Origin of the sequence: Burkholderia sp. Ax-1719, from assembly GCF_011753055.1 — a bacterium.
GTDB lineage: Bacteria > Pseudomonadota > Gammaproteobacteria > Burkholderiales > Burkholderiaceae > Paraburkholderia.
Genome location: NZ_VWWJ01000001.1, coordinates 172167 through 229837, shown reverse-complemented (window position 1 = coordinate 229837; position 57671 = coordinate 172167). Strand labels below are relative to the sequence as shown.

General features: G+C 64.3%; 49 protein-coding genes and 2 pseudogenes (1 of these 51 only partly in view). 28 read left to right on the top strand and 23 right to left on the bottom strand.

Annotated elements, in window-relative coordinates; genetic code table 11:
- Positions 1–674: the 5' portion of a LysR family transcriptional regulator gene (locus F3J17_RS01005; RefSeq protein WP_167052933.1), read on the bottom strand. 199 nt of this gene lie to the left of the window's left edge; 674 of the gene's 873 nt are visible here — the first part of the coding sequence; its start codon is at positions 672–674; the stop codon falls past the left edge of the window.
- Between the two features lie 102 nt (positions 675–776).
- Between F3J17_RS01005 and F3J17_RS01000 the strand changes: the two genes are divergently transcribed.
- Positions 777–1202, top strand: a complete 426-nt coding sequence (locus F3J17_RS01000; RefSeq protein WP_167052931.1) for a VOC family protein — start codon at positions 777–779, stop codon at positions 1200–1202.
- A gap of 53 nt (positions 1203–1255) precedes the next feature.
- Here the strand turns inward: F3J17_RS01000 and F3J17_RS00995 are convergent, their stop codons facing one another.
- The 3 genes from F3J17_RS00995 to F3J17_RS00985 form a co-directional block, all read right to left on the bottom strand.
- Positions 1256–2113, bottom strand: a complete 858-nt coding sequence (locus F3J17_RS00995) for an alpha/beta hydrolase (protein ID WP_167052929.1) — start codon at positions 2111–2113, stop codon at positions 1256–1258.
- A gap of 138 nt (positions 2114–2251) precedes the next feature.
- Positions 2252–2698 carry a GNAT family N-acetyltransferase gene (locus F3J17_RS00990; RefSeq protein ID WP_167052927.1) on the bottom strand — a complete coding sequence of 149 codons (447 nt, stop codon included), beginning with the start codon at positions 2696–2698 and terminating at the stop codon, positions 2252–2254.
- Positions 2691–3401 (bottom strand): GNAT family protein, encoded by a 711-nt coding sequence (locus F3J17_RS00985; RefSeq protein ID WP_167052925.1) that lies wholly within the window; start codon positions 3399–3401, stop codon positions 2691–2693. Before F3J17_RS00985 ends, F3J17_RS00990 begins: the two co-directional genes overlap by 8 nt.
- A gap of 459 nt (positions 3402–3860) precedes the next feature.
- Between F3J17_RS00985 and F3J17_RS00980 the strand changes: the two genes are divergently transcribed.
- The 3 genes from F3J17_RS00980 to F3J17_RS00970 all read left to right on the top strand — a co-directional run bounded on the left by F3J17_RS00980 (position 3861) and on the right by F3J17_RS00970 (position 6165).
- Positions 3861–4406, top strand: a complete 546-nt coding sequence (locus F3J17_RS00980; protein WP_027816500.1) for a sigma-70 family RNA polymerase sigma factor — start codon at positions 3861–3863, stop codon at positions 4404–4406.
- The gene (locus tag F3J17_RS00975; protein ID WP_167052923.1) at positions 4403–5044 is read left to right on the top strand and encodes a DUF1109 domain-containing protein; all 642 of its coding nucleotides are present in this window, start codon (positions 4403–4405) and stop codon (positions 5042–5044) included. The genes F3J17_RS00980 and F3J17_RS00975 overlap by 4 nt, the downstream gene beginning before the upstream one ends.
- Positions 5045–5481: 437 nt before the next feature.
- A complete protein-coding gene (locus tag F3J17_RS00970) occupies positions 5482–6165 on the top strand; it encodes a response regulator transcription factor (protein ID WP_167052921.1) in 684 nt (227 codons plus the stop codon).
- A 28-nt stretch (positions 6166–6193) separates the two neighbouring features.
- Here F3J17_RS00970 and F3J17_RS00965 read toward each other — a convergent pair whose 3' ends face one another.
- A complete protein-coding gene (locus F3J17_RS00965) occupies positions 6194–6964 on the bottom strand; it encodes a response regulator transcription factor (RefSeq protein ID WP_167052919.1) in 771 nt (256 codons plus the stop codon).
- Between the two features lie 493 nt (positions 6965–7457).
- Between F3J17_RS00965 and F3J17_RS00960 the strand changes: the two genes are divergently transcribed.
- Positions 7458–8366, top strand: a complete 909-nt coding sequence (locus tag F3J17_RS00960) for a LysR substrate-binding domain-containing protein (protein WP_167052918.1) — start codon at positions 7458–7460, stop codon at positions 8364–8366.
- Positions 8367–8451: 85 nt separating this feature from the next.
- Here F3J17_RS00960 and F3J17_RS00955 read toward each other — a convergent pair whose 3' ends face one another.
- The 4 genes from F3J17_RS00955 to F3J17_RS00940 all read right to left on the bottom strand — a co-directional run bounded on the left by F3J17_RS00955 (position 8452) and on the right by F3J17_RS00940 (position 13265).
- Positions 8452–9849 carry an MFS transporter gene (locus F3J17_RS00955; RefSeq protein WP_167052916.1) on the bottom strand — a complete coding sequence of 466 codons (1398 nt, stop codon included), beginning with the start codon at positions 9847–9849 and terminating at the stop codon, positions 8452–8454.
- Positions 9850–10008: 159 nt separating this feature from the next.
- The gene (locus F3J17_RS00950; RefSeq protein ID WP_167052914.1) at positions 10009–11187 is read right to left on the bottom strand and encodes a CaiB/BaiF CoA-transferase family protein; all 1179 of its coding nucleotides are present in this window, start codon (positions 11185–11187) and stop codon (positions 10009–10011) included.
- A gap of 18 nt (positions 11188–11205) precedes the next feature.
- On the bottom strand, positions 11206–12366 hold the full coding sequence (locus F3J17_RS00945; RefSeq protein WP_167052912.1) for an acyl-CoA dehydrogenase family protein: 1161 nt from the start codon (positions 12364–12366) through the stop codon (positions 11206–11208).
- 44 nt (positions 12367–12410) lie between these two features.
- A complete protein-coding gene (locus F3J17_RS00940; RefSeq protein ID WP_167052910.1) occupies positions 12411–13265 on the bottom strand; it encodes a MaoC family dehydratase N-terminal domain-containing protein in 855 nt (284 codons plus the stop codon).
- 149 nt (positions 13266–13414) lie between these two features.
- On the opposite strand from F3J17_RS00940, the gene F3J17_RS00935 reads away from it, so the two are divergent.
- A complete protein-coding gene (locus tag F3J17_RS00935) occupies positions 13415–14359 on the top strand; it encodes a LysR substrate-binding domain-containing protein (protein WP_167052908.1) in 945 nt (314 codons plus the stop codon).
- 61 nt (positions 14360–14420) lie between these two features.
- On the opposite strand, the gene F3J17_RS00930 is transcribed toward F3J17_RS00935, so the two are convergent.
- Both F3J17_RS00930 and F3J17_RS00925 read right to left on the bottom strand, forming a co-directional pair.
- A complete protein-coding gene (locus tag F3J17_RS00930) occupies positions 14421–14870 on the bottom strand; it encodes a PRC-barrel domain-containing protein (RefSeq protein ID WP_167052906.1) in 450 nt (149 codons plus the stop codon).
- Positions 14871–15010: 140 nt separating this feature from the next.
- Entirely contained in the window at positions 15011–16039 is a 1029-nt protein-coding gene (locus F3J17_RS00925; protein ID WP_167052904.1) for a glycosyltransferase family 2 protein, read from the bottom strand.
- A 357-nt stretch (positions 16040–16396) separates the two neighbouring features.
- Here F3J17_RS00925 and F3J17_RS00920 point away from each other — a divergent pair, with 357 nt between their 5' ends.
- From F3J17_RS00920 to F3J17_RS00905, 4 genes and pseudogenes are all read left to right on the top strand, one after another.
- A complete protein-coding gene (locus F3J17_RS00920) occupies positions 16397–17503 on the top strand; it encodes an FUSC family protein (RefSeq protein WP_167052903.1) in 1107 nt (368 codons plus the stop codon).
- Between the two features lie 197 nt (positions 17504–17700).
- Positions 17701–18834 (top strand): annotated as a pseudogene (locus tag F3J17_RS00915) (aminotransferase class V-fold PLP-dependent enzyme); the annotation flags it as partial.
- Positions 18835–18985: 151 nt separating this feature from the next.
- Positions 18986–19966 carry an ROK family protein gene (locus F3J17_RS00910; protein WP_167052900.1) on the top strand — a complete coding sequence of 327 codons (981 nt, stop codon included), beginning with the start codon at positions 18986–18988 and terminating at the stop codon, positions 19964–19966.
- Positions 19967–19996: 30 nt separating this feature from the next.
- Positions 19997–20731, top strand: a complete 735-nt coding sequence (locus tag F3J17_RS00905) for a copper homeostasis protein CutC (protein ID WP_167052898.1) — start codon at positions 19997–19999, stop codon at positions 20729–20731.
- A gap of 33 nt (positions 20732–20764) precedes the next feature.
- Here F3J17_RS00905 and F3J17_RS00900 read toward each other — a convergent pair whose 3' ends face one another.
- A complete protein-coding gene (locus tag F3J17_RS00900; RefSeq protein ID WP_167052896.1) occupies positions 20765–21430 on the bottom strand; it encodes a DUF2278 family protein in 666 nt (221 codons plus the stop codon).
- A gap of 107 nt (positions 21431–21537) precedes the next feature.
- Positions 21538–22048 (bottom strand): annotated as a pseudogene (locus F3J17_RS00895) (DUF1697 domain-containing protein).
- Between the two features lie 88 nt (positions 22049–22136).
- Between F3J17_RS00895 and F3J17_RS00890 the strand changes: the two are divergent.
- The 3 genes from F3J17_RS00890 (at position 22137) to F3J17_RS00880 (ending at position 24797) form a co-directional block, all read left to right on the top strand.
- Complete coding sequence (locus F3J17_RS00890) at positions 22137–22637, top strand: NAD(P)H-dependent oxidoreductase (RefSeq protein WP_167052894.1); 501 nt, start codon at positions 22137–22139, stop codon at positions 22635–22637.
- Positions 22638–22910: 273 nt separating this feature from the next.
- Complete coding sequence (locus tag F3J17_RS00885) at positions 22911–23561, top strand: peptidoglycan DD-metalloendopeptidase family protein (protein ID WP_240160711.1); 651 nt, start codon at positions 22911–22913, stop codon at positions 23559–23561.
- A gap of 12 nt (positions 23562–23573) precedes the next feature.
- Entirely contained in the window at positions 23574–24797 is a 1224-nt protein-coding gene (locus F3J17_RS00880) for a glycosyltransferase family 9 protein (RefSeq protein ID WP_167052890.1), read from the top strand.
- Positions 24798–24801: 4 nt separating this feature from the next.
- Here the strand turns inward: F3J17_RS00880 and F3J17_RS00875 are convergent, their stop codons facing one another.
- A complete protein-coding gene (locus F3J17_RS00875) occupies positions 24802–26265 on the bottom strand; it encodes a sensor domain-containing diguanylate cyclase (protein ID WP_167052888.1) in 1464 nt (487 codons plus the stop codon).
- 377 nt (positions 26266–26642) lie between these two features.
- Between F3J17_RS00875 and F3J17_RS00870 the strand changes: the two genes are divergently transcribed.
- The 5 genes from F3J17_RS00870 to F3J17_RS00850 all read left to right on the top strand — a co-directional run bounded on the left by F3J17_RS00870 (position 26643) and on the right by F3J17_RS00850 (position 33450).
- The gene (locus F3J17_RS00870) at positions 26643–28673 is read left to right on the top strand and encodes an SPFH domain-containing protein (RefSeq protein WP_167052886.1); all 2031 of its coding nucleotides are present in this window, start codon (positions 26643–26645) and stop codon (positions 28671–28673) included.
- Between the two features lie 170 nt (positions 28674–28843).
- Positions 28844–29818 carry a protease modulator HflC gene (locus F3J17_RS00865; RefSeq protein ID WP_345891106.1) on the top strand — a complete coding sequence of 325 codons (975 nt, stop codon included), beginning with the start codon at positions 28844–28846 and terminating at the stop codon, positions 29816–29818.
- On the top strand, positions 29815–30873 hold the full coding sequence (locus tag F3J17_RS00860) for an SPFH domain-containing protein (protein WP_167052884.1): 1059 nt from the start codon (positions 29815–29817) through the stop codon (positions 30871–30873). Before F3J17_RS00865 ends, F3J17_RS00860 begins: the two co-directional genes overlap by 4 nt.
- On the top strand, positions 30870–32849 hold the full coding sequence (locus tag F3J17_RS00855) for a cation-translocating P-type ATPase (RefSeq protein WP_167052882.1): 1980 nt from the start codon (positions 30870–30872) through the stop codon (positions 32847–32849). Before F3J17_RS00860 ends, F3J17_RS00855 begins: the two co-directional genes overlap by 4 nt.
- Positions 32850–32865: 16 nt before the next feature.
- Positions 32866–33450 carry a GNAT family protein gene (locus tag F3J17_RS00850; RefSeq protein WP_167052880.1) on the top strand — a complete coding sequence of 195 codons (585 nt, stop codon included), beginning with the start codon at positions 32866–32868 and terminating at the stop codon, positions 33448–33450.
- A 7-nt stretch (positions 33451–33457) separates the two neighbouring features.
- Here the strand turns inward: F3J17_RS00850 and F3J17_RS00845 are convergent, their stop codons facing one another.
- Positions 33458–35836, bottom strand: coding sequence for a DNA polymerase II (locus F3J17_RS00845; protein WP_345891105.1), 2379 nt, complete (start codon positions 35834–35836; stop codon positions 33458–33460).
- Between the two features lie 194 nt (positions 35837–36030).
- On the opposite strand from F3J17_RS00845, the gene F3J17_RS00840 reads away from it, so the two are divergent.
- Positions 36031–36669: a c-type cytochrome gene (locus F3J17_RS00840; protein ID WP_240160775.1), complete on the top strand. Its 639-nt coding sequence runs from the start codon at positions 36031–36033 to the stop codon at positions 36667–36669.
- Between the two features lie 50 nt (positions 36670–36719).
- Entirely contained in the window at positions 36720–37547 is an 828-nt protein-coding gene (locus F3J17_RS00835) for a c-type cytochrome (RefSeq protein ID WP_240160774.1), read from the top strand.
- 486 nt (positions 37548–38033) lie between these two features.
- Here F3J17_RS00835 and F3J17_RS36105 read toward each other — a convergent pair whose 3' ends face one another.
- Complete coding sequence (locus tag F3J17_RS36105; RefSeq protein WP_240160710.1) at positions 38034–38651, bottom strand: hypothetical protein; 618 nt, start codon at positions 38649–38651, stop codon at positions 38034–38036.
- 278 nt (positions 38652–38929) lie between these two features.
- Between F3J17_RS36105 and F3J17_RS00825 the strand changes: the two genes are divergently transcribed.
- Together F3J17_RS00825 and phbB are read left to right on the top strand one after the other, a co-directional pair.
- The gene (locus F3J17_RS00825; RefSeq protein ID WP_167052874.1) at positions 38930–40111 is read left to right on the top strand and encodes an acetyl-CoA C-acetyltransferase; all 1182 of its coding nucleotides are present in this window, start codon (positions 38930–38932) and stop codon (positions 40109–40111) included.
- A gap of 256 nt (positions 40112–40367) precedes the next feature.
- Entirely contained in the window at positions 40368–41111 is a 744-nt protein-coding gene (gene phbB / locus F3J17_RS00820) for an acetoacetyl-CoA reductase (RefSeq protein ID WP_167052872.1), read from the top strand.
- A 97-nt stretch (positions 41112–41208) separates the two neighbouring features.
- On the opposite strand, the gene F3J17_RS00815 is transcribed toward phbB, so the two are convergent.
- Positions 41209–42438, bottom strand: coding sequence for an MFS transporter (locus F3J17_RS00815; protein WP_167052870.1), 1230 nt, complete (start codon positions 42436–42438; stop codon positions 41209–41211).
- 815 nt (positions 42439–43253) lie between these two features.
- On the opposite strand from F3J17_RS00815, the gene F3J17_RS36410 reads away from it, so the two are divergent.
- Positions 43254–43829, top strand: a complete 576-nt coding sequence (locus F3J17_RS36410; protein WP_167052868.1) for an H-NS histone family protein — start codon at positions 43254–43256, stop codon at positions 43827–43829.
- A gap of 225 nt (positions 43830–44054) precedes the next feature.
- Positions 44055–45164 (top strand): PHB depolymerase family esterase, encoded by a 1110-nt coding sequence (locus F3J17_RS00805; protein ID WP_167052866.1) that lies wholly within the window; start codon positions 44055–44057, stop codon positions 45162–45164.
- Between the two features lie 21 nt (positions 45165–45185).
- Here the strand turns inward: F3J17_RS00805 and F3J17_RS00800 are convergent, their stop codons facing one another.
- From F3J17_RS00800 to F3J17_RS00785, 4 genes are all read right to left on the bottom strand, one after another.
- The gene (locus F3J17_RS00800) at positions 45186–47459 is read right to left on the bottom strand and encodes a molybdopterin cofactor-binding domain-containing protein (protein WP_167054371.1); all 2274 of its coding nucleotides are present in this window, start codon (positions 47457–47459) and stop codon (positions 45186–45188) included.
- Positions 47460–47473: 14 nt separating this feature from the next.
- A complete protein-coding gene (locus tag F3J17_RS00795) occupies positions 47474–48001 on the bottom strand; it encodes a (2Fe-2S)-binding protein (RefSeq protein ID WP_167052864.1) in 528 nt (175 codons plus the stop codon).
- Positions 47998–49284, bottom strand: a complete 1287-nt coding sequence (locus F3J17_RS00790) for a c-type cytochrome (protein WP_167052862.1) — start codon at positions 49282–49284, stop codon at positions 47998–48000. The genes F3J17_RS00795 and F3J17_RS00790 overlap by 4 nt, the downstream gene beginning before the upstream one ends.
- Positions 49285–49388: 104 nt before the next feature.
- Positions 49389–50618 carry an MFS transporter gene (locus F3J17_RS00785; protein WP_167052860.1) on the bottom strand — a complete coding sequence of 410 codons (1230 nt, stop codon included), beginning with the start codon at positions 50616–50618 and terminating at the stop codon, positions 49389–49391.
- A 224-nt stretch (positions 50619–50842) separates the two neighbouring features.
- Here F3J17_RS00785 and F3J17_RS00780 point away from each other — a divergent pair, with 224 nt between their 5' ends.
- Positions 50843–51769 (top strand): LysR family transcriptional regulator, encoded by a 927-nt coding sequence (locus F3J17_RS00780; protein WP_167052858.1) that lies wholly within the window; start codon positions 50843–50845, stop codon positions 51767–51769.
- 30 nt (positions 51770–51799) lie between these two features.
- Here the strand turns inward: F3J17_RS00780 and F3J17_RS00775 are convergent, their stop codons facing one another.
- Both F3J17_RS00775 and F3J17_RS36530 read right to left on the bottom strand, forming a co-directional pair.
- Positions 51800–52483: a response regulator gene (locus F3J17_RS00775; RefSeq protein WP_345891104.1), complete on the bottom strand. Its 684-nt coding sequence runs from the start codon at positions 52481–52483 to the stop codon at positions 51800–51802.
- Between the two features lie 63 nt (positions 52484–52546).
- A complete protein-coding gene (locus F3J17_RS36530; RefSeq protein WP_167052855.1) occupies positions 52547–53542 on the bottom strand; it encodes an AraC family transcriptional regulator in 996 nt (331 codons plus the stop codon).
- 515 nt (positions 53543–54057) lie between these two features.
- Here F3J17_RS36530 and F3J17_RS00765 point away from each other — a divergent pair.
- From F3J17_RS00765 to F3J17_RS00755, 3 genes are all read left to right on the top strand, one after another.
- On the top strand, positions 54058–55545 hold the full coding sequence (locus F3J17_RS00765) for a winged helix-turn-helix domain-containing protein (RefSeq protein WP_167052853.1): 1488 nt from the start codon (positions 54058–54060) through the stop codon (positions 55543–55545).
- 160 nt (positions 55546–55705) lie between these two features.
- Positions 55706–56704, top strand: coding sequence for an alpha/beta hydrolase (locus tag F3J17_RS00760; protein WP_167052851.1), 999 nt, complete (start codon positions 55706–55708; stop codon positions 56702–56704).
- A 258-nt stretch (positions 56705–56962) separates the two neighbouring features.
- Positions 56963–57598 (top strand): hydrolase, encoded by a 636-nt coding sequence (locus F3J17_RS00755; protein ID WP_167052849.1) that lies wholly within the window; start codon positions 56963–56965, stop codon positions 57596–57598.
- Positions 57599–57671: the final 73 nt, after the last annotated feature.

Genomic DNA, 57671 nt, shown 5'->3' with positions numbered 1-57671 from the left:
AGCTTCACGATCGCTTCCAGCTCGTCGAGCTCGCACACTTCCTGCACGACGATCTGCATGCGCTTGAGGAAGCGATCGACCTGACGCCCACCAAACGAAGCGCGGTCATAGCGGATAAACGCCTGCTGCGCGAGCAGCGCCATCCAGTCGTTGCCTTTGAGCGCGCGCGGCACGATCAGCCGGAACGGCTCGCTGGCGATGGGGCTCCAGCGCAGATCGCTTTGCAGGGCGAAGGGTGGGCGAATGATCGCGGCGAAATCGAGTTCGCCCGCATCGACGAGATTGACGAGCTCCATCGACAGCCCCGGAATCACGCGCGTATGCGCGCCCGGACATTGGCGATGAAACGCGGCGAGCGCACCAGGCAACTGCGCGCGCTGCACCGATGCAATCGCGCCGATATTCACGCGCACCTCGGCGGCGGGGTCGACGCTCACGGTGCTCAGCTTGCCGTAGAGCCGCAACACTTCCTGCGCCTGTCCCAGCACCTGCCGGCCGCGCACGTTCAGACGCGCATGGCGTCCCTCGCGCTCGAACAGCGCGAAGCCCAGTTCGGCTTCGAGACGCTGCATCTGTGCGCTCACGGCGGCCTGGGTCAGGCCGATGCGCTTGCCGGCGGCGGCAAAGGTGCCTTCGCGCGCCACGGCCAGCAGGGTGGTCAGCTCGCGGATCATTCACAAAAATAATTGATGAATTGCGAAATTATATATTGATTTTATTTTTCAACCGCGCGGCCTACCATGGCGCGACACAGAGAAAACAGGAAGGAGCAAGCCATGAGTCTTTCGCCGTTTCACCTGGCGATTCCCGTCTACGATCTGGCCGCCGCGCGCGATTTTTATGGCCGCGTGTTCGGTCTCGCGGAAGGGCGTTCGAGCGACCACTGGGTCGATTTCGATTTTTTCGGGCATCAGCTGGTGATTCACGAGCATCCGAAAACCGCTTCGCAGGAAGCCGCGCACACCAACGCCGTTGATGGTCATGACGTGCCGGTGCCGCATTTCGGCGTGGTGCTGGAATGGGAGCGGTGGGAAGCGCTGGCGCAACGGCTGCGCGAGTTCGGCACGCAGTTCGTGATCGAGCCGTATATCCGCTTTCAGGGGCAGGTGGGCGAACAGGCCACGATGTTCCTGTTCGATCCGTGCGGCAATGCGCTGGAATTCAAGGCGTTCAAGGATATCGGGCAGCTGTTTGCCAAATGAACGCCTGAATCAGAAAGGGCGCGCGAGGGAGGAATACGCGCGCCTGACAGGCTTTATCGGCCTTCGTAGATGAAGTTGCGCACGTGCGTGTTGAAGAGATCGGCGTGCGTGCCGTTCATGCCGTGCGTTGCGCCCTTCATGGTCACGCGCTGTGCGAAGTCGATCCATTCTTCGAGCGCTTCGACGTTGTTGCGGAACATCAGCGGGCTGCGCTGGCCGTCGATCAGCAGCGTGCGGCACTTGATGTCGGCGGCCGGGCGGCGCGTGTAGGCGGGCAGCGGGTCGTCCAGTTGCTTGGGCAGCGTCGTCGCATTGGCGATCGCCATTTCGCGGAATTCGTGCGTGCTCTTGCGCCATGCGCCGGGAATGCTCACCGAATCCACAAACAGTTCCAGACCGTCTTCGAGCTGACCATTGCCGATCAGATCGGCCGCGCGCGTGCGCAGCGCGTTGGTGGCGGGCGGCAGGACGTCGTCGTCTTCTTCGAGGCGGCGCAGCGGGCCACCCGGATCGGCCAGCACGAGCGTGCGTACCAGACGCGGATAACGGCGCGCGAGGTGATAGGCGATGCTGCCGCCGCGCGAGTGGCCGACGAGGTGCACGGATTCCAGACCCAGCGCGTCGATGAACTCGGCCAGTTCGTGCAGATGGCTTTCCCAGCCGAACTCGCCTTGAATACAGGCGTCGGCGGCCGGCCAGTAATGGCTCAGGCTCGGCGCGATGCAGCGGAAATCGTCTTCAAGGCCGTCGAGCTGCGGCGCCCAGTAGCGGTAATCGCACAGCGAGCCGTGTACGAACAGCAGCGGCTCACCCGTCCCCCGTTCGAGGTAAGGCAGAACGACGCCCGAGTCGAGCGTCGCGAACGACAGATCGGGCGGGGCAAGCAGGGACGGATCAATGCGTTGGTTCACTTGGAGATCACTCCATTCGCGGAGATGACACTTTGCCGCATCGGAACGCTTATGGGAAACGCATTAAATTGATGCTTGCGATCAGTTTTTCTGATTGACAGCTGGGTGAAACCCTAGGTTTCATAGGTGAAACGCATCTCAGAGTGTGAGACGGTAGCGCACGAAGTCGTCGGCGGCGGTGAATTCGTCGTAGAGCTTGCGCGCAGGGTTGTCCTCGCGTGTGTGCCAATAGAGGCGCGACCAGCCGCGCTGCTTGCCCAGCGCGACCAGATCGGCGATCAGCGCGCGGCCCACCCCGGCGCCGCGCGCGGCGGGATCGACGAACAGATCTTCCAGATAGCAGATCGGCGCGTCGACCCAGGTGCCCTCGTGCAGCACGCTCAGGCTGAAGCCGACCACGCGTGCGTCCACTTGCGCGATGCGGCCGAACAGGGCCGCATCGGCGTCGAGCAGGCGCTGCCAGGTGCGCTCGCTGATCCGCGGCGCGACTTCGGTCTCATAGAACGCGTTGTAGCCCGCCCAGAGGCGGAGCCAGTCCGCCCGGTCGGCGCTCGCGATATCGCGGATGACGATCGCTTCAGGCATCGCGCAGGCTTGCGAGCGAAGCGCGCTGGTTGCCTTGCGCGTCGAAATTGGCGGGCGCGAGCCAGGTTTCGAACGCGCGCTTCACCTGCGGCCAGTCCTGGTCGATGATCGCGTACCAGGCCGTGTCGCGGCTGCGGCCCTTGTACACCACGGCCTGGCGGAAGATACCCTCGAACTGGAAGCCCAGGCGCTGCGCGGTCTTGCGCGACGGCGCATTGAGGCTGTCGCACTTCCATTCGTAGCGGCGGTAGCCGAGCTGGTCGAAGGCGTAGCGCATCAGCAGGTATTGCGCCTCGGTGGAGAGCGCCGTGCGCTTGAGCAGCGGCGAGAACGTTACGCTGCCGACCTCGATGGCGCCGTGCGCCGGATCGATGCGCATCAGCGCGAAGGTGCCGACGGCCTTGCCGCTCGCGCGATCGATGATGGTGTAGTGCAGGGGATCTTCGGAAGCGGCGGCTTTTTCGAGGTAGGCGCGAAAGGACGCGAAATCCGCGAAGGGGCCGATGAACAGATAGGTCCAGTCGCTGCCGTCGGGCGCGGCGCTGTACGCTTCGAAGAGATCGGCGGCATGCCGTTCGACATCGACAGGCTCGATGCGGCAACGCGCGCCTTCGAGCGTCACGCGGGCGGGCCGCTCGCGCGGCGTCCAGCCCTCCAGCGCCGCGCCGATGGGTTGCTGATACTCGTTCGTTCTCGCTGCCATGCTTCACTCGCTCGGTTCGTGCGACCAGGATGTCGCGTGTACGCAGAAATTGCGTCAAAGGTCCATCAAGGTAACCCGGCGCGTGGCTCCTTGAAAGATCCACGAAGCGCAAAGGTCGTAGAGCCACCGCCATCAAAACAGAAAAAGTTGCGTGGCCTGTAACCCGCCGCCCGCCGCGAACGAACTAAGTCGAGAGGCCACACACGCGAGTGTGCGCCGCGGCACCCACATCTGGAGAACGCAAACGTGAGCTGGGCGAACCGGGCAACGCAGTGGCGGCGGGCGGACGAAGCCGGCGCGCAGGGCGGGGCAGTGAGCGCCGCCGTGGGCGCGATGGGCGGTATTGCGGCGCACGACGGCATCGGCTACCCTCACCCGACCGCGCCCCGAATCGACGACGCTACCAGACACGCCGTCGCGGGAGCGGCATCCCATCGTCGCGACAACCCAGGACGCCCTTTGTACCCAGCGGAAATCCGTCTCAAAGCGCTGTTCGTGAGCGGCCTCGAAGGGGACGCCGATGCGTACCGCACTTTTCTGCAGGAGCTCACGCGCCACTTGCGCGCGTACCTGCGCCGGCGCATCCCGCAGTTGCACGACGATGTGGAAGACCTCGTGCAGGAGATCCTGCTCGCGGTGCACAATGCACGCCACACATGGCGTCCCGACGAACCGCTGACCGCCTGGGTGCACGCGATCGCCCGCTACAAGCTGATGGACTTCTTTCGCTCGCGCTCCCGGCGCGAATCGCTCAACGACCCGCTCGACGATCACACCGACCTGTTCGCGCAAGCCGACGACGAACCGGCCCAGGCGCGCCGCGATATCGGCAAGCTCCTCGACCAGTTGCCGGACAAGCAGCGCCTGCCCATCGTCCATGTGAAGCTGGAGGGGCGTTCGGTGGTGGAGGCCGCGAAGCTCACCGGGCTGTCCGAATCGGCCGTCAAGGTGGGCATCCACCGTGGCCTGAAAGCGCTTGCCGCGCGTATCCGGGGGGCGCAATGAAAACCGACGATCTCATCACGCTGCTGTCCACCGGCGTCACGCGCGTGGACCGCAAGGCGGTCGTGCGCCGTTTCGCGCGCGCGTTGCCGCTTGGGCTCGCAGGCTCGCTCGTGCTGGTGGCCGTCGTGTTCGGCGTGCGTCACGATCTGATGGACGTCGCGCAAACGCCGATCTTCTGGGCCAAGATTGCCTTCCCGATGGCGGTGGCAATCGCGGCTGCGCTGACGGTAAGCCGACTCGGGCGGCCCGGCGTGCGCGGCGGTTACGCGTGGGCGCTGGTGGCCGCGCCGTTCGTCGCGGTGTGGCTGGCGGCCTGGGTGACGTTGGGCACCGCAGCGCCCGCCGAACGCGTGCCGCTGATGCTCGGGCTTTCGTGGCGCAGTTGCCCATTCAATATCCTGCTGCTTTCGGTGCCGACCTTCGTCGCGGTGTTCTGGGCCGCGAAAGGGCTGGCGCCAACGCGACCGCGTCTTGCAGGCGCGGCGGCGGGACTCTTCGCGAGCGCGCTCGCCACCATCGCCTACTGCGTCCACTGCCCGGAAATGAGCCCGGCGTTCTGGAGCATCTGGTACGCCATCGGCATGCTGATGCCCGCGGCGATCGGCGCATGGCTCGGCCCGCGTCTGCTGCGCTGGTAAGGCAACGCGCTTCGTTCTGCTGAGCGAAGCGCGGGTGATGTCGCGGTGGGATCGCGATTAATTAGTCATCCTGCTGGTTTTGTCGAAAAAGCGGCGGCGATGCCGTGTCGCGTCGCAGCACAGACGCGCCATTGCGCGTGCGCAATGCCACATCCATGCGACATGATTTAACAACCCCTTCAGTCGCTTTGCTCAATAATGAGATTGTTCATGGCGAGATTGTGCGCAATCCCAGGAAAGCACGAAGATGGTTGCCATGCGTCCCGGAATGGTCACATGCGCTGACTTTCCTGGCCCGAGGTTGGTCGCAGCGCAGACTCTGGTGCTCCCCCTCACCTTAGACCAACTTCATTTGCCGGTCTGGACGTGCACGTCCGACTGGCCTTTTTTTTCCCGGTGAGCAGGTGACGCCAGAAAGTACACGACGTGTTTGACTTATGAGACTTGCCCTATTGACCGCCGATGCTGAACTGGAGGCACTCGTCGCCCGGACGTTGCCGGGCGAAGGCTGCATATGCCATTACTTTGCACTGGGAAGCGCGTTATTGCGCGCACTGCGACGCGAAACCTTCGATCTCCTCGTGGTCGATCACGCCTTGCCCGACATGACGGGTTTGCGCGTGCTGGGCACGGTCAGGGCGATCGTCTCTGTACAGATTCCGGTTTTGTACGTGACCTCGCTCCAGGCCGAAGGCGACGAAGTCTGCGCCTTGAATGGCGGTGCTGACGCCTGTCTGAACCGTCCGGTCGAAGCGGGCGTGTTGCGTGCGCGCGTGGCCTCGGTGTTGCGCCGCGTACGCACGGATTACCTTGAGCGCGCCGATCAACACGCCAACGCTTTCGAGTTCGACCCGGTCGACTGCAGTGTTTCGCGCAACGGCAACCCGATTCATTTGACCTCCCGGCAATTCAGGCTTGCGCTGCTGTTCTATCAGCACATGGGCACGACGCTGTCGCGCGAACACATTCTCGATCTGATCTGGCAAGGCGAGATCGATATCAACATGCGTAGTGTCGACACGCAGATCAGCCGCCTGCGCACAAAGCTGAATCTCGTTCCTGAAAGCGGCTACCGGCTTACTTCGGTACATGGACGCGGCTATCGCCTCGACCGCATCTAGCCGTTTTGGGCGGCTGGATACGGCAGCGCTAGCGCGTCTCCCGCACGGCTTCGAGCCGATAGCCGTAGCCATGCACGGACGTCACCACATAGCCGTTGACGGGATGCAACTGGAGCTTCGAGCGCAGCCAGCAGATGTGCGTATCCACCGTGCGCGAGGTGACGCCGAAGGACTGACGCCAGACCGATTCGAAGATCTGCGCGCGCGACAGCGGCGCGTTGAGATGCCGGAACAGCAGCCGGGCCAGGTCGAATTCGCGCTGGGTCAGCGTGACCGTGCTGCCGCGTAGCGTGACGATGCCGCGGCTCGTATCGAATTCATAGTCGCCGTACCGCTCAAGCGTCGCGGCCTGGCGGCGACGTACGCGGCGCAGCAGTGACGCGACGCGAGCAATCAGCACTTCGGGCGAACGCGATTCCACGAGGTAGTCGTCCGCGCCTGCGTTGAGCGCCAGCGATTCGGCATCTGCATTATCCGGCTCGCCAACGATCAGTAACGGCACATCGGGCACGATGTCGGTGCGCACGAGGTTAAGCGCCTCGATGCTGCGGCTGTCGCGTGCGAAGCCCGCCACAATGAGCATATCGAGCGCGCCACGCCGCAGCATCGTAGCGAGTTCGTCGATCGTCCTGATTTCGATGCACAGATACTCGGCGTGCGTCAGCACGTCGTAGAGGACGCCATGCTGACCGGAGCAATCGAAGAGACCGATGCTAATGACGGAGCGATCCCCGATGGTGTCCGCTTCATGACGCGTGGCAGCCTGAAGCCATGACGACTGCGATTCGTTGTTATCCATGGATGAGCAGCAGCTTTGCGCGCCTGACGCAACGCGATGCAGGCCAATCCTGGCGGATGCCGTCACGTCAGGTCGTTTGAAAACCGATCAAGCGAATCTATTTATGAATGATCGTGCCATTTATGCTGATTTTTATTTCGTACTATGAACGTTCGCCAATCAATCATTCCTGCCCGCACATTAACCATCGAAAATCCGGCAGGCAATCAGACAACTGTTAACTAGCGAAAGAAGCGGGACGTTGTGCGCCAAACAGGTTTTCAGGGACCGCTGTGAACAAATATGCGCCAGACTGGAACACGAATAGAGTATTTACGTAACAAAGCTTTCTAATTGCCATTGGTAATGAAAAGCGCCCTTTTATGTTCCAGAGCGAGCATCCTAGCGAGGCTGTTCGGGTGGGTATAATTCTTCTTTATCGGTGCGTTATTCAAATCCGATATACATGCGTCGCCTGTGTGCAGGCTTCCAGCCAGGATCGTCTTTCATCGTTATGACCAGGCCGCTTAACTTCCCTCAGTTGCAGGCGTTCCGCGCGATCATGCAGGCGGGCACGACCATCGGCGCGGCGGCGATGCTGAACACCACGCAGCCGTCGATCAGCCGACGGCTGACCGAACTGCAAAACTTCTCGGGCCTCAAGCTGCTGGAAAAGCATCAGGGCCGTTTGCGGCCGACGCGCGAAGGCATGCTGCTCTATCGCGCCATTCAGAAGCATTTTGAAGGGTTGGACCAGATCGAGACCGTCGTGGCGATGTTGCGGCGTTCGGGCACCGGCACGTTGCGCATCGGCTGCACGCCCGTGCTCGCGCTGGGCGTATTGCCGGCTGTCGTGGAAGTATTCAGCCAACGCTTTCCCGACGCGCATCTGATCGTTCATACGCACGCGACACTGCGCCTGATGGAATTGCTGCGTCAGGAGTTATTCGATTGCATCCTCACGACAGGCAAGGTCATGGAGAGCGATTTCGAGTCGCTGGCCATGAGGACGATTCCCGCTGTTTGCGTCTTGCCGCACGGTCATCGGCTTGCGAACGAAGCGGTCGTGGATGTGCGGATGCTGCGCGGAGAGCGTCTGATCACGCTGGACAGCGCCGATGAAATTACGCTCGCGCTCGGCGCCCTCATGTATGCGGTCGGGCTGGAGATGAAGTCCGCGATCGAGACGACGTCGTCGATCACCGTTTGCGCGATGGTGGCAAGCGGCAACGGCATCGGCGTGGTCACGCCGTTCGTCGCCGGTACGTTCGCGCAAAAGGTGCTGATCAAACCGTTCGTGCCGGCAATCGGCGTCACGGTGAGCATGGCGACCACCACGCAAACGGCCCCTTCGCTGCTGGCGAGCCATTTTGTCGAAGTGCTGATGGAGCACTTGCACGAGTTGCCGCCCACGTTCGCCTGAACGCCGCGGGCTGCGCAAATAAAAATGCCGCTTCGTTATCGCGAAGCGGCATTCAGTCATGCGAACAAACTGGCGTGTTACGCGCTCACTGCACTTTGGTGCCACCCGCTACCGTTGCGCCGGTCGCGAAGCGTTCTGCGTCCGGCTCAGGCTGAATGTCTTCGAGCGCCGCGCGGCTCGTCTCCACCCGCAGAACCAGAATGGCCACGCACAGCACGGCGAGCACCACGCTCACCATTGCGATCACACCGGACACGCCAAAACGCTCGTACAGCAGCAACGCGAGCCAGGGCGTGACGATCGACGAGGCGCGCCCGCAGGTGCCGGCCACGCCTGTGCCGCGCAGGCGCACTTCGGTCGGGAACAGTTCGGGGATATAGCCAAACAGGCCGAGCGTGCAGATCGTGTAGATCGCGCTCACGAGACAGAAGCCCACCAGCATGATCGCGGCCGGTTCGCGCAGCGTCACATAGATCCAGCCGAGCACCACGCTCACCACCGACGCAATCAGGATGCCGCGCGCCCGCCCGACGCGGTCCGCGATGAAATAGCCGATCAGGCCGCCCACCGGCGAACCCACCGACATCACGAACACAAATCCCAGCGACTTCACGATCGACAGACCTTGCGCTACGAAGAACGTCGGCAGCCACGCAATGAAGCCATAAAGGCCCACATTGACGCCGATGGCCGTGATGGCCGCAACAAACGTGCGGCTGCGCATGCCGCGCGCGAACAGCGCGCTGATCGGCACTTTGCCTTTGTGCAGATCGACTGCGCGCTGCACGGGCGGCAATTCCCCGACCTGTGCGCTGACTTCGCGCTCGATGGCGGCAAGCGTTGCTTCGGCTTCGTCGAGACGGCCGACCGATTCGAGCCAGCGCGGCGATTCCGGCATGCGATGACGCAGGAACCACACCACCAGCGCGCCCACGCCCGCCACCGCGAACATATAACGCCAGCCCAGATTCGGGATAATCCAGTAACCGGCGGCGAGGGCCGCGAACAGGCCGCTATTCGTGATGATTGCGAGCAGCGAAACCCATTTGCCGCGCGTGGCGGGCGGGACGAATTCCGCGAGCGTACCGGCGGCGACCACGAGTTCCGCACCCAGCCCAAGGCCCATGATGAAGCGCAGCGCGATCAGCCATTCGATATTGGGCGCGAAGCACGCGGCTATCGATGCCAGACCGAACACCGCGAGATTGAGCTGATACGAATAGCGGCGCCCGAGCCGGTCGCCAAGCCAGCCCGCGAGGAACGCGCCCAGCATCATGCCGACGAAAGTGGAGGAGACGAACATCGCGCCGTGATGCAGATCGGTGAAGCCGTCCTTGACCATCGAGGCGACCGAGCCGTTGGCGAGATAGATGTCGAAGGCGTCGAGAAACGCGCCGCCCGCAATCAGGCCGAGTATTTTCCAGTGAAAGCGTGAAACAGGTAGCCGGTCGAGGCGGCCGGCGGCATTGACCGTGTGCTGCATGAAGGTGTCTCCTTTGTGATGCCGCCTGCGCGCCCGTCAAGGGTGCGCAGGTGCCTGATACATTGGCGGCCGCGCGAGTATTTTTGTTTCTGTGCGCGGCGTGGATACGGCTTTTATGGCTTCTTTCAGTGCTTCTTTACAGCGGTTTTTATTGCGTGTTCAAACTGTGCCGGTTTCGTGCAAGGCGCGAATGTGCGCCTCGTCGTAACCGAGTTCCTTGAGGATTGCGTCGGTGTGCTCGCCGAGCGCGGGCACCGGGTCCATGCGCGGCTCGTCCGCGAGCGTGAGGCCCGGCGGCAACAACGCGGGGATCATGCCCGCGGGCGTGCCCACCTGCGTCCAGCGCTCGCGCGCGCCGAGTTGCGCGTGCGTCCACACGGCCTGCATGTCGTTGATGTGCGCGTTGGCGATCTTCGCGGCTTCTAGCCGCTCGATGACGTCGTGCGCGGTGAGGCGCGCGAACACGTCTTCGATCAACTGGCCCAGTTCTGTGCGATGCGCGACGCGGCGGCTGTTGGCGCTGAAGCGCTCGTCATCGGCGAGTTCGGGCTGGCGCAGCACGACCTCGCAGAACTGTTTCCATTCGCGCTCGTTTTGCAGGCCGAGCATCACCGATTTGCCATCGCCCGCCTTGAACGGACCGTAGGGATAGATCGTTGCGTGCGCCGCGCCGTTGCGTGGTGGCGGCGTCTGGCCATCGAACGCGTAGTAGAGCGGAAAGCTCATCCACTCGACCATGCTTTCGAGCATCGACACGTCGATGCGGCGGCCGCGCCCGGTCTTGCCGCGCTCGATCAGCGCCGCGAGGATGTTCGAATACGCGTACATGCCCGCGGAAATATCGGCGATCGAGCAGCCCGCCTTGGCGGATTCCTCGGGCGTGCCGGTGACGCTCAGAAAGCCCGATTCGCTCTGGATCAGCAGGTCGTAGGCTTTCTTGTCGCGATACGGTCCGTCGCTGCCATAGCCCGAAATATCGCAGACGATCAGACGCGGATAACGCTCGCGCAGTGCCTCGTAATCGAGCCCAAGGCGCTGCGTCGCGCCGGGCGCGAGGTTCTGCACGAATACATCGGCGTCGGCGAGCAGGCTGTGCACGATCTCCTGCGCCTCAGCCTGTTTGACGTCGAGCGTGAGACTTTCCTTCGAGCGGTTGGTCCAGACGAAATGCGAGGCCAGGCCGTGCACGCGCTCGTCATAGTTGCGCGCGAAATCGCCCACGCCCGGACGCTCCACCTTGATGACGCGCGCGCCCAGATCGGCGAGCTGGCGCGTGCAGAACGGCGCCGCGATCGCATGCTCGAACGTGACGACCTTGATGCCTTCGAGAGGGCGCATGGGGTCTCCTCGGCTCGATCAGAATGAACGCGGCAGGCCGAGCATATGTTCGGCGACGTACGAGAGAATCAGGTTGGTCGAGATCGGCGCGACCTGATAGAGACGCGTTTCACGGAACTTGCGCTCCACATCGTATTCGCACGCAAAGCCGAAGCCGCCGTGGAATTGCAGGCAGGCATTGGCGGCTTCCCACGAAGCGTCGGCGGCCAGCAGCTTGGCCATATTGGCCTGTGCGCCGCAAGGCTGATGAGCGTCGAAACGGCGCGCGGCCTCGAAGCGCATCAGGTTGGCCGCTTCCACGTTGATAAAAGAGCGCGCGATGGGAAACTGCACGCCCTGGTTCTGACCGATCGGACGACCAAACACCTGGCGATCCTTAACATACTTCGTGACGCGATCGACAAACCAGTAACCGTCGCCGATACACTCGGCGGCGATCAGCGTGCGCTCCGCGTTCAGGCCGTCGAGAATGTATTTGAAGCCCTTGCCTTCCTCGCCGATGAGGTTTTCCGCCGGGATTTCGAGGTTGTCGAAGAACAGCTCGTTGGTCTCGTGATTGACCATGTTGAGAATCGGCTGGACCGTCAGCCCTTTGCCAATCGCCTCGCGCAGATCGACGATAAAAATCGACATGCCTTCGCTTTTCTTCGTCACGTCCGAAAGCGGCGTGGTGCGCGCCAGCAGGATCATCAGATCCGAGTGCTGCACGCGCGAGATCCACACTTTCTGACCGTTGATCACATAGCGGTCTCCCTTGCGCACGGCCGTGGTCTTGATCTTCGTGGTGTCGGTGCCGGTGGTGGGCTCGGTCACGCCCATCGACTGCAAACGCAGTTCGCCGCTGGCGATCTTCGGCAGATATTTGCGCTTCTGTTCTTCCGAACCGTGGCGCAGCAGCGTGCCCATGTTGTACATCTGGCCGTGGCACGCGCCCGAGTTGCCGCCGCTGCGGTTGATCTCTTCCATGATGACCGAGGCTTCGGTCAGTCCCAGGCCCGAGCCGCCATACTCCTGCGGAATCAGCGCAGCAAGCCAGCCCGCCTTGGTGAGTGCGTCGACGAAGGCTTCGGGGTAGCCGCGCGTCTCGTCGATCTTGCGGAAATACTCGTCGGGGAACTGGCTGCACAGATCGCGCACGGCGTCGCGAATGTCCTGGTATTGATCGGTCGTTTCAGTCATGGCTAGGGATATCCGTCCAGATGCTAAGAGATTCGGTATTGCGTTCAGGCCAGTACAGCTTGCGCCGACATCGTCAGCCAGCCTTCGTGGTCCTGCGCCCAGAGTTCGATGTGTTTGCCGTCTTCGGCGCGACGTCCGCACACCGCGAAGCCGTGGCCGAGGAAGGTGGGCCGCACGGCCTTGAAGCGGTATTCGCGCACCACGGCTTCGGGCGCCACGCGCGCGAGCGCATCGAGCAGCAGCGTGGCGATCAGCGGGCCGTGCACGACGAGGTCGGGATAGCCTTCGGCGTTGCGTGCGTAGTCGCGGTCGTAGTGAATGCGATGGCCGTTGAAGGTGAGCGCCGAATAGCGGAACAGCAGCACTTCGCTGGGCGCGATGTCGCGTCGCCAGTCGGCGTCGGCGGGCGCAGGCGTGGGCTTCGCGGGTGTCTGACCGGGCTGGCCCGCTTGCACCGCGTCGCGATAGACAATGTCCTGCTCCTCGCGGATTGCCGTGACGCCATCGGCCTTGATCTCGTGTTCGACGGTCACGAAGGCGAGACGGCCGCTGCGGCCTTCCTTGTGCTCGATCGACAGCACGCGCGAAACGCGTTCGGCCTGCGCGCCGATTCTCAGGGGGGCGTTGAAAGTGATGCGGCCGCCCGCTGCCATGCGGCGCGGCAGGCCCAGATCGGGCAGAAAGCCGCCAGTTTGCGGATGACCGTCCGCGCCGAGTTCGGCTTGCGGCGCGGCGGACCAGAAGTAGAGCCAGTGCCAGATCGGCGGGAGGGCGTCGCCGGCGCGCGGCACGCTGCTGCAGTCGAGCGTGGCGGCAAGAGCCGCGGCGGGAGCGAGGGAAATCGTGTCGCTGACGGACTGGACAGGCCCGGTGGAAGACTCAGTGGAAGGTGCAGGCATCGCCGTCTCCTGCGCCCATCGAGCGGGCGCATCTCATTTTTCGATCAGGAATGAGGCGACTGTATGCGAATGTTCCGGCACGCGGAAATATGGATTGAATGTGCCGGTCATAAGGGTATCCTATGACCCTCGCATCGAGGGCCGGGCCCATGGACGTTCGTCAGCTTCGTTATTTCGTCAACATCGTCGACTACGGCAGCCTCGGCAAGGCTGCGGAAAAACTCTATGTGGCGCAGCCGTCGCTCAGCCAGCAGATTGCGAAACTGGAGGACGATCTGGGCGTGCCGCTGCTGGTGCGCAGCCCGCAGGGCGTGAAGCCCACGGCGGCCGGGCAGGCGCTGTATCGCCACGCGCGGCTCGTGCTGCATCAAATGGAGCAATTGCGCCAGGAGGTGCGCGAAGGCGTGGGCGCGGAGTCGGGCACGGTCGCTATCGGCTTGCCTACGACCATGGCTTCGGTGCTCGCCATGCCGGTTTTCCGGCGCGTGCGCGAGCGCTTTCCCGGCATCCGCCTGCAGTTCTTCGAAAGCATGAGCGGCTATCTGAACGAACTGCTCGCGAATGGCCGTCTCGATCTCGCCATTCTGTTCCGCGATACCGCGACGCCCGGCATCTCGGCGCTGCCCGTGCTCGACGAGGAGCTTTATCTGATGGGTGAACCGGGTGTGTCCGCGCGTGCGCGCACCTGTACGCTCGGCTCGCTGGCGGATGTGCCGCTGGTCGCGCCCGGCGTGTCGAACGGCTTGCGTCTGCTGCTGGAGCGCACGTTTGCGCGCGAGCAGGTGCCGCTGAACATCATCGCCGATATCGATTCCTTGCCGATGCTGCTCTCGGTGGCGCAGTCGGGCGCGGCCTGCACGATCCTGCCGACATCGGCGCTCGCCCTGCGCGCGAGCGCGGAACGGCCTAAAACGCGGCGTATCGTCGATCCGCTGATCCGGCGGCCCGCGAGCATCTGCTGGCCCAATGCATTACCGGTGAGTTCGGCTTCGCTGGCGGTGCGGCGCACGATCTGCGATCTGATCGAGGAACTGTCCGCGGCGGGGGTGTGGACGGGGATCCAACTGCGCGAGGAGGGGATTGTGGCGGGGTGAGGCGCGCTCACCCGCACGATGCGCGACGTCAGAGAGGACGCCGCGCATCGGGAAAGCCGTATTACTGCGCGGCCTTCGAGTTGCTATCGACGCGCTTGGGCTTGGGCGGCGAATCGATCTTCGCGTACTGGAACGCCGGCGTGGCCTTGAGCGCTTCCTTGGTCGCGCCCGGCAGATAGAGATTGCCGTTGCGCACGTCGAGCGCTGCGATCGGCACGGCCACATCATGCACGCCGACGCCGAGGAAACCGCCCGCCGAAACGATGGCCGCCGACACCGAACCGTCCGGTGCGACGATCAGGTCGCGCACCGTGCCAATTTTGGCGTTGTCGTCGTTATAGACAGCCTTGCCGAGCACGCTTTTCTTCACGCTCCAGCCTTCGAGCAGCGCCTGCGATTGCTCGACCGTCACGCTCAGCGGCTGCGCGCCGGCCACCTGGGCTTGCGCGCTGGCGCTGGCTACACCTGCGGCAATCACGGCGGCCGCCAACATCGTCATGCGAACAGACATTTATCGTGCTCCTGGTTTAAGTCTTGATCCTGACCGGGCGCGGTCCCGCCACGCTACGGACATCGGATTGACATACTAGCGGGAATGGCCGAAGGCTGCGCTTAAGCTGAATGTCGCACGCTATTCAGCCTGAATCGTCCTCATGGAATACGGGTACGCGAGACGTCCACGACCTGTTCCTCGCTGTCGAACAAGGGCGCAGGCGTGCTGGCGAGCCACGCGCTCTTCCAGATCATCAGCAGGTGATAGTAGAGCCGCACGCTCAGGCCAAACCGGTACGCATAGAGATGCGTGAGCGCCAGATTCAGCCCGGCGCGCGCCTGGCGATTGCGCGCCAGCAGCGAGACCACGATCGGCACGAGCCGCCGCAACGCCAGCCGACGCGCCGGTTCGAGTTCGGGCGGTAGCTCCAGGGCTTCGAGAAAATGCCAGGCGGCCAGCGACGATGCACTGGGCGTGCGACGCGTGGCCTGCGAAACCGATACCTCGGTCTTGCGATAACACGAAACATAATCGTCGACATAACAGACGCCGCGCGCCGCCAGGCAGACCCGCACGCCGAACACGAAATCGCAGCACACCGCGAACGGCGCGCCGTCGTTATCGCCATAGCCGATGCGCTTCACGAGCGCGGCGTCGGCCAGCCAGCCATTGTTCGGAAACATCTGCACGATGCCCGTGCGTCCGGCAATCGGCTGCACGCCGGCGGCTTCGTGCGTGCGGTGATAGGCGCGATTCATGCGTTCGCTGGCAGCCTGGTCGATATGCCCTTGCGCATCGGTTTCATATTGTTTGCCGAACGCCACCTCAATACCGGGATTGAGCGTCCATTGCGCCAATAGCCGCTCGACGGCGGTGTCGAGCAGAAAGTCGTCGTCGTGAATCAGCAGGATCTTGTCGCCGCCCGCGCGTGCGAAAAGGCTCGCGACATTGCGCGCCTGACCCAGCGCCGGAACATTGCGCCGATAAACAATGCGTGCATCGTGCGCATAGCGCTGGGCGATCAATTGTTCGGTATGCGTGTCCGGCGAATCGTCGCCGATCACGATTTCAATATTCGAATGCGTCTGCGCAAGACACGATTCAATGCAGCGGATCAGCAGATCCGGGCGATTGTACGTGGGCAGACAGATCGAGACGCTCGTAGAGACGCTCGTTGTTATCGTCATGGGCCTACCCCAGCTGAAAAGCCTGATAAAAGTTCGCAAAAGTGGTTCGCATTGCGAACGTCAAACAGCTGGCATGACGGTAAGGGATAAAAACTCGAAAGAAATTGAAAATAAATCGCAAGGTACGCGAATGCGGGAAAACGCTGATTTAAAAGGAATTAAATGGAATTCGTATGATGATTTAACGAGTAAGCGCGTGTTTCATTGCTGACAGTCGTCTTGCTGTTTGCTAACGGCAGGTGACGCTTCAGACGGTGCGCTCTTGCAAGAGAATGAACAGGAAAACACGCGCGTCGATTAGCATCTTGGCTTTAAGGCGCTGCTTCATATTGCTCGCCAGAATCTCCGATTGCCGCCATGACGCCCAATACCTATTTCCACAAACCGCTCACGCCATTTCGCCGCGCGCTCGCGCGTTTCTCGCTGTCCGAAATGGCGAAGTACACCAAGCTCACGCTCGGTATGTGGATTGGTTTTGCGATTCCCTATCACTACGGCTATCCGGACGCGGCCGTCGCGCTTGCCGGCTCGACCATGCTCACGCTGGCGCTGGGCAGCTCGATTTCCGCCGCGCGCGGCTATTTCTATAAGCGCGTGACTTCGAACCTCGTGGCGATGCCCATCGGCACGTTATTGATCTGGCTGACCGCGCCGCATCTCTGGCTGGGCGTGCTGCTGCTGCCGATCGTCATCTTTGCGATCGTGCGCGTAAAGCCTTCGGTGTTCCAGATGACCAGCATCACCGTGCCGATGACGCTGGTGCTCTATACCGGCGAGCATATTCCGCTGCTGGAGCAGCGCCTGATTGGCGTGGTGCTGGGCATGCTGCTGGGCTTCATCATCCAGCAGGTCGTGTTTCCGCCTGATCACGGCTTCTGGGCCAATACGCTCGTCAACGAAGGCAATGAGCGCGCGCTCAAACTGCTCGACGAGATTGCCAGCGGCACGCTGGACCATTCGCAATTGCGCACGGCAACGGCGGCGCTGCGTAAATCCAGCAGCAATCTGAAAGAGGCGCACGATCTGCTCAAGGCCGATCTCGCGCAGTCGTGGGTATCGCCGCACCTGGAACGCAATCGCGTGCGCACGCCGCTGTTCTGGTGTTATCACGAACTGTTCGACTCCGTGGTCAATTTCCTGGAGACCTTCGATACCTTCAACGCGCAATTTGAAACCTTGAATGCGCAATGGAAAGAGGATTTCCGCCACGGCCTCGCGCGCCTGGTCGACGCGCATCGCCAGCTTGCGCAGGTCGCCGATCTGCGCGTCGAGCGTCCTGGCCTGACGATGCAGCCTTTGCCGATGTCGGCGCTGCATGCGCTGGTTGAAGCGCTGCCGGCGGCCGGCGTGTACACGAGCGTTTATCTGGGCCATCTGACCGGATACGGCATCCTGCTGGCGCGCCTGACCGCCATGCATACGGAGCATCTGGGCGACGCAGCACAGCAGCCGGTGACGCCATAACGGATTCGCTGCAGCAGCCAATGCCTCGCTTGCGCGCGCCAAAGAGAAAATAATTCTTCGCCGATGCGCAGGCGCGGCTTAATTTGGAACCACTTTCTACGGAGCGCCGCGTAGCATAAGTCCCCATTCCAGACGCATCAGACGCAAGCGCGCGACCCCGCGCGCAACGCATCGAGCAACGCAAAGAGCAAAACAGAATGGGCGACACACTGCATTACTTCGACTACGCGGCAACCACGCCGGCCGACCCGCGCGTGATCGCGGCCATGTGCGAGTGCCTGGGCATGGACGGCGCATTCGGCAATCCGGCCTCCAGCTCGCACGCGGCGGGCGTGAAGGCGCGCGGCCTCGTCGAACAGGCGCGCGCCCAGGTGGCGGCGCTGATTGGCGCGGCAGCCGATGAAATCGTCTGGACCTCGGGCGCCACCGAGTCGAACAATCTCGCCCTCAAGGGTTTTGCCGAAACGGCCACGCGCCGTCATCTGATCACGAGTTGCCTCGAACACAAGGCGATTCTCGACACCATGGCGAGCCTCGAACAGCGCGGCATGCAGGTGAGCACGGTGCGCCCGGACGCCGACGGCAATATCACCGCCGCAGCCGTGAAGGCCGCATTGCGCGCCGACACCGGCCTCGTTTCGCTGATGCTGGTGAACAACGAAATCGGCACGCTCACGGACATCGCGGCCATCGCGCCGATCGTGCATGAAGCGGGCGCGCTGCTGCATGTGGACGCGGCCCAGGCGCTGGGCAAGACGCCGATCGACGTGAAGGCGATGGGCATCGACCTGCTGTCGATGTCGGCGCACAAGGTGTATGGGCCCAAGGGCATCGGCGCGCTGTATGTGAGCCGCGAGGCGGCCGCGCGTATCGCGCCGCAGATGCACGGCGGCGGCCATGAGCGCGGCCTGCGCTCGGGTACGCTGGCGACGCACCAGATCGTCGGCATGGGCGTGGCCTGCGCGCTGGCGGCGCAGCAGATGGACGCGGACACGCAGCGCATCGCGCAACTCGCGCAGCAACTGCTCGACGGTGTGCGCGATCTCGACATCGTCACGCAGAACGCACGCAACGCGCGCCGCATCCCGCACACGCTGAGCCTCACGATCGATTCGAGCGGCTTCTTCCCGTTCATGCTTTCCGCCGATCTGGCCGTGTCGTCGACTTCGGCGTGCAATTCGGCGTCGGGCGCGCCGTCGCATGTGCTGAGCGCAATCGGCCTGAGCGCCGAAGCAGCCAGCCGCACGCTGCGCTTCAGCTTTGGCCGCTACACCACGGCGCAGGACGTCGAGCACGCGATTGGCTGTCTGCGCACCGTCGTCGCGCAATGCGGGCCGCGCGTAAGCGCATAACGTCGCGCCGAGCGCCGAGCGCCGACAGCACGCGTAAAGTACGGGGCAAGATAGCGCCCCTCCCGCGCCGCCTGGAAGTCTCCCGGCGGCGCGCGCATTTTGCGCGGGCGTGTTACCGAACGAGCGCCCGATGCCCGACCCTGTCACTTCCTCCAGCAAAGCCACGCATCAAACCGCGATCTACACCGCCGATATCGGCGGTTCGTTCATGCGCCTCGCGGCCTGCGCGCCGGATGGCTCACTCACGCTGCTCGCGAAGCAGCCGACGCCCGCGCACGACTGGACGCAATTCGCCGATGCGCTGGCCAGCATGCTCGCGGCGCACGCGCATCTCGACACCGCGCAACATCGTGCGCCGCTTGCGCTCTCCATCGCCGGGCTGGTCGATCCGCTCGACGGCGTGGCGTTCTCCGCGAATCTTCCCTGCATCACCGGCCGCCCGCTGGCGAACGCGCTTTCGATGCGCCTGAACCGCGCGGTGTACGCCGCCAATGACGCTGATTGCCTTGCCCTCGCCGAAGCGGTGTCGGGTGCGGGCGCAGGCCATCGCGTGGTGTTCACCGCCGTGCTCGGTACGGGCGTGGGCGGCGGCCTCGTTGCCGATGGCCGGCTGATTCGCGGCGCGGGCGGCGTGACGGGCGAGTGGGGCCACGGGCCGATCGTGAATACCCAGTGCGTGATCGATGGCGAAACGCTCCATGTGCCGCGCTTTGCCTGCGGCTGCGGGCAGAGCGGCTGTGTCGATACGATCGGCGGTGCGCGCGGCATCGAACGCCTGCATGCGCATCTGCATGGGCATCTGCGCGGCCTGTCGCATGACAGCCACGCGATCATCACCGCCTGGCAGCAGGGTGACGCCGCGGCTACCCGCACGCTAGCGGTCTGGCGCGAACTGGTTGCGGACCCGCTTGCCGCGGTCGTTAACGTCACAGGTGCTTCGGTGGTGACCGTGGGCGGCGGCCTGGCTTCGGCGGGCGCGCTGGTTGCATGGCTCGATCTGGCGGTACGCGCCCGCGTGCTGCATCGGCGCGAACAGGCGCTCGTCGTGCCGGGCCGTTATCGCGACGAAGGCGGCTTGATTGGCGCGGCCTGGCTCGCGCGGCAAGCGTAAATACTCACCACAAAAACGAAAAGGATCACCATGCCCGTCTTGCTCGAAGTCTGCGTCGATAGCGCCGATGGTCTGGACGCCGCCATTGCTGGCGGCGCGGATCGGATCGAATTGTGTTCCGCGCTCGATCTGGGCGGACTCACGCCCACGCCGGGGCTGATTGCAGCGGCGTCGCGCGCGCCGATCCCGGTCTACGCGATGATCCGTCCACATGCGCGCGCGTTCGTCTGGACGGCCGCCGACGTCGCCGCGATGCTGGCGGAGATCGACGCGATGCGCGCCGCGGGACTCGCGGGCGTGGTCTTGGGTGCAGCCTTGCCCGATGGCGCGCTCGACGTGGCGCTGCTGAAAACATTGCGCGCCCATGCGACAGGACTTGGCGCGACGCTGCATCGCGTATTCGATCTCGTTCCCGATCCCGCCGCCGCGCTCGAAGCGGCCATTGCGCTGGGTTTCGAGCGTGTGCTGACCTCGGGCGGAGCGGCGCGCGCCGAAGACGGGCTGGCGGCGCTCGGCGCGCTGGCGCGGCAGGCGGCGGGCCGTATCGGCATCATGCCGGGCAGCGGCGTTTCGGAGGCGAATGTCGCGCGCATCGTTCAAGGCATGGGCGCCAACGAGGTGCATGCGTCGTGCCGCGAAACGCTCGCGCACGACGATGCCAAGGGTGTCGAACTGGGATTTTTTCCCGCGCGTCAGGGGATCACATCGGTGAGCGCCGTGCAGACGCTCAAGCGCGCGCTCGCCACACTCGCCACTTTCGACTAGGCGGATCGGGCGCGCGCAGCCATCACAACCCCATCACGAAATCGGCTTCGAGTCGGCCGTGGGATTGCCCAGATCGTCGGTGGGCACATATTGCTGGTCGAATGCCGCGACGTAGAGCGCCCATTGCGGCTCGCCCAGATCGACGAGCAGTGCGCCGTCCTGCCAGATGTCGTTGTGGTCGTTGCTGTCATCGCCGGGACGGTGGATGAACGCGCCTTTCGACCCCTGGTTCATGTGGACGTCGTGCACGCCATCGCCTTCGCTGTAGAAGCGGCCGAACACATAGACGTCATTACCGCCCTGCTGTGCACGCTGCAAAAGACGCTGGAGCGTGGCGACCGGCTCGACGGCGTCGGTGCCGTCCATCACGTCGCTGTCGCGCCACTTGCCCGTATTGTCGAGAAAATCGCTGCGCTGGAAGTCGATCGCGGGCAACGCTGCCTGGCCGGTCAGGTCCTGGGAACCCGACGCGGCCTCCTTGAGCGTGGCCAGCACCGGATGGCGAAAATCGAACAGCAGCTTGTACTTGAGCAGGTCGTCTGCATCGGTGGTGCCGACGTTGACCGCGACATCCCATTGCGCGCCCGCCACCGAGAGGCCGAAGTGCAGGTGATACTGCACTTCATGGGGCCGCCGCGTGGCTTTGAGTTGCGGCGCGGTCACGATCTTGCCCTTCGCGTAGCCGTAAGGAAGCGACATCTTTCACGTCTCCTCAAGAGAAACGAACCATCGTAGGCGCGTTGCGTGACACCAATGCTGCGGACGATGCGGCGTGGGTGATTCTGCTGGACTCTGCCAGGGGGTGCTTACTCTGCTGCCCATTGCGCGAGCGTCGCCACGGTGTTCATGTTGCGCGCCGTACCGTCTTTGGCCGCGGCAATCTTGAGCTTCGAGCGGCCAATGCCGTCGGGATAAAACACGTAGATTTCATGCTTGCCACGCGCGAGTTGTTCGGTGCCCTGGCCGCTGAGTGTGTCGAGCGCATCGGCGGGGGGCGCGGCGTCCAGGAAGATCGCGACCGTGCGCTCGGGCGGCGCGTCGGCAAACGGGTTGTTCGCGAGCACGGCGGCCATTTCTTTGGCGTTACGCAGCAGCACGCCCACCGGCTTGCCGGCATAGGCTGCGAGGCTTTGTTCGAGTTGCTTCCTGACGCTTGCCGCCGTCAGCCGGCTTTCGAACACGACATTGCCGCTGGCGATATAAGTGCGCACATTGACGAAGCCGAGTGCTTCGCACATCGCGCGCAGTTCGGGCATGGGCAGTTTGCCGGTGCCGCCGACGTTCACGGCACGCAGCAAGGGCGATGTAGGTAGGCATGAGCGGATGGTACGCGAAATGGGCGGGCGGTATCATCGCTGCGCGCGGTGCGCCATCCCGGCTGCTGGCTCAAGGAAGGCCCTCAAGCATGAAGACGCTGCTGATCGTTTATCACTCGGTGACCGGAGGCACACAGCAGATGGCCGAAGCGGCGGCCGCGGCCGCACAGGCACAAGGCAATGCGTCAGCGCTGACGGTCAAACTGCAGCGCGCCCATGAGACGCATCCCGCCGATGTACTCGCCGCCGACGGCTATCTGTTCGCCACACCCGAAAATCTCGCGGCCATCGCCGGACTCATGAAGGACTTTTTCGACCGCTGCTATTACCCGGCGCTCGATCGCCTGAACGGCCGCCCCTATGCGGCCATGATCTGCGCGGGCAGCGACGGCCAGAACGCGCTGCGTCAGGTCGAGCGCATCGCAACAGGCTGGCGCCTGAAGCCCGTCGCCGATGGCCTCATTGTCTGCACGCATGCCCAGACGCCCGAGCGCATCCTCGCGCCCAAGATCATCGGCGCGGACGATCTGGCGCGCTGCGCCGAACTGGGTGCGGGCCTCGCGGCCGGACTGATGCTCGGCGTGTTCTGACCAACTTTCGCGCAGTGTTGTAAAGGATTGTCAGGGCTGACGCGGCACTGTCAACGCTGCTGCCACCGATTCGCACGAGAGCGATCGATGTGCGCGCCGAATACCAGGATAGAACCTGACGCGCGTCTTCCATAATGCTCGGCTCTATAAAAAACGCAGGATGACGAATTAATGAGATCGAGCACAAGTACGCGTTGGAGCCGGGCGGCCTGTGGGGGCCTGCTTGCCGCAAGCGCCGCGCTGTCGGGCTGCGCACTTCAGGGCGGCGCCGACATGACCCTCTTCACAGCCAGTTGCAACAACGCCGTTGCGGGCTATTACTGCGTGCAACCGGGCGATACGCTCGATAGCGTGGCCTACGGCTTCGGGCGCAAGCCGGAAGAGATCGCACGGTGGAACGGGCTTGCGCCAGGCGCGAGCTTGCCGATGACGAAGTTGCTGCGAGTATCGCCGCCCGACTGGACCGCTTTGCAGCGCACCGCTCCGGAAGCCGCCTCCGCTGCGGCTGCGGTCGCGGGGCCTTCGTCCGCGCCGCAGAAGGCGGCGCAATTCATCTGGCCCGTCAGCGGTATGGTGGTGCGCGAATTCGGTGCGGACAATGCGCGCGGCATCGAGATTGCCGGGCGTGCGGGCATGCCGATCAAGGCCGTCGCTTCGGGGCGCGTGGTCTATGCGGGCGACGGCATCAAATCCTATGGCCTGATGGTCATCGTCAAACACGACGACGGGTATGTCACCGCCTACGGCAACAACCGCAAGATCCTCGTTCACGAAGGCGATGCGGTCACGCAGGGTATGACCATCGCCGAGATGGGCGCGCGTGGCGGCGGGCAGGCGCTGCTGCAATTCGAAATGCGCAAGGGCAGCCATGCGGTCGATCCGCTCGCGCATCTGCCGGCGGGTTCGGGGCCGCTGGCGGAATAAGCGGGGGCGCGCATGGATGACTTCAAAGGTCGTGTGATTCAGTTTCACCAGTATTGCGACGCAATGCGCGTCGAAGCGGCATTCGAACTGGCCGCGCAGCTGGAGCGCACAGCCGTGACAGGCGCTGATCACGTCATGCTTGGGATCTGCCAGTCTCGCATCGGCTGGTTTGCTCAGGCGGAGCACACCTTGTCGGGTGTTTTGCCTTCACTCGCGCCGGGAGAAGCGCTCACGCGGCGGGTGTCGGCAGAGCTTGCCACGGTAAAGAACCAGTTGGGCAAGATAGAAGAAAGCGCGGAGATCGAGAAACAGTTGTACAGCCGACGCTGCTATACGATCGCGGACCCCGCGCGCGCCGCGTTCATCCCGCTCTTTCGTGAGCGACTGCTGGAAGACGGCGATACGGTCGAAGGCAAGCGCGTGTTTATGGTGCTGGCGGGCGGTCAAGGCGACGCCATCGAGCAGTTCCGGAATATCGACAATCTGCTGGCGGAAGGGGCGAGCCAGATATGCGTTAATACGCCAGAATCGTTGCGTGAGCTGGTCTCGAATGCGGCGCTAGCCGTGACCCATCAGACCGGAACCTTCGACGAGCTTGCCCAATGCGATTGCCTCATGCTGGGCAATATCATGAACTTGCGCTATCGGTCACCCGACGCGCCGAAGGTGTCGCGCGTGGGTTACATGAGACCTGCGCAGATAAGGAAGAATCCGGTTCGTCTGGAGCCGCTGCCAGGGAAAATAAAGATCGGCATCGTCTGGCGCAGTACGAATGCGACCTGGTTCCAATGCCGCCACGAACCATTTCGTTCGATCCCGCTGCCGGTGCTCGAACCGTTGCTGGCTCAGGCGCAGATCCAGTTTTTCTCGCTTCAGTTTGGCGCACTGACGCAAGCCGAGCAGGCGATACTCGCGCGCCATCATGTCGTGGACGCCGCGCCGGCGGTGCGGTCGTTCGCCGACCTGGCGGACATCGTCATGCAACTCGATCTGGTGATCACCATCGATTCCGCTCCCGCTCATCTATGCGGCGCGCTCGACGTCCCGGTGTGGAATCTGCTCGCGCAGGTCTCCGACTGGCGATGGGGCGACGCCGCACAGCGAACGACGGCGCTGTATCCATCGATGCGACTGTTGCGCCAGAGAGTATTAGGCGACTGGCAACCCGTGGTAGCGGAGTTGTGTGCACAACTTGCGCGCATTGAAGTGCTGGCGCACCCAGCGCGTCGCTCCTGACACTTCATCCGGACGATAGCGGCGACGCCAATGACGCGGCGCCGTTCGCGCCATTCGAATCCGCCAGCGCGACGCGGTTGCGTCCTGCGCGCTTGGCCGTATAGAGCGCGGCGTCGGCGGCTTCTATTAGCGCGTTGGGCGTCACGGTGGCGTCCGCCAGGCTGCTGGTGGCGCAGCCCGCGCTTACGGTGATCTGACCGCTGGCCGCGGGCGTCGGGATCATCAGTTCGACGACGGCGGCGCGGGCGCGCTCGGCAATCGCACAGGCATCCTGCGCATCCGTATCGGGCAACACCAGCGCGAATTCCTCGCCGCCATAGCGCGCGACGAAATCGCCCTGACGCAGCGTGCGCGCGAGTGCGCCGGCTACGGCGGCAAGACACGCATCGCCGTGCAGATGGCCATAGGCGTCGTTGTAGCGTTTGAAATGATCGACGTCGATCATCACCAGCGAGAGCGGCTGCGCCTGCTGCGCCGCGCGCTCGCAGGCGAGCAGGAATTGCGTGTCGAAGTAGCTGCGGTTGTAGACGCGCGTGAGCGCATCGCGTGCCGAGGTGCGCACGAGCGACGCATGCACTTCCGCAAGCTGCCGATAAAGCGTGGTGACTTCCCAGACCAGCACGCACACCAGCACGCCCGGCGCGAGCATGCTGAAGATGCGCGCCACGTACCAGCCCAGCGTGAAGCGTTCGATGCTGAGGGTATTGAGCGCGGCGTCGACGAACGACGCGAGCAGCGCCACCACGATCCACCAATCGAGTACGAGACGCAGCCGTCCCTTGAGCAGCACCACGGCGATGGCGGCGACATTGAGCGCGCAGATCGCCAGCCCCGCGAGATTCGCGACCAGATGCGTCGTCAGACTGACAGGCTGCTGCAGCGTCGGCGCGGTCGTGGAAGCGCGCCACGGTTCGACCATATCGACTTGCGCGACCAGCACGCCAAGCAGCGCGGCGACCAATGCGGGACCGGCGATCAATACCCAGTCTCGCCAGCCTCGCCAGCCGCGCCCTGCGCTCATCCTGGGCTGGACGGGCGACGTGTCGCCGGACGCGCGCGAACGCACCAGTTCGGCGACGATCACGAGTAGCGGGAAGCCCGCGTGCCAGAAGATCCACATCCATGCGGCGCTGTGCGGCCCCGCGCCCAGCAAACCGTTGCGCGTGAAGATGCCAGGAAACATCAGTAACTGCAGCGCCACGGCGATGGCGGTGAACGCATAAGCGCCGCCGAGCGCGCCGAGCATGGGCGCGCGCGTGGCGGCAAACCGCGCGCCCAGCAGAAAGGCCGCGATGCCCGAGGTGGTAAATACCGTGAGCGCGCACATCGGCATGAACGGGGCGACGGCGGGCAGCGCCTCGTGCGCGCGCGGCGCGGCCAGCGCGAGCGTCAGCAGGATCGCGAGCGCGCAGGCGCTGGCGATGAGCGCCTGCCTGCGCGTCGCCGGTGCGATCAGCAAGCCGTCCATGGGTAGCGTGTTGCGTCCTTGAATGCGTTGTTGTCGTTGTGGATGGGCGGCGCGAAGGGGCGAGTTCGTTGCCGGTCGTTGCCGAACATTGCCGAACGTTGCCCTTGGCCCGCGGCGGGCCGATTTTCACGACCGCCACGTCTGCCACGACCGTCATACCCCGTCGTCGTTGCCTCGATGGATCCGCGTATTGTGCGCCGATTCCCAGTGCATCGGTGCGCCCGTGTGCGGGCCGCGGCGCGGGCCGCTCGCGCGCGTCAAGGTTGAGTTTCCGAATCGAGCGCGCTACATTGGGGCGCGCCTGGGCCACGCCGCGCCGGGCCTTTCATGCTAATGCGATCGTCGCAATCGTCGTAAATTCCCTGTAAGGAGCCCTGATGGTGCAGCGCGCAGCGCGCGAGAATCGCGAAGCTCACGGGTGGTTCGCCGCTCGCGTGGGCCAGACCCGGCTGGGGGCCTGCGCGCTGGGGCTCGCCGTCGTGAGCGGGGTGCTGGCGCTGGCATCGGGGCTGCCCTTCGATGCGCGCTGGTGCGCGGTGCTGGCGAGTGCAAGCCTCGATGTGCTGATCGCCGTGATCGGCACGCGGCTTTATGTCGAGCGCATCACGGTGCCGGCCGCCGAACGTGTGCCGCTCTGGAAGACGTTGCTTGCTCTCGCGCGGCTGGCCTTGCGGCATGACACCGGCAAAGGCAAAAAAGGTAAAAGCGAGAACGCCGAAGCGTCCGCCGCGACCATCCTCTCCGATGCCTCCGATCCATTCGACTCGCCCGCCACGCCCGATGTCCACGCGCTCTTGCGGTCCTTGCCCTGGCGGCCTTGCGTCGCGCCGCTGCTCGCCCTGATTTCACTCGCTTTCGCCGTGCTCGCGTGGCAGCGTCCCGCATTTCAGGCCGATGCCGGCAACGCACAGGCGCCGCTCTTCGTTGCGCTCGCGTGTGCGTTCGCGCTGGCCTTCGGCGTACTGCTGGTCGAGCGCATGCATGCTCACTACGCCGAACGCGCTGATGTATCCGACGCGCCCGTCGCGCTGGCGGCGCTGCTGCGCGTGCTCCTCGTCGCCGCGCTGGGCGCGGCGGCATCGCTTGCGCTGATCGCTTTTGCCGGCGTATCTCCCACCTGGCTCGTGCGCATTGCCGCTGTACTGAGCGGCGCGGTAGCGGTCGAGCTTGCCGTGCGCGCGGCGTGGGCGTGGTTTTCCGCGCCCGCGCCGCAAGCCGGCGACAGCTGGATGCTCTCCAGCACCATCGCGCAAACCCTGCGTCCGCATGCGCGCCCGCTCGCGGCGCTCGACGAGCAACTGCGCGCGCGCTACGGCATCGACCTGCGCCAGAACTGGGCGCTGCAAAGCTTCGCGCGTCTGTTGCCCGCCACCTTCGCGCTTATGCTGCTGGCGGGTTGGCTGCTGGGTGGCGTGACGGTCCTCGGTCCCGATCAGCGCGCGGTCTACGAGCGTTTCGGCGCGCCGGTCGCGGTGTGGCAGCCGGGCCTGCACGTCGGCTTGCCCTGGCCGTTTGGCCGTGCGCGCGTGATCGACAACGGCGCGATCCATCAGCTGATCGTATCGGGCAGCGCGGGCGACGATGCCAGCGCGGGCCAGCGCAGCGTTCCCGCTACCGCCGCCCTGTCCGCCGATGGCCGCACACCGCCGCAACTCGACCGCCTCTGGGACGTCGCGCATCCGTATGAGACGACCCAGGTGATCGCGGGCACCAGCGGCGATCAACAGGCGTTCCAGATCGTCAGCGCCGACGTGCGCCTCGACTACCGCATCGGTTTGTCCGACGCGGCGGCGCGCGCCGCGCTCTACCGCGCAGTCGACCTGGACCAGACCGTGCGCGCGATCGCGAATCGCGAGGTGGTGCGGTATCTCGCGTCGCGCACGCTGCCCGCGCTGCTCGACACGCCGCAGACCGCGATGGCCGCGACGCTGCGCGGCGTCGTGCAGCATGAGCTCGATCGCGCGATCGGCGGAGTCGAGGTGGTGGCGGTGGTGATCGAGAGCGTGCATCCGCCGGCGGGCGCGGCGGCGGCGTATCACGGCGTGCAGGCCGCGCAGATTCGCGCCGAAGCGAGCGTGGTCGAGGCGCGCGGCTTCGCGGCGGCGACCGTGGGCGGCGCGCAGCGACAGGCCATCGAGACCATCGCGCAAGGCAGCGCGAACGGCGCGGACGCGCTGGCGGCCGCGCGCGTGCAACAGGCCGGTTTCGACGCCGACGTGATCGCCCAGGGCCTGGGCGGCCCGGCGTTCGCCTTCGAGTACTACCTGCACGCGCTGCAAAAGGGCCTGCAGAACGCGAATCTGACCATCATCGACGACCGACTCGCGAGCGGCGGTCGCGCGACCTTCGACCTGCGTCCGCTTACGCCCGCCCTGGCAGGTGCGAAAGGCGTGCGGCCCGCGTGGTAAGTGTCCGGGCACGTGCGGGGTATCGAATCAATCTTAAGCAAGGTGACCTGAACGTGGGTTTCATTCATACACACGGCGATGCACATGACCACAAGCATGGCGGCCACGATGGCGATCATCATCACGGTCACCATCATCACGGACATTCGCACGGCCAGCCCGGCGCGCCCGTGAACCGTCCGCGCTTTGCGCTGCGCGTGGCACTGGCCGCGCTCTGCGTAATCGTCGCGCTGGTGGTGGCGAGCTTCGTGCAGGTGCGCGAGGGCGAGGCGGCGGTCGTGACGCGTTTCGGCGACCCGGTGCGGGTGCTGCTGCAACCGGGGCTGGCCTGGCGTCTGCCCGCGCCCATCGAAGCGGCCGTGCCCGTCGACCTGCGTCTGCACACGACGTCGAGCGGCCTGCAGGACGTCGGCACGCGCGACGGCCTGCGCATCATCGTGCAGGCCTATGTGGCGTGGCGCGTGCCCGCCAATGCGACCGATATCGGTCGCTTCGTGCGCGCGGTGCGCAACGAACCCGACGAAGCCGCCCGGCAGATCCGTTCGCTGGTGGGATCGGCCTTGCAGACCACCTCGGCGGGTTTCGATCTGGCGTCGCTCGTCAATACCGATCCCGGCCAGGTGCGCATCGGCGCGTTCGAAGAGGCGCTGCGCCGCCAGGTGGACGCACAGGTCTATGCCGCCTACGGCGTGCATGTGGTGCAGGTCGGGCTGGAGCGCTTGACGCTGCCGGCCGTGACGCTGGCCGCGACGGTCGAGCGCATGCGCGCCGAACGTGAAACCGTGGCCGCGCAGCGCACCGCCGAAGGCAACCGCGAAGCCGCGCAGATCCGCTCGGACGCTGACCGCGACGCGCGCGTGCTGATCGCCGACGCCAACGTCAAAGCCGCCGATATCGAGGCGCAATCGCGCAAGGACGCCGCGGCGATCTACGGCAAGAGCTACGCCGCCGACCCGCAGCTCTACACCATGCTGCGCTCGCTCGACACGCTCGGCACGGTGGTCAATACGAACACCAACCTGATCCTGCGCACCGATGCCGCGCCGTTCCGCGCCCTCGTGCAAGGGCCGCCGGGCATGGGCGCACCCGCGAACAGCGTGACGGCCGGCAATGCGCCCGCATCCAGCCACGGACACAGCCGATGAGCGCGCCCGAACTTCAGCCAGAGATTCAGCCTGGGTTTCAACCCAGGCTCGGACCGGGCGCACAAACGGTGCGCCTGTCGTTCTGGTTCATCGCGGCGCTGGCGGTCGTGGCCGCGCTCGCCTGGGCGAGCTCGAACGTGCGCCGCATTCCCGCCGACAGCAGCGCAGTCGTCACGCGCTTCGGAGCATATGTGCGCGAGCAGGGCGCGGGTCTGCTGGTGGCGTGGCCGCGTCCCTTCGAAGATGTGCAACTCGTGCCGGGCAGCCAGCGCGTGCTCGAACATCGCGTGACTGCGCTCGAACGCGATCCCGGCGCACCGGCGACGCTCGGCCTCGACAGCGATGCGGAAGCCGGTTCGGGCTACGTGCTCACCGGCGACAACGGCGTCGTGCAACTGAGCGCCACGCTGTTCTATCGCGTGAGCGACCCCTATGCGTACGCGTTGCAGCTCGCGCATCTCGACGCGGCGATCGAGCGCGTGGTGTCCGCCGCCGTGGTGGAGACGGCGGCGCGGCGCGACCTCGACGCGATCCTGGTCGCGCGCCCCGAAATGGTTTCCGCCGATCAGCAGATGGCCGTGCGCCGCGAGCAGTTGCGCGGCGACCTGGCGAGCGCGATCCAGCGCCATCTCGACGCGCTGGCCGCCGCGCACGCCGGGCTGGGCATAGAAGTGGCGCGCGTGGATGTGCAGACCGCGTTTCCAGCTTCGGCCATCGACGCCTTCAACGCCGTGCTCAACTCGATGCAGAACGCCGAGCGCGATGTCGCCAGGGCCCGCACCATCGCCGAAAAGACCCGCCAGGGCGCGCAGCAGAACGCCGACCGCATCGTCCAGGACGCTCAGGCCAGCGCCGCCGAGCGGGTGGCGAAGGCGCAATCGGAAACCTCGACGATTGCGCAGCTCGAAGCGGCGCTGGCCGACAACCACGACCCGGGGCTGGTGGCGCGCGCCTATCGGGATCGCGTGCAGGCGGTGCTGGCGAAGGCCGCGCGCGTGACGACGCTGGACCCGAACGACGCGTCGAGTCTGGTGCTGCCGGGGCGCGCGCCATGACGACGCCGTATGAACCGCTGACGCATCACGCCGATATGCGTGACGACGCTGCTTCGCAGCAGCAACAGGACGTTTCCGCGCTCGCGCTGTCGGCCGCCGAGCGCCGCGCGATCACGCGCCACACGCTGCTGGCGCTGCTCGCGGGCGGCCTGCTGCTGCTCTCGCTGGCGTGGCCGTGGCTCTCGCCCGCCGGTGCGCGCGGCGACGCGACCGTCGCTCAGTTGCTGGCGGCGGCGGCTTCGCTGGTGGTCGCGCCGCCCGTGTTCGCGGGCGCCTGGCACAGCCTCAGATCGCCGAGCCTGCATGGCGTGACCGACCGCCTGATCGCGCTTGCCATGCTGGGCGCCTGGGCGGTCGGCGACATGACGACCGCGGCGCTGTTGCCTATCGTCATGACTTTCGGTCACGCGCTTGAAGAACGCAGCGTGCTGGGCTCGCAGGAAGCGATTCGCGCGCTTGGCCGCCTGACTTCGGGAAAGGTGCGGCGCGTGCGCGAATCGGGTGAGATCGAGGAAGTGTCGTATGAGGCGATCCGTCAGGGCGATCTGGTCGATGTGCTGCCGGGCGCGCGTATTCCCGCCGATGGCGTGGTGCGCCAGGGGCGTTCGAGCATCGACAACGGCCCGATCACGGGCGAATCGCTGCCGCAGGATGCGAACGAGGGCGCGAGCGTCTATGGCGGCGCGATCAATCTGGACGGGCCGCTGCGCGTGGAAATCACGCAGGTGGGCGAAGCCTCGACGCTGGGCAAGGTGATCGAGCTGATGCAGCGCGCGGAAGCCGCCAAGCCGCCCATCACGCAGGCGCTCGAACGCTATATGGACGTGTATCTCGCGCTCGTGCTGCTGATTGCGGCGATCGTCTGGTTCGTGAGCGCCAATGCGCAGGCGATGCTCGCGGTGATCGTTGCGGCCTGCCCGTGCGCGCTCGTGCTGGCCGCGCCGTCGACGGCCATCGCCGGGATCGCGGCGGGCGCGAGGCGCGGCATCCTGTTTCGCAACACCGCGTTTCTCGACAAGATCGCCGAGATCGATTCGCTGGTGATCGACAAGACCGGCACGCTCACGCATGGCGAGCTGCGTCTCACGCGCACGGTGTGGCAGCCGGGCGTGGACGAAGCGCAGGCGCGCGAACTGGCGGCGCGTCTTGCGATGAGTAGTGCGCATCCGGTGTGCCGCGCGCTGGTGCGCGAAAGCGTTGCAGGCGCTTCGGCTGCTGAGCCGCTGGCTGAAGCGCGCGAGTTGCGCGGGCTGGGTGTGATTGCGCAGACGCCGCAAGGCGTCGCGGTGCTCGGACGCGCGGATCTGCTGGCGCAGCATGTGAGTGCGCTGCCCGCCGCGCCCGCTGACATTAACGGGCCGTGCGCGGGCCTGGCGCTCGATGGCCGCCTGCTGGCGTGGTTCGGTTTCGCCGATACGCTGCGTGCAGAGGCGCGCGCCGCGCTCGACGATCTGCGCGCGCTCGGCATCACGCGCGAGGCGCTGGTGACGGGCGACCGCGAAAGCGTCGCGCGGCGGCTCGCGGGCGAAGTCGGCATCGAGACGGTGGTGGCGCAGGCGCTGCCGCACGACAAACTCGACTACGTGCTCGCCGAGATCGACGCGGGCCATCATCCGCTCGTGGTGGGCGACGGTCTGAACGACGTGCTGGCGATCAAGGCTGGCTCGACCAGCGTGGCGATGGGCGAACGCGGCGTCGATATCGCCGTGGCCTCCGCCGATGTCGTGCTGCTCGCCGACGATCTGCGCCGTCTGCCGGACTGCATTCGCCTTGGCCGCGCATGCCGCCGGATCGCGACGACCAATGCCGCTATCGGCCTCGCCTGGACGGTTGCCGTGATCGCACTGGCGGCGCTCGGCGCGCTGAGCGCGGTGGCCACCGCAATCCTCCATAACGTGGGCACGCTCGTCGTGATCGCCAATGCGGGCCGCCTGCTGCGCCGCGACGACGACGCGCCGCATCACCCTTCCGCTTGAATTGAATGCTTATCTGATGAACACCACACCCACCTTGACCGGCAAAACGGTCGAACTGCGCCCACTGCGCGAAGCCGATGCCGCCGCGCTGGTTGAAGCCGCCGCCGACGGCGAACTCTGGAATCTGAAAGTCACCGTCGTGCCAGGGCCCACCACGGTCGACGCCTATATCGCCAAAGCGCTCGACGGCGAGCGCGCGGGCACGGTGATGCCGTTCGCGATCGTCGCGCGCGACAGTGGCCGCGTGGTGGGCAGCACGCGCTTCTGGAAGATCGACCGCGTCAATCGCAAGCTGGAGATCGGCCATACGTGGCTGTCGGCTTCGGCGCAACGCTCGTCGATCAATACCGAGGCGAAGTATCTGCTGCTGACCTATGCGTTCGAGACGCTTGAATGCGTGCGCGTGCAATTCACGACCGACGAACTCAACGAGAAATCGCGTGCGGCGATTGCGCGTCTGGGCGCGAAGCAGGAGGGCGTCGTGCGGCACGAGCGCATCATGCCGGATGGGCGCAAACGCAATTCGGTGCGCTTTAGCATCATCGACGATGAATGGCCGCAGGTGCGCGACGGACTCGAAGCGCGTTTAAAGCAGGGTTAAAGCCGCTTTAAAAGAGGCTTGCCTGACCGGAAATCAGCGTTTCGAACGCTTCGCGCAGGAAGGGCAGAATCGCATCGGCGACAGGCTGCAACTGACGCGTGAGATAGAACGTGTAATCCGGCGGCGCGCTCAGGGTTTCGAGCGGTTCCGGTCCCACGGTGGTCATGACATAGCTGATCCAGCCGCCATTCTGATACTGCAAAGGGCGGCCTTTTTCGCGGTTGTATTCGTCGGCCACGCGCGCGGCGCGCACATGCGGCGGCACGTTGCGCTGATAGTCGCTCAAAGGCCGGCGCAGACGCTTGCGAAACACCAGTTGATCGTCGAATTCTCCGGCCAGCGTGCGCCGCACGTATTCGCGCACATAATCTTCATGCGGCTCCCGCATGAAGACGCGCCGGTAGAGTTCGCGCTGGAATTGCTGCGCAAGCGGCGTCCAGTCGGTGCGCACCGTTTCCAGGCCTTTGAACACGACTTCCTCGCTGCCGTCCTTCGCCAGCGAAAGACCCGCATAGCGCTTCTTGCTGCCTTCTTCCGCACCGCGCACCGTGGGCATGAGAAAGCGCGAGTAATGGCGCTCGAATTGCAGTTCGAGTGCGCTTTGCAGTCCATAGCGATTTTCCAGTTCCGCCTTCCACCATGCATTGACATGCACAACCAGCTCGCGGCCCGTGCGCGTGGCATCTTCTTCCGAATGCGCGCGCTTGAGCCAGACGAAGGTCGAATCGGTATCGCCGTAGATGACGTCGTAGCCCTGTGCCTCGATCAGCTTGCGCGTCTGACGCATGATTTCGTGACCGCGCATGGTGATCGATGAAGCCAGACGCGGATCGAAAAAGCGGCAGCCCGTCGAGCCGAGCACGCCATAGAACGCGTTCATGATGATCTTCAGCGCTTGCGAAAGCGGCGCATTCTTTTGCCGCTTGGCGCTCTCGCGGCCATCCCAGACCTGGCGCACGATTTCGGGCAGACAGTGCAGGGTGCGCGAGAACCGCGCGCCCAGAAAACCGGGCACGGAATGCGCGTCGTCGGGCGCGAGCAAACCTTCGATCAGCCCGACCGGGTCGATCAGGAACGTGCGGATGATCGACGGATACAGGCTCTTGTAATCGAGCACCAGCACCGAATCGTAGAGGCCGGGCCGCGAGTCCATCACGAAGCCGCCAGGGCTGTTCTCGCCCACCACATCGCCGAGATTGGGCGCAACGTAGCCGAGCCGGTGCATGCGCGGCAAATACAGATGCGTGAATGCCGCGACCGACCCGCCGCTGCGATCGACGGGCAGGCCCGTCACCGAGGCGCGCTCCAGCAGGAACGCCATCAATTCGGTCTTTTCGAAAATGCGCGTGACGAGTTCGCAATCCTTGAGGTTGTAGCGCGCGAGCGCGGGCTTGTCCTCGTCGAAGCGGCGCTGGATTTCGTCCATGCGCTGATATGGATTGTCGACGGCCTTGCCTTCGCCCAGCAGCGTTTGCGATACATATTCGAGGCTGAACGAAGGGAAGCTCCAGGTGGCGGAGCGCAACGCTTCGATCCCGTCGATGATGAGCCGTCCTGCCGCCGCCGCGAAATAGTGATTCTGGTTGATGCTGTGCTCGCGCCACTCCATGACGGCGCCGCCGCGCCCGAGCCGCAGCGGCACGCCATATTGCTGCGAGTGCGCGTGCAGCACGCGCAGATCGAATTGCACCAGATTCCAGCCGATGATCGCATCGGGATCGTGTTGCGCCATCCAGGCGTTAAGGCATTCGAGCATCTGCGCGCGGCTTTCGCAGTACGCGAGATCGAAATCGAGCGCACCGGCGTCGCCATTTTGCGGCGCCAGCATATAGACCTGACGTTGCCCGCAACCTTCGAGTGCGATCGAATAAAGCTCGCCTTGCGCACTCGTTTCGATGTCGAGCGACACCAGCCGCAGCGAGGGCCGGTAATCGGCGGCGGGCTTCATTTCGCCGTCGATCAGCACGCCGGCCTCATCGGCAGCGCCGCGAAACAGCACGGGCGCGGTGATGAAACGCTCCATCATGTAGCGGTCGGGCGGCTGGATATCGGCTTCGTAGACATCGACGCCCGCTTTCGTCAGGCGCTTCGCCGCGCCCGTCAGCTGCCGATATTGCGGCGCGTATAGGCCGGCGATGGGGCGCTGGCGAAAGTCCTTGAGATCGAGCTCGCGCCATTCGACGCCTTTGTCGCGTTCGAGCGCGCGCTGCGCGGACTCGCGCTGCGCCTGCGGCACGAAGGCCACCGAGGTCTGCGGGCGCAGGCGCAACTGCCGCGGGCCGTCGGGCGTCGCGAGCCAGAAGTCGACTTCGGTATGCGTGGGCGTGTCGCGCCAGTGGCGGGTCAGAATGAAGCCCGGCGTCAGGCCGGGTTGATGCTCGGTCACGATGGGATTAAGCGCGATTTATAGGCAGGACAGTTCAGGACTTTTGCGATTGTAACGCCGCGCGGCGGGCGATAATGGGCTCGTCCACACGTACACAATCGCACGACCCATAACGAGGAGACGACATGAACGCGAAGCGTCGCGCGCGCCCGTTCGCCATGGCCGCCATGCTGGCGATGGCGATATTGCCCGTCATGCACGCGGCCAAGGGCGCTGAGCCTGAACCGCCGTCTCAATCTCCATCTCCATCAGGTCGCACGATTGCGACGCAAGGGACCGCCAAAGGCATTCCCGCCTGCATCAGTTGTCACGGAGCAAATGGCGAGGGCAACGCGGCTGCGGGCTTTCCGCGGCTCGCGGGGGTGAGCGAACCATATCTGGCGGCGCAGCTCGCCGCCTTTGCCGACGGCACACGCGAAAACAGCATCATGCAACCGTTCGCGAAGATCATGTCGCGCGATGGGCGCGAGGCGGTGGCGCAATACTTCAGCAGCCTGCCCGCGCCAAAAGATCTGCGCAGCCGGGACAGCGCCGATGTTTCGACTACCGACACCGGCGCATGGCTCGCCACGCGCGGGCGCTGGCAGCAGGATCTGCCCGCGTGCGTGCAATGTCATGGGCCGGGCGGCGCGGGCGTTGGCACGGTGTTCCCGCCGCTGGCGGGGCAACCTGCGGCCTATATCGAAGCGCAGCTCAAAGCGTGGAAAAACGGCACACGTGCGCCCGGCCCGCTCGCGCTGATGCCGACGATTGCGAGCAAGCTCAGCGACGCGGATATTCAGGCCGTAGCGCAGTATTACGCGCAAGCCGACGCGCAAGCGGCGAACAAATAACGCGGGAGACCCTGATGAAAGCCACCGTTCTGAATGTGCTGAAGCACGGCATGCTTGGCGCGTTGTTCTGCGCTGCTCATGCGTACGCCGCGCCGTTTGAACCACCCGCCGAAAGCACCATGCCCGAAGGCGATTTCGGCAAACAGGTGAAGCTCGGCGAGCAGATCTTTCTGCACACCGGCCAGTTCGCCGGCCGGTACGTGGGCAATACCTTGACCTGCGCGAACTGCCATCTGGATGCAGGCCGTAAAGCCGATGCCGGTCCGCTATGGGGCGCGTATATCTCCTATCCCGCCTGGCGCAGCAAGAATGGCCACGTGAATACCTTCGCGGAACGCTTGCAGGGCTGCTTCAACTACAGCATGAACGGCAAGCCGCCGCCGCTCGGCGACCCGGTTCTCGTCGCGCTCGAAAGCTACGCATACTGGCTGGCGACGGGCGCACCGGTCGGCGGAAAACTCGCCGGGCGCGGTTATCCCAAACTGCCTGCGCCCGCGCAGAAAGCCGATTACACACGCGGCGGCGCCGTCTACGCCCAGCATTGCGCCGTCTGTCACGGCGCGGACGGCCAGGGGCAGCGCAGCAACGGTCAGACTGTGTTTCCGCCGCTGTGGGGCGCGCAGTCATTCAACTGGGGTGCGGGCATGCACGAAATCCAGAATGCGGCGGGCTTCATCAAGGCGAATATGCCGCTAGGCCTCGGGGGAACCTTGACCGACCAGGAGGCATGGGACGTGGCGATATTCATGGACAGCCACGAAAGGCCGCAGGACCCACGCTTTACGGGATCGGTCGCGCAGACACGCGCGAAATATCACGATACGCCCAATTCAATGTACGGCATGACGGTGAACGGTCACGTTCTGGGCAGTCCATAAGCGGCTCCTCTTGCGCGGGGTTTGAATCACGCGCTTTTAATTTGATTCGGTATCCTTTGGATTGATGGGCTTTGATGTATGCGCAATATCCTGGCTCTTTAATCAGAACTGGCATCAATTAGCGATTCACGGCCAATTCGCTGGCCGGGAAACGCTAGTTGACAGGTCACGCCCTTAATTTAGCTAAAACGTATAACGCGAATTAATGATCCACATCGCATGCATTCCAGTGCATGCACTAAAGAAACCGACCCCGCATACGCCAGGCCGAATAATTTGTAATTTGATTTGCCTGACAACTGCAAGAAATAAACCCGTTCCGAATCGAATTGTGGCGACTCAGGGTTTTCACCTAATTGTGTGTTGCACAAAATTGTTAAATTGATGGCTTAGAATCAAGTCTCTAATTGCGTTGCCACGATAGTGTGCGTGTTGCGTACAGTGTCGGACGGAGTGCTCGTGAGTCGCATCGGATTGCGGCTCGATTTAGTCAATCTGTTTAGCATTTCTAACCATGAGGCATAGTCGATGACCGAGTCCACGAACGATTTCGCATCCGAACATCTCCGGGCACATTATCAGTCCGGCATCGCGGCTTTTTTCGCATTTACGCAGCCTGCTTTTAAGAGCGTCGAAGCCGTTGTCGCGCTGAATCTCCAGGCTACGCGCGCCGTGCTGGCCGAAAACGAAGCGACGCTCAAGAGCGCGCTGCAAACCGCCAGTCCTGTCGAATTGTTCACGCATCATGTCAGCACTTCGCAGCAAGCCGCCGCAAAGGCTTTGTCGTACGGTCGTCAGCTTTTCGACATCGCTACGCATGCCCAGGCGGAATTGACGCAGGCCGCTCACGCGCAAGCCGAAGCGCAGCAGGAACGTGCCAAGGCTTTCGCAGATCGTTTCTCGCAGAATGCGCCCGCTGGGTCCGCACCGTATTTCTCGGCGTTTAATTCGACCTTTGCCGCTTTTGGCAACGCCGCCGAAACGTTCCGCCAGTTCACCCAGCAAACGATTGATTCGACGCGCAAGCAATTTGATGCGCAAGTTGATTCGATTACTGCTAAAGCGCTTCAGCAGCCCGCCACGCAGGAGGCTGCAGTCATTCACGCCGCGAAATAATTGTTATTGCATTTAGCCTTCAAGACTTCGGTAAAGAAAGCGCGGTTGCTTCGCTCAAGCGTTGCACCGCGCATGCCCAATACGTTTTAGCAAACCTCGTTGAATCAATACGCATCGCTACTGCGTTTGTTCCCCGTTTTGTCATCTGTGTGTAACGGTATGCAGACACGCTAATTCATGTGACGTGAGCGTGTCGTTGATGCGCCGCGAGGTGTGGTTTTTTGAAGCAGCTATCCCGGTAAGTCTCTTTAATGCAGGAATGGAAAATGACTGACATTGTGATCGTTTCGGCCGCACGCACGGCGGTGGGTAAATTCGGCGGCTCGCTGGCAAAGGTGGCCGCGCCCGACCTCGGCGCGCTGGTGATCAAGGCGGCGCTCGAGCGCGCAGGCGTGAAGGCCGATCAGGTGAGCGACGTGATCATGGGTCAGGTGCTCACGGCAGGTTCCGGCCAGAACGTGGCGCGTCAGGCTTCGCTGAAGGCTGGTCTGCCCACAGCCGTGCCGGCGATGACGATCAACAAGGTCTGCGGTTCGGGCCTGAAGGCTGTGATGCTGGCCGCCAACGCGATCATCGCGGGCGACTCGGACATCGTGGTGGCAGGTGGTCAGGAAAACATGAGCGCCGCGCCGCACGTGCTGCCGGGCTCGCGCGACGGCTTCCGCATGGGCGACGCCAAGCTGATCGACAGCATGATCGTCGACGGCCTGTGGGACGTGTACAACCAGTACCACATGGGCGTGACGGCAGAGAACGTCGCGAAGGAATACGGCATCACGCGTGAAGAGCAGGACGCGTTTGCGGCCGCCTCGCAGAACAAGGCTGAAGCCGCGCAAAAAGAAGGCCGTTTCGACGCGGAAATCGTGCCGGTCGAAATCCCGCAGCGCAAGGGCGAGCCGCTGAAGTTCGCCACCGACGAATTCGTGCGTCATGGCGTCACGGCCGAATCGCTCGCGGGCCTGAAGCCGGCGTTCTCGAAGGAAGGCACGGTGACGGCGGCTAACGCTTCGGGTCTCAACGACGGCGCGGCCGCGGTCGTCGTGATGTCGGCGAAAAAGGCCGAGGCGTTGGGCCTTACGCCGCTCGCGCGCATCAAGTCGTACGCCGCCGGCGGCGTCGATCCGAAGATCATGGGCATGGGCCCGGTGCCGGCTTCGAAGCGTGCGCTGGAGCGCGCGGGCTGGTCGGTGGGCGATCTCGATCTGATGGAAATCAACGAGGCGTTCGCGGCGCAGGCGCTGGCCGTGAACAAGCAGATGGGCTGGGACACGTCGAAGATCAACGTGAACGGCGGCGCGATTGCCATTGGCCATCCGATCGGCGCATCGGGCTGTCGCATTCTGGTGACGCTGCTGCACGAAATGCAGCGCCGCGACGCGAAGCGCGGTCTGGCGTCGCTGTGTATCGGCGGCGGCATGGGTGTGGCGCTGGCGCTGGAACGCATTTAAATACGCACGGAAATGCTTGCGTAAGCAACGAGTCGGGTTCGCCGCGGGGCGTTTGGCTGGCGGACCCGATAGTGAATGAAGCCGTAAAAGTAGCAGCAGCAAGTTCGCGCATCATGTGATGCAAACTAGAAAACCGCGCGATCCATGCCGAGCAATCTTCGTACCCCATGCGAAGATGCCGGCCCTCGTAGCACGCGGCGCTCTTTAACAGGGCGTTGCGAGGACCATTGATTATCTTCTCTCGCGGATATACAGGATGACTAAGCGTATTGCATTGGTAACGGGTGGAATGGGCGGCCTTGGCGAGGCCATCAGCGTACGTCTGCACGACGCCGGCTACAAGGTCGTGGTGACGCACTCGCCGGACAACGCAGGGGCAAAGGAATGGTTGAAGCGTCATTCGGACGCTGGCCGCGATTTTCACGCGTACTCGGTGGACGTGGCCGATTACGATTCGTGCCAGCGCGGCGCGAAGAAGATTCAGAGCGATATTGGCCCGATCGATATTCTGGTCAATAACGCTGGCATCACGCGCGACATGACCTTCCGCAAGCTCGACAAGGTCAACTGGGACGCCGTGCTGCGTACCAACCTGGATTCGATCTTCAATATCTGCAAGCCGCTGTGCGATGCGATGGTGGAGCGCTCGTGGGGGCGCATCATCAATATCTCGTCGGTGAACGGCTCGAAGGGTTCGGTCGGCCAGACCAACTATGCGGCAGCGAAGGCGGGCATGCACGGCTTCACGAAGTCGCTGGCGCTCGAAGTGGCGCGCAAGGGCGTGACGGTCAACACGATTTCGCCGGGTTATCTGGCGACGAAAATGGTCACGGCGATTCCGCAGGACATTCTCGATTCGAAGATCCTGCCGCAGATCCCGATGGGCCGTCTGGGCAATCCGGACGAAGTGGCCGCGCTCGTGCTGTTCCTGTGCTCGGACGACGCCGGTTTCGTGACGGGTGCGAATATCCCCATCAACGGCGGCCAGCACATGCAATAAGTGTAGATGGCAGTCAGGCCGCGCAGCGCTGCTGCGCGGCAACCATCGATTCATTCGCGCCGGCGCTCTTCAGTGCCGGCGTTTTTTTTAAGGCGCGTTAAGCCGTCTTGCGATCGAGCGCGAACGACACCATCAGCACGGCAATGCCGAGCGCCGCGAGAATCGCGCCCACCCAGCCCGTCGCCAGCCAGCCGAAACCGGCGGCAATCACGATGCCGCCCAGCCACGCACCCAGCGCATTGGCGATATTGAACGCGCTGTGATTGAGGGCGGCCGCAAGCGACTGCGCGTCGCCCGCCACATCCATCAAACGCGACTGGAACGCGGGCGTGCAGGCGGAACCGAAGCCCACGCAGAACAGCACCGGCAACATCAGCCACAGATGCGGCGCAGCGGCGACGAACACCAGCAGCACGACGGCGGTAAATGCGTACATGCCGAGCATCGTGCGCTTGAGCCAGCGGTCCGCAAACCAGCCGCAAGCCATATTGCCGAGGATCATGCCAAGGCCGATCAGCGCCAGCGCCCAGGGCACGTGATAGCTCGGCAGGTGCGTGACTTCGGTGAGCGTGGACGCGACGTAGCTGTATACAGAGAAGATCCCGCCAAACCCCACCGCCGATGCCAGCAACGTCAGCAGCACCTGCGGACGGCCCAGCGCGCCCAGTTCGGTGAGTGGGCTGGCCTTGCTCGACATCGGCAAGGTGGGCACCGAATACGCGATCATGCCCGCGGTGATCAGCGCGATGACCCCGACCGATGCGAAGCAGGCCTGCCAGCCCAGCGCCTGGCCTAGCCAGGTGGCGGCGGGCACGCCAATCACGTTCGCCACGCTCAGGCCCAGCATCACCTTGCCGATTGCCGCGCCGCGTTTATGCGGCGGCACGAGTGCGGCCGCCGCGAGCGCAGCGAGACCAAAATACGCGCCGTGCGGCAGACCGGCAATAAAGCGGCTCGCGAGCGCGAAACCATAGCTATGGAAAACCGCAGTCGCGCCATTGCCGATGGCGTACAGCAACATCAGCACGATCAGCAGCGCGCGGCGCGGCATTCTTGCGAGCAGCACAGTAATGAGCGGCGCGCCGACCACCACGCCCGCAGCGTAGGCGCTGATCATATGGCCGGCTTGCGGAATCGTGACGTGCAGATCGCCGGCCATCTCCGGAAGAATGCCCATGGCGGCAAATTCAGCCGTGCCGATCGCAAAGCCGCCGAGCGCCAGCGAGAGTTCGGCGAGACCGAGTCCGTGAGGCGGCTCGATAAGCGCGGACGCGCCGCCGGTTTCGGCAGCCTCCGCGCGAAGGGATGTTTCTACAGGTGCGTTCATCGGTCAGGTCTAAAGCGAAGTCTGAAGCGGTCTAAAAGCGCGGTTTATAAATTGATGTGATGGAATGTGATCGATAACACCGGGCGCGCAAACGTCATGATGAATCGCGTGTATGACGCAAAGGCATCGCAAGGCAAGATCGGAAGCGACAAAAAACGACAGGAAGCGATACGCAGGACCTCTGCCGCATGCACCGCATGCAAGGTTCGGTCGTAGCGGGTTGGGTGAAAAAACAACAGCGGTTGGCGGAATCGAAAAGCGGAAGGTCGCCCGGCAACATTCATCCGCAGCGCGCATTTTAGATCATCTGATGTATCCACGTTGGGCGTGCAGCGTTATCGAACGCAATCCGCTACGCGCAGCCACACACAGCAACACGCTCAAACCCATTCGTTGACGCTCGCACAATCTTTTGCCAGACAACTGACTATTAGGTCTATTGCTCATAATTACAGGTGCATCGTGAGGCGCGATCGCGCGTTTGAGTCGGGTGCAGGATGCGTGCACGCAGCGAGTTTCAATTCTTCAAATTCTGTATCCTGAAGTTCGAAAGCATTTTGCTCGCGCTTTTCTGGACTCTTTCACGAGATCGAAAGTAACCGGATGAAAGGAATCGGAAAAAATTCCTGGTCTTTTAACTGCTATTGGGCCTGCGAATTGCTGAATGTCATCCAATGAGTTTGCACCTGCGGGCTCTTTACCGCCATAATCCGGATTGCCACGATGGCAATTGCCGATATGGACCAGACCAAACTTCGCCATGCAAACGAAGTTTCACAGGTGTCTGGAGACGAAATCCGATAAGGGAGGTGAGTATGGTGACTTTGGACGCGATCAACCTGAAGATCGCAAAGCTGCAAAAACAGGCGGAAACGCTTTCGCATAAGCAGGCATCGGTGGGTCTCACGAAGATTCGTGACCTGATGCACAAGCATGGCTTGAGCGTCGCCGATATTGAATCGTTCGTCGGCAAGAAGCGTGGTCGCAAGCCGGGCGTCGCTGCCGCCAATGGCGTGGCAAAAGCGCCGCGCGCCGCGGTGCATCACGTTGCACCGAAATACGCGGACCCGAAAACGGGCGCGACGTGGACCGGCCGTGGCCGTGCGCCGCTGTGGATTCGCGACGTGAAAGACCGCTCGAAATTCCTGATCGAAGGTGCAACGGCTGCTGCCGCACCGAAGGTTGCCGCTAAGACGACTGGCGCGAAGCGTGGCCCGAAGCCCGGCTTCAAGCGCGCTGCCGCGAAGTCCGCTGCCGCAACGAAGACAGGTGCCAAGCGTGGTCGCAAGGCCGCTGCAACGGCTCCCGCTCCCGCGAAGAAGACGCGTGCGCCCCGCAAGCCGCGCGCCGTCGCCGTGGAAGCCGCTGCCGCTCCGGCCGCAGCAGCGTAAATAGCGCAAAGGTTGTAAATGAAGTAAAGGCTGGCCGCCGGAATGGCGTAACCGGCCTTTACGACGGATTCTGGAAACTGGCGCAATGCCGGTTCTCATGATCCGCCCGATTGGGTTACCGTACTCCAGTATTGGCTGAATTCGCCGGGCGTCCGTTGTGGACGTCCGGACTCTTTGCGGCTCTTTGCTGTTTTGCCGCGCCGCTTCGCTGTCACCGCCCACGCCATGCCCAGGAAAAAATCCAGCGTCTGGCTTCGAGGTTTAGACCTGCTCGCAAGCGTCATGGCGCCGCCGCCGAAAAAGGCTAGCCGGCGTAAAACCGCAGCCGTCAAACTCTCCACGAATGCCACTGTGAAACGCGCAAAACGCGTTTCGTCTACATCGGGTGCGTCTAAAAGCGCAACGCCAAAAGCTCGTTCGAAAGCGCCGCCGAAGTCATTGCCGGGTCGCTGGCTACGCTCGTTTCATTCCGCGCCGCCCACCGCCGGGCGTCTGGTCAATCACCTCGCTTACGCGCTTTATTTACCTGCATCCGTTGAAACGACGGTCAATTTGCCGCTCGTCGTGATGTTGCACGGTTGCAAACAGACCGCGGAATCGTTTGCGCGCGGCACGCGTATTTGCCAGCGTGCCGAACGGGCCGGTTTTGCCGTACTGTTGCCTGAGCAGGCGAAAACCGCGCATGCGCAGGGTTGCTGGCATTGGCACGACGATCCCGCTAATACGGAGGCGCCCTCGGTTGCTTCGTTGATCGGCGCTATCGTTGCGGAATATGGATTTGACGCGCAGCGTATTTATCTGGCGGGGATTTCGGCGGGCGCGGGTTTGGCGGCGATGCTGGCAATTGAACATCCGCAATTGTTTGCCGCGGTGGGCCTGCATTCCGGGCCGGTATTTGGCGCGGCGACCTCCACCATGACGGCGATGAGCGTGATGCGCCGCGGCACGCGGGAAAACCCCGTGCATCTGATCGATGCGCGCGTGGATATCAATCACTATCCCGGCATGCCAACCGTCATCGTGCACGGCGAAATCGACGCGGTGGTGGCAAAACACAATGCGGAGCAATTGACGCTTCAATTCGCGCGCCTGAACCGGCTGGTCGACGCAGAAGGCGAATTACGCGTGGGCGAGCAGCGCTTTTATAGCCGCGATGGCGCGGACTACACGGATTACGTAAAAGGCGGCCGCAATGTGGTGCGGCTGTGCGTAGTGCGCGGTTTGGGCCACGCCTGGAGCGGCGGCGACCCTAGCGAGCCATTTCATTCGGCGCGCGGGCCGGACGCCACGGGCTTATTGTGGAATTTTTTCAGACGCCAGCGCCGAATCACTTAAATGCCGCGCCGGAATTCAGTTTCAAACCTCAATCAGGCGACGCAGTCTATCGCCTGCGAGCGGCATGTTCCGCACGCGCTGACCGGTCGCGTCGAATAGCGCATTGCCGAGCGCGCCCGCCGTCGGCCCCATCGACGCTTCCGCCGCGCCCAGAAACGGCGCGCCGGGCCGGTCGATCAAATGCACATTGAGGCTCTTCGGCACGGAGGAAAACCGCAGAATCGGATAACTGCTCCAGTCGAAACTGCGAATGCGCGCGGTATCGAAACGCAGTGATTCGTGCAGCGTCCAGCTTGCCGATTGAATCACGCCGCCTTCGATCTGATTGCGAATGCCGTCGGGATTGACGATCTGCCCGGAATCCACGGCGACTTCCGCGCGCTCCAGCGTTATCTGGCCAGTTTCTGGCTCGACGGCGATTTCCACTGCAATCGCCACATAAGCCATCAGATTCTTGTATTTCGCAAACCCGAAACCCACGCCGCGATTACGCTCACGCGGCGGGCGCGGCCAGCCAAAACGCTGTGCCGCAAGCTGAATCACGTCGCGCGCACGCGGATCGTCCATATGCTTCAGACGAAATGCCACGGGATCGGTCCCGGCGGCATGCGCGAGTTCGTCCATGAAACTTTCGATCGCGAAGATATTGGTGTGCGCGCCGAGCGAGCGCATGGCCGAGGTCTGCAGCGGCATCGTCGGCGAAAAATGATTGATGACCTCGATATTGGGCAGCGTATAAAGCGGAATCGCGTTACGGTCGCCGCCGCCTTCGGGTTGCACCATCGGCTCCGATGGCGCGGAAACGAAGGGCTTGGCCAGCATGCGCGCGGGCAGCAGACGCCCCGCATTGACGATGCGCTCGTTGTGCGAACTGCTCCATAGCGCGTACTGCCAGTCGACGATGCGGCCCTGCGCATCCAGCGAGGCGCTCGCTTCGGTGACCATCGCGGGCGTGAAATGGTCCCACGTATGCTCCTGCTCGCGCATCCACTGCACGCGCACCGGGCGGCCCGGCATGGCGTGCGCGATCAGCGCGGCGTGCGCGGCCACGTCGTCCGCGCCATTGTGGCCGTAGCAGCCGGAGCCTTCCGTATGAATACAGCGCACGTCGTCTTTTTGCATCGCGAGCATCTCGGCGAGCGCATCGCGCAGCGGATACACGCCCTGCGAATGCGTCCAGACCGTGAGTTTGCCGTTTTCCAGTTGCGCCACCGCGCAGGACGGGCCAATCGAGCCATGCAGCAAATAGTCCTTGAGGTACGTGGCGTGCAGCGTCTTGACCGCGGGCGCAGCGCCCGTGTGCTGGCTGGCGATCGGGATCGTGCGCGTGGCGATGCGCCTGAGGTCGCCGTGCACCGTGGCCGGATCGGGCAGTGCGCGGCCGGGCGTCCATCGGCAACTCGCGGCCAGGGCGCGCTGCGCTACCACCGCCTGCCATTCCCCCGCCGCGACCACGGCCAGCATGCTGCCGTCGCGCACGATCTTCACCACGCCCGGCAGCTTGACGATGGCGGCCTCGTCGAAAGCCAGCAGCGTTGCGTCATAGACAGGCGGCATCACCACGCGCGCATGCAACATGCCGGGCAACTGCATGTCCTGCACATAGCTCGCGCCACCCGTGACCTTGCCCGGAATATCGACGCGTGGCAGTGACGTGCCGATCACCCGAAACGTCTTCGGGTCCTTGAGCGGCGAAACGGGTTGCGCGTTGCGATGTAGATCGACCAGCGCGACCGCCTCGCCGTAGCTCATCGTCCGGCCGTCGGGCGCGCGAATCACGGCGTCCTGCGCGCTCAGCGCATTCCCTGGTATGCCGAAATGTCTGGCGGCGGCGTCCATCAGCAGACCGCGCACCTGCGCGGCGGCGTTGAGCAGGGCGCTGCCGCTATCGGCGATGGTGTGGCTGCCGGCGGTCAGTCCTTCGTCGGGCGATGCGCCGGTGTCGGCGGTGAGGAAGGTTATGAGCGAGGGCGTCATGTTCAGCTCCTCAGCCGCCACTTGCAGCAGCGCCGTGCGCACGCCGGTGCCTAGCTCGACCTTGCCGGTGAAGACGGTCACGTGGCCGTCGGGCGCGATCTTGATCCACGCGTCCAGCAGCGGATTGGTCTTGAGACTGCCCGCCAGCGTCTGGGTGTTGCGCGAGATCGTCACGGCCTTGCCTTCGTCGGCGATCACCTGCTGCGCGAAGGCGTCGACGCCCGGTATCAGGCTGAAAGCGACGAACAGCGCGCCCGAGCGCATGAAGCGGCGGCGGCCTGGATCGACGGGTTCGAGCGCTTCGGGTTCCTCATGCATCACATCGGAATGGCTCATTTTGCGTGCGCCTCCACGCTGGCCGATGCTACAAGCGGTTGCGAGCGCAACGTTTCGGAACGTGTGTCGGGCAGCCCGGCCACTTCGCGCACCGCCGCAAGAATGCGCATATGCGTGCCGCAGCGGCAGAGATTGGGCTCCATATGCTCGCGCAGGTCGGCTTCGCTGGGATGCGGATTGCGGTCGAGCAGCGCCTGCGCGCGCATGATCATGCCGGCGATGCAGTAGCCGCATTGCGCCGCCTGATGCTTGATGAACGCGCGCTGGAGCGCGCCGGGCTGCTGCGCGCTGCCGAGGCTTTCGATCGTGCGTACCGGCCTGATGCCGATGGCGCTCACGGGCACGAGGCAGGAAAACGTGGGCTTGCCGTCCACCAGCACCGTGCAGGCGCCGCATTGGCCGAGTCCACAGCCGAACTTCGCGCCGTGCAGATGGAGGTCGTTGCGCAGCGCGTAGAGCAGCGGCGTCGACGGATCGATATCGAGGATGTGTTCGTGGCCGTTCACGTTGAGCGTCGTGGTCATCGTGCGCTGTCCTGTTTTCTGAGCTGGGCGGCCAGTGCCTGGGCGTCGGGCCACGGGGTTTTCGTTGTGTACGCGCCGCGCAGATACGCGGCCAGATCGGCGATCTGGCGGTCGTCGTAGATCGCGGCGAAGGCGGGCATGTAGTTCATGGCGTCTTCGCCATGCCAGCCGATGCCGTTCAGCATCATCTGGATGGCGTTGCGCGGCGTCGTCGCGTTGACGGCGGTGCTGTCGGCGAGCGTCGGGCGCAGGCCGATCGACTGCATCGGCGCGGCGGGGCCGTGGCATTGCGCGCAGGAAGCGGCGAACAGCACGGCGCCGCGTTGTTGCGCCTCGCCGGGCGTGTGTGATGCGCGGGATTCGTTCGTGTCGCGCGGCGCTTTTTGAATCGACAGAATGTAGGCCGCGATGGCGTCTACGTCCTCGGGCGGGACGGTGGCCAGATCGCGTGTGACTGGCAACATGGGGCCTGCCGCCGCACCGTGTTCGGAGGCGCGGCCGGTGCGCAGATACGTGGCGAGTTGCGCCTGGGTCCACGGCTTCGCGGCCTCGCCCAGCGCGTTGAGCGCGGGCGCTTCCCAGCCGTCGACGATACCGCCGTCGAACGCATGGCCGAGCTTTTCACCGCCGATTGCGTTGAGCGGCGAATGGCAGGACGCGCAGTGGCCGAGGCCATCGACGAGCTGTTTGCCGCGACGCCATTGCGCCTCGTGCGCCGACATTCCGGCCGTAACCGCATCGCGCGGCCCGGGCCGCAAAAACAGCACATTCCAGAACGCCACCAGTGGCCGGAAATTGAGCGGGAAGATCAGCGCATTGGGCGGCGTGGTCTGGTTGACCGGTTCGCGGCTCATCAGATACGCGTAAGCCGCTGCGATGTCGTGATCGGACATGCGCGTGAAATGCACATACGGAAACGCCGGATAGAGCTGATGGCCGTCCCGCGCAATGCCATGACGCAAGGCGCGTGCGAAAGCTTCCTGCGACCACGCGCCAATGCCGGTCTGCACATCGGGCGTGATATTGGTCGCGTAGATCGTGCCGAACGGCGTGGCGAGCGGCAGGCCGCCCGCAAACGGATGGCCGCCCGACTTCGTGTGACACACGACGCAATCGCCCAGCGCCACCACGCGGGCGCCTTCGAGTTTCAGCTGCGTGCTGAAGGCCGGGGGCGCGGGCGGCGCTTGCGGTGCGATGGCCGGTTCGTACAGGATGGCGGCGACGGCGGCGAGGCCCACGACAGCCACGGCCGTCGCGCCGATCAGCCAGCGTTTGCGGATCATGACCGCACCTTCGGCGAAGGGAAGTCAGACGAAAGTGCGGACATGAAGCGTTCCTTGTGCAAACGTGGGGAAACGGAAAATGGCGACGGCCAGCGCGACCGGCGTTACGACGCCAGGCCTTGTGCATGCTTCACTGCATGCGGGCCGCCGACGATCAGAAAATGCGCGAACGCGATCAGCGGGAACGCAGCAGCGACGCCCGCGACCAGCGGCCAGCCGCCGTGCTCGTAAAGCACGCTCGCCATTGCCGAACCGATTGCGCCGCCGACGAAAATGCTCGTCATATAGAGCGCGTTGAGGCGGTTGCGGCTCGCGGCATGCAGTGCGTAGATCTCGCGCTGGCCCAGCACCATGTTCATCTGCACCGCGAAGTCGAGCAGCACGCCCGTCGCGACGAGCCCGGCGAGGCCGGTGGCGTGCTGCACGAGCGTGGTCGCATAGGACAGCGCGCCCACCACCAGAGCGATCATGGTCGCGCGCACCGAATGCCCGGCATCGGCGAGACGGCCTGCCATCGGCGCGGAAGTGGCGCCAATCGCGCCCACGAGGGCGAACAGGCCGATGCCGCCTTGTGAGAGACCGTAGTGACGCGTCAGTTCGATCGGCACGGCGGTCCAGAACAGGCTGAACGAGGCGAACATCAAGCCCTGATAGAGCGCGCGATGACGCAGCACCGGCATGGTCCGCACGAGATGCAGCAGCGAGCCGATCAGCGCGAAATACGTCGCGCGATGCTCGGGCTGGCGGCGCGGGATGGTGAAAGCGAGCACGCCGGTCACCAGCGTCATCAGCACGGCGGCCGCGCCGAACACCACGCGCCAGCCGAAGCAGCCTGCTACCACGCTGGAGAGTGGCCGCGCCAGCAAAATGCCGAGCAGCAGGCCGCCCATGATGGTGCCGACGACGCGTCCGCGCGAATGATCGGGTGCGAGATGCGCGGCGAGCGGCACGAGAATCTGCACCGCCACCGAACTGAAGCCGATCAGTAGCGACAGCGCGAGGAACGCGCCCGCGCCGTGCGTGACGGCAGCGGCGGCCAGACTCGCGATCGAGACCAGCGCCGTGACGATCATCAGCTTGCGGTTTTCGAGCAGGTCGCCAAGCGGCACGATAAAGAACAGGCCGAGCGCATAGCCGATCTGCGTGAGCGAGACGATCAGGCTGGCCGCGCCGTTCGACAGATGCAGCGACGGTGCAATCAGCTCAGTGATCGGCTGCGCGTAATAGAGGTTGGCGACGATCGCGCCGCAGCTGAAAGCGAACAGCGCGATGAGGCCTGAAGTGAGCGGAGCGGCCTGCGCTCCGCGACTCATGCTGCGCGAGGGTGTAGACATTCCAGTCTCCTTGAACGATGAGGCAAGACAGCGCAAAGCTTAGGCGCGCGTCAGAGAGGCCGGAATACGTCCGCCACGCAAGCTCACGTTGCGCGACGCGCAATAAGAGAAATCGTGACAGGGCGTGGCTTAAAAATCCTTAAGCCCGACCTTAAAAGAACTGGATGGGCGTTTCGGAGCACGCCCGCACAGGCCGCCCGCGGCGCGCGGGCATAATGGCGCGCATGGATAAACTGCTCGCTCTCACTACGCTGCTGGAAGTCGCCGACAGCGGCGGCTTCGCCAAAGCCGCGCGACGGCTTGGCGTGGCGACCTCGTCGGTGATGCGGCTGATGGACAGCCTCGAAGCGTCGCTTGGCGCGGCACTGCTCACGCGCACGCCCCGCCGCGTGAGTCTCACCGACGCGGGCGCGGCCTACGTCGAACAGGTCTCGCGCCTGCTCGACGAGTTGAGCGAAGCCGACGAAAGCGTGCTGGACCGCGGCGCCGCCCCGGCGGGCGCGCTGCGCATCACCGTGCCGTCGGCGTATTGCCGGGCCGTGCTCGGGCCGCATCTGGCGGCGTTTGTGCGCGAGCATCCGCGCGTCGCGCTCGACGTGCTGGTGGCGGACCATTTCGTCGATCTCGCGCTGGAACGCATCGATGTCGCAGTGCGCATCGGCGCGCCGGCGCGCGACCCGAACCTGATCGTGCGCACGCTGCAGGAGAACCCGCGCTGGCTGGTGGCAAGCGCCGATTACCTCGCGCGTGCGGGCAAGCCCGCCACGCCCGCCGATCTCGCGGAACACGAATGCGCGCGCATCAGCTATGCGGGCGGTTATCGCGCGCGTCAGGCGTGGACTTTCGCAAGGGCGGACGCACCGGATACGGCGGACGACTCAACCGAAGTCGTGAATGTGCGCGGGCGGCTGGTGACGAACAACGTCGATATGCTGCACGAAGCGGTGCGCGCGGGGCAGGGTGTGGCATTGCTGCCCGCCTGGCTCGTGCGGGAAGAAGTGACGAATGCGAAGCTGGAACGTCTTTTTGCGGACTATCGCGTCACGGCCCAAGGCGGCGACGCAGTGGTGTACGCGGCCTGGCTGCCCAACCGGCGGCATTCGAGCAAGGTGCGCGCATTGCTGGCGTTTCTGGAAGCGCGGCTGGTTTAGAACAACCCATTCAAGCGCTAGATTCAGGCGCTAAACGACGCGCTCGCTCGCGCATTCACTGCCTTGCGTCTGCGCAATGCCCAGGCGGTGCGCGAGTATCACCAGTTCCGCGAACGAGCGCGCCTGCATCTTGCGCATCGCACTGCCGCGATGGATCTTCACAGTGACTTCGCTGATGCCGAGTTCATCGGCGATCTGCTTGTTCATCCTCCCCGAGGCCGCGAGCGCCATCACCTCGCGCTCGCGTTGCGACATCGACTCGAAACGCGTCGCCACGTCGTGATTGGCGCGGTTCGCCGCGCGCCGAGCGCGGTCGCGTTCGAGCGACACCGCAATCGCATCCAGAAAATCCTGATCCCGAAACGGCTTGGTGAGGAAGTCGGTTGCGCCGGCCTTCATCACGCGCACGCTCATCGGCACATCGCCGTGGCCGGTAATGACGATCACCGGAATCGGGTCGCGCATGGCGTTGAGCGTGTCCTGCAGCGTGAGGCCGCTATTGCCGCGCAGACGCACGTCGAGCACGAGACAACAAGGCTCGTCGTCGCGCACAAAGTCGAGAAATGCCTGCGCATTGAAAAAGCCGCGCGCACCCAGTCCCACCGAGCGCACCAGCATGCAGAGCGCTTCGTTGACGGACGCGTCGTCGTCGACGATATAGACCATCGGCGTGTCGCGGGGAGTAGGGGCGTCGATGCTGGACTGCGGGTTCACGTTTGGGTTCCGGATGCGCGCGCATGAATGGGACGACGCGCGTGAAGGCATCCTAGCGTGGCGTTAACCCGGTGTCTTGTCGCTTATTGAACCGTTTTGGCGAAAATGGTGCAGCGGCTCTTCGGCGCTGGCCGAGCCGAGGTTCATCGTTGCGTTCTGCCGTCGCCAGGTGCCGGGCGCGGTGCCCACCGCCTTGGAGAACATGCGCGTGAAGTGCGTCTGGTCGGAAAAGCCGCAGGCATTGGCGATTTCGACGAGTGTGAGCGTGCTATGCGCGAGCATGCCCTGCGCCTGGGCGATGCGTTGCGAGAGTTGCCACTGATAAGGCGTGTAGCCCGTTGAGCCGCGAAATGCGCGGATGAAATAGCTGGACGAAAGGCGGCATTCGGCGGCGATGGCCTCAACCGAGGAGCCAGCGTTCGCGCCCGCGCCTTCGAGCAGCAGTTCCTTGGCACGGGTCTCCTGCCAGCGCGACAGCGTCGCGCGCCGCAGTGATGAGCGCGCACTCACGCCGCCGTAGTGCGTGACCAGATGCTGCCCCATGGCGAGGCCAATCTGTTCGAGAAAGAGCGGGCTGTGCGTTTCAGGGTGCTCGAAGGCGGGCAAGAGCGCGCGTGAGAGATGGCCAAAAACGTCGTCGCGCTGGCCGACGACGCGCGCAAGACCGGTCACGCGATGGCGCGAGGCATCCGCGCCCATGCGCTCCAGCCAGGCGCGCGGCACTTCCACCAGCACGAAGTCGAACGAGCCGGACAGATCGGCGCGATAGTTGTCGTCGAAATCGCGCACATAAAGCGCATGCTCGCCGAAGTCATGGGCGCTGGCGGCTCCGCCGCGCATGATGCGCCGCCGATGGCCGCCTTGCAGCGAGACGCCGACGAGAAAGCCGCGATCCTCGGCCTGTGTCTCGACCTGGCCGAAGATGCGCTCGCGCGCGTGTTTGCGGTGCAGATTCAGCTCGCCCGCGTCGAGCTGCTGGCTCAGCGCGAGCCGTTCGAGCGCGCAGCCGAAGCCGTCGCGTGGGGAGTTGGCGCGCGGGGAGCGGGTCTCGGTGGTCACGGGCACTATCTCCGGGAGCGTCGATACCGGCGCGGCAAGCCGGCGCCGTCGGACTGGAAGTATAGGGCATGTCATATTTCCGGGTGAGGCGTGTGGTGAATGGCCGATTAATTGTCGGAATTAATCATCGGATTTAATCGCCGATATTCGCGCCTCTATTCTTCCAGGCAAAAGACTCTATTCAGATCGGTGCGCCACTCATACTTTGGTATTAATCGCGCCCGCACTACGCGGGAGAAGCACTTAAATGCGTCGGTGGGCCACGGCGCAGCGCGCCGGAGCGCTCCGCTTCGCGGTTGTTACCGGTATCGCGGCCACACCTATGGATGATGGAACTCGTCGCTGGGACGCCCTACGATTCGCTTGACGACACGGTTCGCCTGCGTCAGGACAGCGGCGCAACGGCGCGGCGCGGTTCCTCGTGCTTCGCGCGGCGAGCCGCACGATATAGCGATTCCGCGATCTGGCGATCAGACGAAATTCAGACAAAAAGGGGAGAAGATGACGAGGAAACCATGCACCAGTTCGACCGGGTGACAGTGTCGCTGGCGAGCCGCGAACTCTATCTGGACGGCAAGCCCTGGCCGCTGAGCGCGCGCGCATTCGATATTCTCGCGCTCCTGATCGAGGCTGACGGCAGGATCGTCTCGAAGGACGCCATCCTCGACGCCGTATGGCCGAACACCATCGTCATCGACAACAACATCCAGGTGCATATCTCCGCGCTGCGCAAGCTGCTGGGCGGCAAGCACGGCTGGATTCGCACCGTGGCGGGCCGCGGCTACCGGCTGGCGGCGCCTGAGGCGCGCGTACCGGCGAAGGCCGCCGCGTCTGCGCCGGCACTTGCAGCCGCCTGCGCTTCTGCTCTCGCTCCCGCCTCCGCGCCGCGCGGCGAATTTTGGCCGGGCGCGGTGCCCCGCATGCCGCTGATCGGCCGCGAAGATCAGCTCGCCGAACTGCTCGCGCTGCTCGACGCCGAAACCCTGCTGACGCTCGCAGGCGCGGGCGGCGTGGGCAAGAGCGCGCTGGCGTGCGAACTGGCCTACGCGCGCAGCGCGGGCACCGGGGCAGGCATCCGCTATATCGACTTTTGCGCGGAAATCGCCCACTGCGCGCCGCACGCCGTGCCGCATCTGCCGACCTTCGATCAGGCCGCCGCCGCGCGTCACACGATCTTCGTCGTCGACGGCTGCGAGTGCGCAATCGACGAAGCCGCAGCTTATTGCCATGCGCTGAGCGCCGCGTATCCGCATGCGCGTGTGGTGGCGACGAGCCGCGAGCCGCTGCGTATCGCCGGGGAGCGTGTCTATCGCGTCGCGCCACTGGCGCTGCCGCCGCAGGACGCGAGCGAAGCGCGCCTGCGTGCGAGTCCGGCCGTGCAGCTCTTTTTGCGTCATGCGTGCGCGGGCGAGACCGGCAACCCGCTGGCCACGCCGCCGCTGGAGATGGTCGCGGCGCTGTGCCGCCTGCTGGATGGCTTGCCGCTCGCGCTGGAACTGGCCGCACGGCGCGCCGCCTTGATCGGCGTGGGGCCGCTGCTCGCGCAACTCGATACCCAGTTGCTCGTCTTGCCCAATGGCCTGCGCGGCGTGCCGGCGCGGCAGCGCACGCTGGGTGCGACGCTCGAATGGAGTCATGCGCGGCTCGATGCGATCGAGCAGACGGTGTTGCGCCGTATCGCGGTGTTCGAAGGCGCGTTCGAACTCGATGCCGCGACGGAACTCGCAGCCTGCGCCCTGTTCGACGCGGATCTCGTGATTGAAGGATTGAGCGGGCTGGTGTCGAAATCGCTGCTGCTGGCCGAGCCGCATGCGATGACGGCGGCGATGCGCTATCGCCTGCCGCGCGTGACCCGCGCGTTCGCGCTCGACAAGCTGGCTCAAGCGGACGAGACACGCTGGCTGGAACGCGAGAATGCGGCCGATGCGCAGGACCTGGACGCCTTCTCTGTCCTTCATCCCTCGCCGCGAGAAAAGAGCGCGTCGCTGGCATTTGCCGCATAAATTGAAATCAGACAACGCGGCTTCATCGCCTTTCAGGATTCTTCAGGTTTCGATAAGGACTTCCGTTTCTGTCGTCGTTAAGCTGCCGTCAGGCATGCGGATTCGTTCGCATCGCTATCGATAACCACGCAGCTACCACGTTCGACGGAGAAAAACCCGCATGACCACGCAACAGATCCACCCGACCCCCGCTTCGGCCACGCGCCGCCGTCTGCTTTCCGCGAGCGCTGGCGTGGCCGGCGCCGTTGCCGCCATGTCGAGCCTGAGCGCCAGCGCCGCAACGGCCGCAGGCGCGGCGGGCACGGCCCACGCGCACGGCACGGGTCATCATCACGGTGGCGGCTTCGTCAATGCGAAGGACGGCACGCCGATCTATTTCAAGGACTGGGGCACGGGCACGCCGGTGGTGTTCTCGCACGGCTGGCCGCTGTCCGCCGACGCGTGGGACGCGCAGATGCTGTTCCTCGTGAACCAGGGCTATCGCGTGATTGCGCATGATCGCCGTGGCCACGGCCGCTCGGGTCAGCCGTCCGAGGGCAATGATATGGATACCTACGCAGACGATCTCGCCACGGTGCTCGACGCACTCGACGTGAAGGGCGCGATGCTCGTGGGTCACTCGACCGGCGGCGGCGAAGTCGCGCACTACATCGGCCGTCATGGCGAAAAGCGCGTGGCCAAGGCCGTGCTGATCGGCGCGGTGCCGCCGATCATGGTGAAGACCGAAGCGAACCCGAATGGCCTGCCGATGTCGGTGTTCGACGGCATCCGCGCGGGGGTGGCCGCCAACCGTTCGCAGTTCTATCTGGATCTCGCCACGCCGTTCTACGGCTTCAACCGCCCCAACGCCAAGGTCTCGCAAGGTCTGGTGCAGGACTTCTGGCGTCAGGGCATGGCCGGTTCGATCAAAGGCCAGTACGAGTGCATCAAGCAATTCTCGGAAGTCGATTACACCGAAGACCTTAAAAAGATCAGCGTGCCCACGCTGATCCTGCACGGTGACGACGACCAGATCGTGCCGATCGACGATTCGGCGAAGCTCTCGGCGAAGATCGTCAAAAACGCTACGCTCAAGGTCTACGCGGGCGCGCCGCACGGCATGTGCAGCACGCACGTCGATCAGGTCAATCAGGATCTGCTGGCGTTTCTGAAGGCGTAATGGCCGCGCGCTGAAAGCGCGCACAAGGCCTGAATCAAAGCCGCCCGATAGCGATATCGGGCGGCTTTTCCATTGATGCAAACGAACGTGCGGATTTAAATCCCATTCATAACTCTTCAGGTTTTCGACAGGACTTTAAGACGGGCGATCTCTAATCTGTGACCCAGATCGCGCGGTCATTGGAATCAGGCAAAACACCGATTCAACGAACGCGCGGACGCCACCCGATTCACCCCCGACACCTGAACGGAGTTTGACATGGCATTTGAACTGCTGACCCCCGACACCTGCGCGCTCGCGCTGATCGACCACCAGCCGCAGATGTTCTTCGGCACGCACTCGCACGAGCGCACCACCGTCCTGCACAACGTGCAGATTCTCGCCAAGGCCGCGAAGCTCTTCAAGGTGCCGACGGTCCTCACGACCATCGCCGCCGATTCGTTCAGCGGTCACCTGTTGCCCGAAGTTCAGGCCGTGTTCCCCAACGTGAAGCCGATCGACCGCACCTCGATGAACTCGTGGGAAGACAAGGGCTTCCGCGATGCGATCAAGGCCACGGGCCGCAAGAAGATCGTGATCGCCGGTCTGTGGACCGAAGTATGCGTCACCTTCCCGACCATCCAGATGCTGGCCGAAGGCTTCGAAATCTACGTGCCGACCGACGCTTGCGGCGACATCACGGAAGAAGCGCACGAGCGCGCCGTGCAGCGCATCGTCCAGGCCGGCGCGGTGCCGATGAACTCGCTGCAGTTCATGTGCGAACTGCAACGCGACTGGGCGCGTGGCGAGACCTACGAAGGCTGCATGGACATCTTCAAGGCGCACAGCGCCTACGGCATCGGCGTGCGTTACGCGAAGCAGATCCTCGGCGAACACGCGAGCGAAGCGGGCTAAGCCGCAAGACCCGCACATGGCGCGTGCAGCCTGACAACGCGCCATGGCCTCGCACACGGCGCGCGGCGTCACG

Bases quoted from the DNA above. Each gene is read 5' to 3' on its own strand.
- F3J17_RS00855 (WP_167052882.1), top strand. From the start codon at position 30,870: ATGACGACGCCGTATGAACCGCTGACGCATCACGCCGATATGCGTGAC.
- F3J17_RS00900 (WP_167052896.1), bottom strand. From the start codon at position 21,430: ATGTCGCTTCCTTACGGCTACGCGAAGGGCAAGATCGTGACCGCGCCG.
- F3J17_RS00960 (WP_167052918.1), top strand. From the start codon at position 7,458: ATGACCAGGCCGCTTAACTTCCCTCAGTTGCAGGCGTTCCGCGCGATC.
- F3J17_RS01000 (WP_167052931.1), top strand. From the start codon at position 777: ATGAGTCTTTCGCCGTTTCACCTGGCGATTCCCGTCTACGATCTGGCC.
- F3J17_RS00760 (WP_167052851.1), top strand. From the start codon at position 55,706: ATGACCACGCAACAGATCCACCCGACCCCCGCTTCGGCCACGCGCCGC.
- F3J17_RS00945 (WP_167052912.1), bottom strand. From the start codon at position 12,366: ATGACTGAAACGACCGATCAATACCAGGACATTCGCGACGCCGTGCGC.
- F3J17_RS00950 (WP_167052914.1), bottom strand. From the start codon at position 11,187: ATGCGCCCTCTCGAAGGCATCAAGGTCGTCACGTTCGAGCATGCGATC.
- F3J17_RS00930 (WP_167052906.1), bottom strand. From the start codon at position 14,870: ATGTCTGTTCGCATGACGATGTTGGCGGCCGCCGTGATTGCCGCAGGT.
- F3J17_RS00805 (WP_167052866.1), top strand. From the start codon at position 44,055: ATGCCCAGGAAAAAATCCAGCGTCTGGCTTCGAGGTTTAGACCTGCTC.
- F3J17_RS00940 (WP_167052910.1), bottom strand. From the start codon at position 13,265: ATGCCTGCACCTTCCACTGAGTCTTCCACCGGGCCTGTCCAGTCCGTC.
- F3J17_RS00860 (WP_167052884.1), top strand. From the start codon at position 29,815: ATGAGCGCGCCCGAACTTCAGCCAGAGATTCAGCCTGGGTTTCAACCC.
- F3J17_RS00840 (WP_240160775.1), top strand. From the start codon at position 36,031: ATGCACGCGGCCAAGGGCGCTGAGCCTGAACCGCCGTCTCAATCTCCA.
- F3J17_RS00780 (WP_167052858.1), top strand. From the start codon at position 50,843: ATGGATAAACTGCTCGCTCTCACTACGCTGCTGGAAGTCGCCGACAGC.
- F3J17_RS00850 (WP_167052880.1), top strand. From the start codon at position 32,866: ATGAACACCACACCCACCTTGACCGGCAAAACGGTCGAACTGCGCCCA.
- F3J17_RS00920 (WP_167052903.1), top strand. From the start codon at position 16,397: ATGACGCCCAATACCTATTTCCACAAACCGCTCACGCCATTTCGCCGC.
- F3J17_RS00755 (WP_167052849.1), top strand. From the start codon at position 56,963: ATGGCATTTGAACTGCTGACCCCCGACACCTGCGCGCTCGCGCTGATC.
- F3J17_RS00890 (WP_167052894.1), top strand. From the start codon at position 22,137: ATGAAGACGCTGCTGATCGTTTATCACTCGGTGACCGGAGGCACACAG.
- F3J17_RS00835 (WP_240160774.1), top strand. From the start codon at position 36,720: ATGCTTGGCGCGTTGTTCTGCGCTGCTCATGCGTACGCCGCGCCGTTT.
- F3J17_RS00800 (WP_167054371.1), bottom strand. From the start codon at position 47,459: ATGCATGAGGAACCCGAAGCGCTCGAACCCGTCGATCCAGGCCGCCGC.
- F3J17_RS00870 (WP_167052886.1), top strand. From the start codon at position 26,643: ATGGTGCAGCGCGCAGCGCGCGAGAATCGCGAAGCTCACGGGTGGTTC.
- F3J17_RS00880 (WP_167052890.1), top strand. From the start codon at position 23,574: ATGGATGACTTCAAAGGTCGTGTGATTCAGTTTCACCAGTATTGCGAC.
- F3J17_RS00875 (WP_167052888.1), bottom strand. From the start codon at position 26,265: ATGGACGGCTTGCTGATCGCACCGGCGACGCGCAGGCAGGCGCTCATC.
- F3J17_RS00990 (WP_167052927.1), bottom strand. From the start codon at position 2,698: ATGCCTGAAGCGATCGTCATCCGCGATATCGCGAGCGCCGACCGGGCG.
- F3J17_RS00910 (WP_167052900.1), top strand. From the start codon at position 18,986: ATGCCCGACCCTGTCACTTCCTCCAGCAAAGCCACGCATCAAACCGCG.
- phbB (WP_167052872.1), top strand. From the start codon at position 40,368: ATGACTAAGCGTATTGCATTGGTAACGGGTGGAATGGGCGGCCTTGGC.
- F3J17_RS00785 (WP_167052860.1), bottom strand. From the start codon at position 50,618: ATGTCTACACCCTCGCGCAGCATGAGTCGCGGAGCGCAGGCCGCTCCG.
- F3J17_RS00925 (WP_167052904.1), bottom strand. From the start codon at position 16,039: ATGACGATAACAACGAGCGTCTCTACGAGCGTCTCGATCTGTCTGCCC.
- F3J17_RS00885 (WP_240160711.1), top strand. From the start codon at position 22,911: ATGACCCTCTTCACAGCCAGTTGCAACAACGCCGTTGCGGGCTATTAC.
- F3J17_RS00965 (WP_167052919.1), bottom strand. From the start codon at position 6,964: ATGGATAACAACGAATCGCAGTCGTCATGGCTTCAGGCTGCCACGCGT.
- F3J17_RS00815 (WP_167052870.1), bottom strand. From the start codon at position 42,438: ATGAACGCACCTGTAGAAACATCCCTTCGCGCGGAGGCTGCCGAAACC.
- F3J17_RS00970 (WP_167052921.1), top strand. From the start codon at position 5,482: ATGAGACTTGCCCTATTGACCGCCGATGCTGAACTGGAGGCACTCGTC.
- F3J17_RS00985 (WP_167052925.1), bottom strand. From the start codon at position 3,401: ATGGCAGCGAGAACGAACGAGTATCAGCAACCCATCGGCGCGGCGCTG.
- F3J17_RS00955 (WP_167052916.1), bottom strand. From the start codon at position 9,849: ATGCAGCACACGGTCAATGCCGCCGGCCGCCTCGACCGGCTACCTGTT.
- F3J17_RS00790 (WP_167052862.1), bottom strand. From the start codon at position 49,284: ATGATCCGCAAACGCTGGCTGATCGGCGCGACGGCCGTGGCTGTCGTG.
- F3J17_RS00935 (WP_167052908.1), top strand. From the start codon at position 13,415: ATGGACGTTCGTCAGCTTCGTTATTTCGTCAACATCGTCGACTACGGC.
- F3J17_RS00795 (WP_167052864.1), bottom strand. From the start codon at position 48,001: ATGACCACGACGCTCAACGTGAACGGCCACGAACACATCCTCGATATC.
- F3J17_RS00975 (WP_167052923.1), top strand. From the start codon at position 4,403: ATGAAAACCGACGATCTCATCACGCTGCTGTCCACCGGCGTCACGCGC.
- F3J17_RS00905 (WP_167052898.1), top strand. From the start codon at position 19,997: ATGCCCGTCTTGCTCGAAGTCTGCGTCGATAGCGCCGATGGTCTGGAC.
- F3J17_RS36410 (WP_167052868.1), top strand. From the start codon at position 43,254: ATGGTGACTTTGGACGCGATCAACCTGAAGATCGCAAAGCTGCAAAAA.
- F3J17_RS00765 (WP_167052853.1), top strand. From the start codon at position 54,058: ATGCACCAGTTCGACCGGGTGACAGTGTCGCTGGCGAGCCGCGAACTC.
- F3J17_RS00825 (WP_167052874.1), top strand. From the start codon at position 38,930: ATGACTGACATTGTGATCGTTTCGGCCGCACGCACGGCGGTGGGTAAA.